Origin of the sequence: Paenibacillus castaneae (assembly GCF_002884445.1) — a bacterium.
GTDB lineage: Bacteria > Bacillota > Bacilli > Paenibacillales > Paenibacillaceae > Pristimantibacillus > Pristimantibacillus castaneae.
This window is the reverse complement of the sequence record NZ_KZ614144.1, coordinates 1,865,633-1,923,303: the sequence shown is the minus strand read 5'-3', so window position 1 is coordinate 1,923,303 and position 57,671 is coordinate 1,865,633. Positions and strand designations below refer to the sequence as shown.

Below are 57,671 nucleotides of genomic sequence, written 5' to 3'. Positions count from 1 at the left end.
TCCCGCAAAATAAGTTGTGATAGAAGAACCAACACTGCGGAACACTGACCGCATACCCGCGAAGAGGTTCCTCTCCTTTTCTTTTAGTGCAGACATTAACTGGCTGTCCACTAAATTGGAGAGCATTGTCGCTCCGCCCCCGCGAATCAGGAACAATATCATAAACATCCAAACCGGCATTACCCAGAAGAGAGCGGTGAAGAGCACTATATTGATGATAAAAACAGAAATAATAGCATGATGCTGGCCGAATCGCTCCATCATATATGGGGTCAGCAAGGAACTCACGAAGAGGACTATACCTGCTACAGCGAGCAGCAGGGAAACGTTATCGTCAAGCCAACCCAACCGGTATTTGACGATGACATTTAAGAATGACCCCGTAATAGCGAGCGCACCTCCAAGTAGAGCCATGAACACTGAGAACAGCCACAGCTTAGAGCTTGGCAGCTTCAGCTTCCAACGGGGCAAGCTTTCTCGGCTTCGGATTGCTCCTTGACTGTTTTCTTTCAGAGTGATGCTGCTCTCCGCAGGTAGTATTAGGCCACGGATAACCCCATGTATAACAAGCACCAGACCAGCTAAAAGAAGAGCAGTCCGATAGCCTTCTCCCTCCCCTGCTCCGCTAGGAAGATATCCTGCGATTAAGGTTCCTGCTCCTGTGAAGGCTGTAAAGACTGCGAACATGAGTGAGAATGCACGCATCTCTTCCTTGCGTGAAGAGCAATAATGGAAGAGAAGCTGTACCTCTGTTGTCTCCACTAGCGTCAATCCGATCGAGACAAGAACTTGTGCCAAGTAGAAATAAACAATTTCTCCACTGAGCGCATACAAAATATTGCCTGCTGCAACAAACAGAATGCCAATAGTCAGCAGCTTTTTGCGACCTAATCGATTGGCAAGCAAGGATACAGGAATGGCTAATATCCCCATAATTAATATACCTACAGATACCAATGCCCCGATCTGGTCTTCTTTTAATCCTTTGGACAATAAATGTAAATTGAGAACGAGTGCATACAGGCCGATTCCGATCCCGTATAATGCTTCGGTCATTAAGAAGCGGCGAACACCCACGGGCAGACGCAGTAAATCCTTTAAATAATCGGACATCTCCTACTCCTTTCTTTGATCAGGAATAAGGCTGAAAGGCCCCTCACGGAGCCTTTCAGTAGCATTATTCATCAAGAATATCAGATTCATTCAGTATAGCTTGTGCATTAAGCATGGTTAGTTCCCCTCTTGTTGTAGGTGCTTCGCTTCCCATTTCATCTGATGACTGAGCCGCTCTGGAGCTGCATCTTCGGAAAGATAGGGCTTTAGCAGCAGACGGAAACGGAATTCCTCTGACGTAACGGTGTTGTCTGGCGATTGAGCAGGCCCACAGCTATTGCTGCCAAGACCATTCTGGCGGTAATCCAAATTGAGCGTGATGAAATCCCGCGGAACTAGATCACTCGCATGCTTGGCTGCTTCTAAGTCAGCATCTGTATAACGTCGAGCACTGAATTCAAGCGTAGGCGCACCTGCAGCTAGCAGCCCAATACCGCTGCCATCTGTGATGGATACCCATCGAACATCTGTACGATTTCCGTTCTCTTGCGGATAGATATATGGAGTAAAAAGTTCATCAACCGATTTGCTATATACACCAAATCTTCCTGCTTCCTTGCTGTCGGAATAATTCTCTCCCGGACCGCGGCCATACCATTTAACAGCATTCATATCAGAAGGTATTTCCATTTGAAGTCCAATTTTAGGAATCATAGCAGGCGGCTTGCCTTCTGGTACGCCGTGCACATCGATAGTCATTAGACCGGATCCTGTTATGGTGTAAATCGTTTCACAGCGGAAGCCCCAATCGTAAACTGGTGGAGCAATACGGGAGGTCCATCTAATCTGAATCGTCCCTTCATCCAATCGCTCCCAGCGGCATGTATCGATTCGTTCCGTCAGTTTATCGAGATGCGCCTTGCGCCAATCAGGCAGGACATACATATCATTGTCAATCGGCGCTCGCCAGAAGTTGAGACGCGGTCCTTTGTTCAACAGCTCTTGACCGTTTATTCGGAGTGAGCTGATCCCCGATTGCCGAGAATCGAAAGCCACATTGAAATAATCGTTCTCTAGGACGATCCGTCGCCCTTCCTCCGTGCAGGATAAGCTTTGAATAGGCAGATTAGCGGCTGCCGGAGTAAATCCTTCATCGGCGGCGTTATCCCCATGGATACTTGTGCTGCTCTGCTCATTCCCCACAGCTTCAAGAGCAAGCTGCGCCCATGCGATTTCATGCCCACGCTCTCCCCAAATGCAAGTAGCTGCAAGCGAAAAGCCGATATTCAGCCAACGCTCCGCCCCCTCCACCAAAAGGGTCAGCTGCGAATCATTTCCAGTAGGAACGAACACCTCTTCACTTTCACCTGGGCCTATCCGAGGCAGCAGCAGTACTCCGCTTTGGACAGTCCGTCCATCTACGGTCACGCTCCAATCTGCATAGAGGTGATCAAGCGTTATAAAGTCATAACGATTGGTGATTCGGATGCGATCATTATTTATATACTCGACCCTGACAGGCTCGATAATCTTCTTATATTCAATAAGTCCAGGAGATGGCGTTCGATCCGGACGAACAAGACCATCAATAACAAAATTGCTGTTGTTCGGAACATCGCCATAATCTCCACCATAAGCGTAATCGTCTTTGCCATCGGCTGTTTTCCTGCGAATACCATGATCGATCCATTCCCAGACGAAGCCGCCCTGCAATCTTCGATAAGCGTCAAAGGTGTCGAAATAGAGCCTCAGCCCACCTGGGCCATTCCCCATCGCATGAGCGAATTCACATAGAATATGCGGTTTAGGGTGTTCAACCATCTGGCCAAAGCCTTCCATCTTCTCCACGGAGGAATACATCGTGCTCACAATGTCACACACTTCCGCTTCGCGATCTTCTTCATAATGAATAAGACGGGTTGGATCGTTCTGTTTGCACCATTCCGACATCGCCCGGAAGTTGCAGCCAAAGCCGGACTCGTTGCCAAGCGACCAGAACAGTATGGAAGGATGATTCTTATCACGCTCTACCATACGGCGAACCCGGTCCACATACGCCTCCTGCCAGGCAGGGTCATTACTTAGCTTGGAAATATTACCCAAAAGCTCAAAGCCATGTGTCTCCAAATCCGTTTCTTCCATGACATACAAGCCATATTCATCACAAACATCATAGAACCGCGGATCATTCGGATAATGTGCCGTTCTGACCGCATTAATGTTATGCTGCTTCATCATTTTTACGTCTTGGATCATCGTCGAAAGCGTGACAGTTCGTCCCGTATCGGGGTGATGATCATGCCGATTTACGCCTTTGAGTAAAATCGCTTTGCCATTCACTAGGAATTGGCCGTTCTTTACTTCTATCTTGCGGAAGCCAACTCTTTGGGCAACTGTCTCGACCACTTTAGAATTCTGATCCGCTATACGAATCACTAGATGATACAAAGCAGGCGCTTCTGCACTCCAGAGTGCAGGCTTCACGACTGGAATCGCGAACGAAGCAACGGAAGTCTGATCATCAGCAGCGGCGATTCCATTCACCACAGAAGAAACAAGTGCGCCTTCTTGATCTAGCAGGTCCAGACGCACTTCTCCTCGCAAGTCCTCTCCACTCAGCTCTACCTCTACAGAAAGCGTGGCATCGCAATATTCGTTATCCAGCTCCGTAACGATCCGGTAGTCCACAATACGGACCGATGATGGCTCCGAAATCAAATAAACATCCCGGAAAATGCCGCTCATATACCACATATCCTGATCTTCCAAGTAGGTGCCGTCCGACCATTGGTAAACGCGGACAGCCATACGGTTGATCCCCGGCTTTATATAAGGAGTCAAATCAAACTCCGATGTCAAACGGCTTCCTTGGCTGTACCCGACGAATGTCCCGTTTAGCCACACATGAAAAGCACTATCTACTCCATCGAACTTGACAGCAATCTTTCTTCCATCCCAATGTTCCGGAAGCTCAAATTCCCGTATATAGCTGCCTGTCGGATTATCATTAGGCACATGAGGCGGATCGACAGGAAATGGATAATATAAGTCCGTATAATGTGGATTTCCGTAGCCTTTCAGCTGCCAATGACTTGGAACCTGAATTTCATACCAACTGGATGCATCATATTTCTCTTCATAAAATCCGTCCGGTGCCCACTCAGGCCCCTTCGAATAATGAAACTTCCAACTGCCATTCAGTGAGCGGAACCAAGGGGAGCTCCCTCGGTCATAGCTCAGAGCTCCAGCACGATCGGAATACGGGACGAAGTATGCCCGGCTTCTCGCTCGGCCACGCTCCAGCACGGCAAGGTTATCCCAATCGCGTTCTACTTTCTCGTTTCGCATAGCTGCTTCTCCTCTCAAATCTCTATCTCTCTACCTATCCCTTAATCCCCGTACCCGCTATTCCACCAACAATATAACGCTGTGCAAAGAAGAATACAGCGAGCGGAGGAATCGAGATTAGACAGGTAATCGCCATAATGGACTGCATATCGACACCGAACATGCCTTTGAACTGCGATAATCCGAGCGTCAGTGTGTACTTCGTCTGATCATTAAGGAAAATCAGCGGTCCCAGATAATCGTTCCAGCAGCTCATTATTTGAAACACGCCGACTAATATGAGCGAAGGTCCCATGAGCGGAGCAATGATCCGCACAAGAATGCCAAACTTACTGGCTCCGTCAATAGTTGCGGCTTCATCTAATTCACGTGGAATCGTCAGAATAAACTGCCTCAGCAGGAAGATGAAGTAAGCCGAACCGAACCACGATGGAACGATAAGCGGTTTGAGCGTATTAATCCATCCCAAATAGTTAAACTCCATATACTGCGGAATCATCGTTACTTCCCAAGGTACCATCATCGTCGCTAGTACGACGAGAAATAGCAGATTGCGTCCCCTAAATTCAAATCTCGCGAACCCGTATGCTACGAGGGTACAGGATATCAACTGACCAATCGTAGACAAGGCCGTCACGATGACCGTATTTTTCAGAAATAAGTTAAAGGGCTGAATCGTCCAGGCATTAGCAAAGTTGCTGAATTGCCATTCAGAAGGAATCCATTTGGGCGGAAAAAGATAGAGCTCTGATTGCGACTTGAGAGCTGTCGTCACTGCCCAAAATAGTGGAGCAGCGAACAACAGCGAGCAGAAGATCAGTAGGGCATAAACGATGATTCGTTTCATGCAGATCTCCCCCTTCTAACAGACTTGGATTTCTTCTCCGGCTTGCGCTTCATTTCGCCTTCATAGAACACCCAAGCCTCTGAAGACTTAAATACAAGGAAGGTTAATGTGAGCACAATAAGGAACATGAACCATGCATTTGCTGCAGAGTAGCCCATTTTGAAAAACTTGAACGCATTCTCATACATATACATCGCGTAGAAGTACGTAGATTTCATAGGGCCGCCACCAGTGAGCAGTAACGCGAGAGTCAGCTGTTGGAAGGCAGCAATAATTGAAGTAATAAGGTTGAATAAAATCGTCGGGCTAAGCATCGGAATCGTAACGCTGATGAACTGCCTGATCTTACCCGCTCCATCAATCGAAGCCGATTCGTAGAGATCCTTAGGTATCCCCTTGAGCCCTGCGAGAAAGACGAGCATCATTGAGCCTTGTCCCCATAAACTTGCAACAACCATTGCTACCAGTGACCAATGCTTATCATTCAACCAGTCCGGTCCTTGTACACCGATGATCGACAGGAAATAATTCAATATACCGTAATCACCGCTGTACACCCAAGACCAGATCATAGCCAAAGCAACGCCCGAGATGACAGAAGGCAGGTAGAAGGCTGTTCGAAAAATAGCATTGCCCCGTGTCTTCTGATTGAGCAGAATCGCAAGTCCCAACCCAACTGCAATATTGAGCGGAACAAACAGAGCGGCGAACTTAAGCGTGACTCCGAATGACTTCCAGAACAATGGATCGTCGGTAAACATTTCCACATAATTGCCTAATCCAATAAAATGCACCTTGCCCACGATTGGCCAGTCAAACAATGAGATGATAAGTGAGAACAACAATGGCCCTAAAGTGAACACAAGGAATCCGAAGATCCACGGGAAAATGAAGAGGTAGGGCGCAGCCCCAACCCATCTGCGGTTCCTTCTTGGCCCTAGGCTGGCCGATTGTTTCCCTGCTGTCTGCGGGTAGGTATGAGCCATATCCTAACCTTCCTTCTGATGCTGTAATTTTATTTCAAATAACGTTCGCTTTCCTTGACGGCTTGATTCAGTACATCCTGTGCATTACTGCCATGAACAACGGCTTCTACTGCCGCGGAAAGCTGTCTATTTACTTCATTCCACTTCGAATTAAGCAGAAAGGCAGGTGTATTGTCAGAACGCTCCAGCATCGTATAATACGGCTTGTACAGAGGATCTTGATCCTTCTTGAGCTCCTTCACGACGCTTTCCCTTACTGGCAGATCTGCTACGCGCATCTTGATCGCTTCATTGGATACATAATATTTGATAAATTCCCAAGCCAGATCCTTATTTTCGGAATCCTTGGCAATGGACAGCGCAGATTCTGCAACAACGCCTTTAACTGGCTTGCCTGGGAAGGCTGGCATCTCCACGGTGCCTACATCTATGCCTGCTTGTCTGAAAGATTCGAGTGGCCAGATGCCGCTCTCCCACATGGCGATTTTGCCGCCTTTGAAAATATCCTCTCCGCTTTGCTGACCTTTGCCGCCTGCAAGCACGGCAGAGCCGTTCTTCACCATGTCGCCAAACATTTGAATCGTGTCTGCGGTTTCATTGCTGTTCATGAAGCCATTAATCGTTTTGCCGTCATCTGAGATATAAGAGCCGCCGTTACTCCATACAAACCCCTGCAGATCATACGTGTCGTTATCAGCCCGAACACCGAAGCCATACTGCTTCTTTGCTTTATCTGTCAGTTGCTTGGAGATGGATTGGAAGTCATCCCATGTCCACCCATCCTTCGGATAAGGGATCTTCGCATCATCAAACATTTTCTTGTTGTAGTACACAACGCGAGTCGTGAATCCTGCTGGAATACCATAGAGGTTTTCGTCAATTGTCGCGTAATTGAACAAGCCGCTGTAGAAATCATCCTTGTTCAGGTCCTTGTCTCCGTCTGCGTAGCTGTTAAGCGGCTGAAGTGACTGGTGATAGGTTGGAAAATCCCACATATACATGACATCGGGAGGATTCGCAGCTCCGAAGCCAGCAGCCAGCTTCTGGTCAAATCCGTCCGCGTAAGCCTCTACCTGAACCTTCGTGCCAGGATGGTTGGCTTCGAATTTCTTAGCGATATCCTGCTCAATCTTGAGCGCATCTCCAGTATCCCATGTGGCAAATCGAAGCGTTTTCACTTCTGCAGAACCATTACCACTCTCGGGCTGCGTCGTCGTGCCATTTGCACTTTCGTTATTACCCATGCATGCGCTAAGCATTGTCATTGTCAAAGCAGTCGTAAGAACAATAAGAGAAATTTTCTTCTTCATTCTGGCAGCTCCCCTATCCGTGTGTGGTATTTCATATTTGAACTGCTCTCATCATAACTAAAATGAAAGCGGTTCAAAACCGTTTACTATTCGAACATTTGTGTGTTTTTGTTCGATTCACTTGGGCAGGTGTACATCTGTTAGGAGCGTATCGTTTTTTTGTTGGGCACGGTAGTGGCTAGGTGTTTGCCCCGTACAACGCTTGAACCATTTACTGAAATATTTGCTGTCGCCAAGTCCCGTACGCTCGGCAATATCCTGCATCGTAAGGGTCGTATCTTTCAATAACACATAGGCTAGTTTGAGTTTTCGTTTATATTGAAAGGCTACGAAACTATCGCCCACTGCTTTCTTGAACAGGATTGAGAAATGGCTGCGGCTGAGGCCGACCTGCCTTGCTACATCGCTGACCGACCATTCCGCAGCCGGGTTATCATGCAGCAGTTTTACTGCTCGCCAAATGGCATCCGGCCAATCCACCGCAGATACGCTGTGGATTTTCTCCAGTTCGGCTTCTTGATGCAGCGCTGACCATGCTTGAAGCCGTTCATCCGCATGTAAGAGCGGCCCTCTTCTGGCCCATTGCAGCTTCGCACTCTTGCTCTTTTGTTCCACCAGCAGCATGTCCACGGCATTCAACTCAGACTTTGGTACGATACAATAGCATCGATCCTGCCCATAAGGAATAATAGCCCCTTCACAGAACCTCCGGTCCTCGTATGCTGCTTCCTTTAATAGATCCAGCCAGGATGACTCGCAGCCTGAAGTCTTGACCAGATAGATATAGACAGGCTCACCATGGAAATACCACTCCTCTCGAGTACGCTTCTCCATTTCGCCAACAAATTTATCGTTATGTCCATTCAGCCAAGCATATAACAAGGTACTAAGCCGCTCTCCCTGATCGCTGGCGTTTTCCATAGTCACCTTAGATTCCGAAGCTGCCAATAGCTCGCTTTGAAACTTCTCCAACATACCTTCCAGCTCTTCATCCTCGAAGGCCGTTTTGAGCAAATAGCCAGATGCGCCCAGTTTCATTCCCTGCTGAGCGTATTCAAAATCCCGGTGGCAGCTGAGCAGAATAATTTTTGTATTAGGCGCCGTCTCCTTTACTTTGCGTGACAATTCGATGCCATCCATCTCAGGCATAACAATATCCGTAATAACGACCTCAGGCCGATGCTCAAGGAAGGCTTCCCATGCTTTGCGGCCGTTCGGAGCATCCGCGACCACTTCCATTCCATATTTATCCCATGGGACGGTCGACCGGAGTCCCTTACGGACTATGCTTTCGTCGTCTGCAATTAACACCTTAATTGTCTTGGTTGTTTCCATTCAGGTTCTCCTCCTTCTTAGGCCATTCGATGATGATCGTAGTCCCTTCACCTTGAATCGATTGTACGGTTAACCCATACTGCAGTCCAAAGTGCAGCTTGAATTTCTGATCGGCATTTTGTACTCCGAGTCCTCCCCTGCCCTTGCGCTTCGTCATATTCGGCAGCAATAGAAGCCTCAGCTTCTCTGCAGGAATGCCAGCCCCGTTATCTGAAAGCGTAAGCAGTAGATGATTGCCTGATTCCCTTACAGTTAAATGGATCACACCTTTACCATCCTCGAAGCCGTGGAAAAATATATTCTCGAATAACGGCTGCAGCGTCATACGGGGAATCAGATAGCGTTTCAACTGCTCATCGCATTCGAGCTTATATTCGAACATGGCACCATAGCGAATTTCCTGGATTTTTAGAAAATGCTCAATCATGCGCAGCTCACGCTCAATAGGGATCAGCTCATGTGAAATATCCAAATTGCCTTCAAGCACCATAGTAAGGTGGTACAGCATCTGACGAATATCTTCCGCTCCTTGCAATCTCGCCTTCCATTGTATCGAATTGAGCGTGTTGAACAGTAGATGGGGATTTATTTGATAATGGAAGGCCTTGAGCTCCGCATCCTTCTTTAGCCGCTCGCTCCGTTCAACCTCGCCAATTAACGACTGTATACCGCTCACCATACTATTAAAGCTTGTATCCAAACTGCTCAGCTCATCCTTGGATTCAACCAGCGTCCTCGTATGCAGCTTGCCGAAGCTTACTTTCTGCATCGCATCCTTAAGACGGCGAATACGTGCGGTAAACCGGGAAGAGAACAAGTACGCTAGTACAAAGGCCAGCAGACAGGAAGCAATAGCGACGATAATGGTATTCGACCTTATAATGCCGGAAGAGTGGTAGAACGAAGTAGCCGGCAATCTCGCCTCGATGCTCCACCCATTAACAGCAATCGTTTTATTCCATACGATATCACTCTCTTTTGAATGGAAGGCGGCTGCCGTTTCATAGATAACCCTTCCCTGTGGATCGTCTATTTGGAGATGAGCCTTCGTATCATTCTCGAACAGCTGGAACATATGAAGCAGATCTTCGGCATTTTCTTCAATTAGAATTTTACTTCCTTGCAGCGCTCCGTAAGGGCTATTAACCGGAACAGCCAAGCCAAGCATCGAAATCCCGTTCGTAATCGTGTCATTCATACCGTGATTCTGAGGGTAAAAACCTAGCCAATGCTTACCAGAATACGAATTCTGCATCGCTTGCCATGCGGGAATAAGGCTGAGCTTGGATACATCGAGATTATTTTCCCCATAATAATAGCCGGAACGCGTAATGATATAGATACCAATTGTTCGATCTGATTTAAGCGCTTTCAGGAGCGCTTCGAAATCATTCTTGGCCATAATATCTTTATACGTAGTAGGTACCTGATCCCCTAAATCAACCCGTGCAGGATCAAGTAAATAAGAATAAATCGTTTCCGTAGTCTGATTCATTCGGTTCAAATAAGAGCTCGTTTGCTGTTCTAATTGAGCCACGGCATTCTCTCCATATTTGCCAAACTGAGAATTAATGACCTTCGCAGATTGGTAATAAGACAAGGCTCCAAGCGAGAGCAGCGGAATAATCGTCACAATGAGAAAACAGAAGAGCAGCTTGGTTCGTATGCTCCGGTAAGACCCAGACAAAAGACGGTTGTAGATTTGATTAAGTAAATGATTCATCTTGGTTGCGTCCTCCGTCCTCTACAAAAGAATACATGAAGTGTAGCATGGACCACTTTGGCCGAACAATGTAACGTAAACCCAGTACAGCAGGAAATTTTCTGAATTGCAGCTTCACCTATAACCAAGGAGATCGATTCCCCTGAACGTCAAAAGCACCTCCCCTCCGCCCGTTTATGGCATTGTGGGAAGTGCAGAAATTCATTAAGTTTAATACTCATTACCTAGAATAAGGAATACGCTCGACGTCCATGTGAAAGCTCGATCCCGTAAGCCTTGCCCCGTAATCGCGTCGAAATTCTCAGCCATTCCACTTCGATCCAGCATTGTGCAGAACCTGTATGAGACCGTCTCCGCAAGCTCACGATCTCCTGCTCTAGCGACACCTTCAACAAGTATCATTGTCGAGGGTGCCCAGATAGGACCTCGCCAATAGCCATCGGGATTATAGAAGGGACTATTCACACTCTCTGTCGCCCATCCATTAGTAGTTAAGAATCTGCTCTCATCCCTCAGCCCTTGCAGCAGCGCAGTACGGATATGCTCAGGCAGACGTTTGCCTAATAGAATGGGAACGAACAAGAGCAGGCTGTCTCCTTCGGAAGCCTCATGCGTACCGGATCGGCAGGCCGTAAATCGGCCATTTTTCCAGAAATGGCTGATCATCTTTTCCAGTGTGCCCTCAGCAAGCTGTCGCCATTCGATTGCCTCTTCCAAATGTCCAAGGCGCTTCGCAATCTCAGCTAAAATCTCTGCTTGTAGAATAAGAAAAGCTGCTAAATCAGGGCTCTCTACTGGAATGCCATTGTTGAACGCTGTGCTGTTATCCCAGCCGGAATCGTTGCCATGATTGTACTGCGGAATGCCGTCTCCATCACCATCGCGGTAATGGAACCACCACTTTGTCCATTTGGACAGAGGCCCATAAACCTCCCGAAGCTGCTCCTCTTTGATAAAGTCCGTTCGTTCCATCATCCATGCAAGCGTCCATCCATGAATGGGCGGTTTGTTGCAATTCCACAGCTCATACTTATCGTTGATGAAATCTGGGATTAGTCCGCTCTCATCCTGCCGGTCAAAAAATATCATAAACTGATCCCATGCCAGCTTCGGATCATGGCGAACAAGCGCCATTGCATTAAAGCAGTGATCCCAGCTCCAAATATTCGTCATCCAGTTTTTCGACATATACATCGCAGGACGAGTGAGACAGCCCTCTGCTGGAACGAGGCAGGACCACGTAATATAGGCGGCAAGCGCTCGGCTTTCTTCCCAGCGTTGTGGCAATGGTAAGCTGTGATCCAGCCACTCATGAAACTCTTCCTTCACTTGCTTAACGATATCGTCAAACGGTTCCCAAGCAGCCCGCGGCTCCCAAACTGTCCGGAATTGTTCAATAGCAAATTCTGAGTTACCCGATTTATTGTCTGGTACGAAATCTGCGATAACATAAGAGCTTTTGATTTTGTCCCATGGCACTTCCATCCGCAGTTCTCCAACAAGTGCAGTAAGCATGAACCTGCATTCATGGGTGAAACTGTTCACTTCCCAACTGCTAGGCGCTGCTTGATACGCGTAATCATAAGCGGCCGTTCGGAAGGTCAAGCGAATTCCGCAGCCGTTCGTCCGAACACGGAATGTCCGGCTGTCAGAGATACAGATCTCAGCCGTCAAGCCAAGTTCTGATTTCAGCTGGATCCGTTCGGGGGAAGCTTCTGACTGGAACGGTACAGCTTGGCCGCTTTCATCCAGCATATCGATATGAAATGCCTCGCCGAATTTATCATCGCCACCACGCACGGTACGCATATACAGGCCTTGTTGTCTATCTTGGGCTTCGGGCAGAATTGAGATCGCTAGGAACGATTCTCTTCGGCTGAAGGGTACTATGCTCAAGTCAAAGTTCATATATAATCTCCTTCACGGAATAGTATGCGCTTTCATTTTCATTGTACCGAAAGGAGTGATGAGGAAGAACCGACAGTTGTTTCTGAAGGGTAGGTAATTTGTTTCGTAAGGGACTTTATTTAAAGGAGAGGGGTGCTTTTGTTCGATGAATACTGCTAATTTGTTCGATTCTTCACATCTGAGATTGGAGATGCCCTATGCTGCCATTGTATAGTACCGAACTCCTGCCTTCTTTTCCATTTAGATAGCGGCTGACTGTGTCATAGAAAAACTGCACCTCCGATTGTTAGTTGTATCTAACCATTGAAGGTGCAGTTTAGAAGAAGTGGATTGAATATGTGGTTTGGTGGAGCTCCTTAGAATTCGCTTCTTAATCTAATCTTTAACTCAATCCATATTTAACTGCTGCCCGGCACAACGTCCGGATTCACAAGCGGTTTCCAGCTGGGATAAGCTTTCCCAGCTTCCCTTAGTACCAGTAATCCAATTAATAAGGACACAATGCCAATAATGATCAGCAGTGCCCCGAGCTCCTGACTGTAAGCTGTCAGCGCTCCATCCCGAAAAGCCATCCCGCGTATGAGGCGGTTAAGCCAGTTCATAGGTAATACCCATGCAAAAATTTGAAAGGGCTCTGGAAACGCAAGCGGAGTCAGTTGAATTCCAGTAGCAAGAAACGACGGATACAATACGAAATTGGTTCGTAAATTGACTTTGGACAGATCTTTGGCGGAATAACCGATCAACAGGCCCATGAGTGACAAAGCAAAGGCATAAACAAGCAGTGGAATGATAAAAAGATAAGGCTCCGCTTCAAACCGCATTCCCCCCACCTGCTTTAATAATCCATAGCATAGGAGCAGCGAAAGGGAGGTCAAGACAGCGTAAGGCACACTACGAATCCAAAGCTGCAAAGGCGACTTTCCATTTACAAAGAGCTTCCCTTCCTGTCGCAGACGAGGTGCAATTGAGCCTGCTGCGCTTGTTGTAATCATCAAAACTACAATATTCACAAATCCAAGCACCATAAAGCCGACATAACTTGTGGTCGGATTAAACAGCATCCGCTGCTGAAGGGATAACGGAGAAACAAGCCCTTTAGCTATTTCGGCATCCATCCCATTGTGGGCCAAACGGGTCATAGAAAGGGTCATATTTTCTGTTAGAATAATTTCCTGAATCGCGGTTCGGATGCCGGTTAGCCCTGAGGGCATCGTGTTGTCCATCAAGATGCCAATATTTGTTGATAGCCCCTGCTGCTGACGCAGCTCTAACTGCTTCGGCAGCATGATAACCGCTACAGCCTGCTCATTTGCCAGCAATATTTCTGGGCTTAGGCGGCTGGCGTACACATTTGTAACGTTCATATTTGGGGAAGCATTGATTTTCGAGATCAGCTGCCTTGAATATGAGCTGTGATCCTCATCAATGACAACAACAGGCGATTCGCTAATTTGGTTGTGCGAAAACATTAGTCCAAAAAATATGGCCGCGATAACCGGACCGATAAAGACCAAACGAAAATACTTACTGCTCGATACATACTTCCACTCATCAATCAGTGAGTTCATCAAGCTTCACCTCCGCTGTCATACCTGGAAGCAAATCAGCATTCGAATCCATAGCTATTCGGACAAGAAACATACTAAGATCTGCTTGCCCTTTTTCACGTGTCATTCGCAAGCTTGCAAATTGAGGGGCGGCTGAGATCGAAGTAACCAGACCAGTCACCTGTGTTGGGTGATTCAAATATGGAAAATGAACACCAATGCTTTGATTAACCTCAAGCTTTTGAATTTCACTTTCCTGTATGTAGAGGTCAGTATAATAGTTGTTTTTTTGCAGAACCGCCATCGGCGCTCCTTGCTGTACTAGATCCCCCGGTTTTACAACAATCCTGTTGATCAATCCATCATGCGGCGAGAGTACATTCCATTCTCCTTCTTCAGCTGACTTAACTTTGAATAGCACATCTCCTTGTTTCATAGAATCGCCTACAGCCCCACCGACTTCTACAATCGACCCTGGACTTTTCTGATAAAAAATTGTCGTTTGCTCCGCCTCAAGCACACCTTGCTTCCTGCTCTCGGCTTGACTGACAGCATCCTTTCCTTTAACAACAAGAAGCGAACCTCCAACGATCAGTGCAATCGCAATCCCAATATAAAAACCTGCTTTTATTTTCATTCTTCAATCTCTCCCATTCTCTACTTTTCATTTCAGTTTTCTGACCCCGTTTTCGGCTGCCTCCATAATTACTTCTCCTAGTGTGGGATGGGGGTGAATCGTCATAGCCAGGTCCTCCACGGTTGCTCCCATCTCGATAGCAAGTGCAAGCTCCGATACGAGTGTTGATGCCTCCACTCCAACGATTTGTGCACCAATCACGATTCCTGAGGCCGGGTCCGCCACGATTTTGACAAAGCCTTCGATTTCCCTTAATGCCAACGCTCTTCCGTTAATCGCGAAGGAAGCTTTGCCAATAACAATCGGGATAGATTTTGCCTTTGCTTCCGTTTCACTTAAGCCAACTCTGGCGAGCTCTGGGTGAGAAAAGACGACGAGTGGAATAGCTTTATAATCAACCACCGAAGATTGGCCTGCAATCGCTTCTGCCGCAATCTTCGCTTCATAGGAAGCCTTATGAGCGAGTGCCGGACCAGCCGTAATATCTCCAATTGCGAAAATATGGGGGATAGCCGTTCTGCATTGTTCATCCGTCTCGATTAGTCCCCTGCTCGTCACTGGCAAGCCTATGCGCTCCAGTCCTAACTTGCCATCTGTATTTGGTTTTCTGCCAATAGTGACTAACGCATATTCCGCTGTAACATGATGCTGCTCCTGATTTATTAAATAATGCAGTGTAACTGTATCAGCATTCTGCACCACTTTCTCAGCTGTCGCCCCAGTAATAATGTGAATACCATCGGCTTCCAACTGCCGGACCACAGGGAGCGCAAGGTCTGTCTCGAATCCCGGCAGCACTTGTTCTCCTCCCTCCAGAATCGTTACCTTTGTTCCAAATTTGGCATACATTTGCCCCAGCTCGATACCAATATATCCACCGCCAATAACGATTAGGCTGGTCGGAACCTCAGGGAGCGACAGCGCTTCTGTGGAAGACAAAATACGCCCTCCAACTGGAAATGCTTGCAGCTCAATCGGACGAGATCCTGTTGCCAGTATGGCGTTCTTAAAAGAAATCGTTTGCTCCTGTCCAGTTTGTTTGATAATTGCAGTATGTTCATCTATTAAACTAGCCTCCCCTTCCAGAATGCTCACGCCAGCAGTCTTTAATAAATAACTAACTCCGCCTGCCTGCTTCTTCACAATTCCCTGCTTGAAATCCTGAGCAATTTTAAAAGACGCTGCCGCATCTGCATTATTGAACGGTCTAAGCAAATCATAGCGATGCGATTCTGCAATTAATGCTTTGGATGGAATGCAGCCAACATGCGTGCAGACTCCGCCCAGCTGACTGCGTTCGACAATCGCCGTCTTCATGCCTAGCTGTGAAGAAAACAGCGCCGCCACATAACCTCCCGGGCCTGATCCAATGACTAACGTTTCTACGGATTCAAGCTTACTCATATTCGGATACCTCCTGTTGATTTCATCTTAAAATATGATGATCATAATATATTATAACCATCATATTTTAAACCCGTCAACAGCCTTGTTTATTCTTTTTTGAGCTAACATTTACTAGATTGCTAAATTGACACGATATATTATGACGATTATAATATTTTGAAGGTAGAATTATGAAGCTGTGGAGTGATTACAATACCGTATCCCAAAGGCCATAAGACGAAAGTGCGGAATAAGATCGTTGAAAGTGCTGCTCAGGCTTTTCGCACCAAAGGTATCCTCGATGTTAGTGTACCGTTCATTATGAAGGGGGCAGGTTTGACTCATGGGGGCTTTTATGCACACTTTGACAACAAAGAACAGCTGGTCGCCGAAGCCTGCCGGTATGCCATAAGTGATACTATTACAATTCTGCAGAACGCCGCTGATCAAGAGAAGCAGAACCCTAAAATCAATAGTGTCATTGATTATTATTTAAGTCCGTATCACCGTGACAAAACGGAGATGGGCTGTATTCTTCCTGCCCTTTCTGGCGAAATATCACGTGCTTCAGAAGAGGTTCGGCAAGTATTCACCAATGAGCTCGAGCGGATGATTGCTTTCCTCTCCAATCTAGCGGAAATTGACTCTTCCAAAGGCAGCGCACTATTAAGTACTATGGTCGGCTCTCTTGTTCTTGCACGGTCAGTTAATGATCCTGAACTGAGCGGCAGCCTTCTCTCGGCAGGCAAGCAGTATGCCAAAGAGCTAGTTAACTCCTAGTCTTGTCCAAGCGCTTTAAGCCGTTCAAGTCCATAATATATATGGTATGATCCATAATTTCCAGCCACCAAACACAAAGAAACACGTCAATTAATGGCGTGTTTTTTCGTGTTTCCCTTCTTTATTCGGTATATTCAAGCCGCTTAATAGGCTTCTTAGCCTTACCTATTATTATATTATCTTCCTTACATAAAAAAGAATTAGAACTGTTCCATTCTCAACTTATATAGAAGTTATTTACTATACCTCTGTCCCCTACCATCGAAGCATTAGGTTTTCTCACCCATATAATAACTGTTCATTCTATAGCAAGCAGGTCGTCGATGCTATAAGAATACGGTTCTTTCGTAAAATCGGATGAATCATCATTATATGTGGCCATGTTGAACTCTATATGATTTGCATGAATGGCTAAATCCTGAATATCTTGGTTTTCATCGGTTTTCAGAATCGATTTGGATATATTGGATGATTGATCGTAAACATAAAGCTCGCGATTGGAGGACACCGTTCCTACTTTATTGCCAACCAATACGAGAAGATGGTCATTGTCAGCCCAAAGCAGCTTCTTCACAGAGCAATCGGCTCCGAACGCTTCCTTCATTATCAATTTAAGTTTCTCACCGCTACTAAAAATATACATCCAAACATCGCCAGCCATTTCAAATTCGAAAGGTGCGATGTATGCCATTTTCGCCTGATCTGGCGAAACTTCGGGGCGTGATGGGTAATCGTCCACGTCGCTTAGTATTTCAGAATTCTTGCCTTTCTTTAGCACTATAGAGGTTGGTTCATTTTCCGGGTATAAGACATTTCCCCCCAATATCAGACCTTGTGTAGAATCGCCTGATGGAGCTTTTGAGGAACAGCTGGTTAAGAAAATACCCAACAAAACAAACATGATAATAAAATGAGCACGATTCGCCATCTCCACCATCCTTTAAATGCTTTCATATTGATGAAACCGATAGTCTTATGAATATGCAGGTGACGGGAGGCAGCTCACGCCACCTGCATTTAATCTACAACACTTCATTCATATAGTAGCTTAATAGTTATATAGGCAACGCATCAACCTTATGTTTGCTTTGATATTGTTTTGGGGTAATTCCTGCCACTTGTTTAAATTGTCTGTGGAAGTGTTCTACATTTTGATAGCCGCATTTGGAAGCAATTTCTGCAATGCTTTGGTTACTGTGAAGCAAATACTCTTTTGCCAACCGAATTCGGCAGTAGATAACTTCATCCATACAGGAGATCCCGAAGGTTTTTTTGTAGATGATATGAAGGTAACCTGGACTGATGAGAAGATAGTCTGCCATCTTCGAAACCGACCAATAATCGTTGGGATGATTGTGAATGGCGGAGCGGAGCCGCAATAGATTGTAGGATTGAGGTGTGATTCCACTTTGAGAATTATGGGACTCTAACAGCTTATTGAACAGCGTGCGAAGCAACCCGTCGATGGATGAAGTTTTGTAAGCACGATTGTAGTGATGTTCGATAACTAGCAGTTCCATTAGCTTGTGACAATAATCCGGGTCGTGCAAGGGCATCGGGTACCCATGGGGCAGCGGTGATTCCGTAATATAGGGTTCGCTCGACTCGAATCGAAGCCAATCATTGATAAAAATATCGTTGCAGGCTTGATAATAGACCTTCTGTTGTGGACGGTATAGAATGGCGCTGTGAGCGGGATATTCTTTGAGTTCACCATGGACCCAGAATTGTGCCGGAGTCTTGGTAATGACGAGAAGCCAGTGATAACCCACAGGAACGTCAATTACAAAATTACTTGCGTGTGAAATATTGCATTCAGCGAAGTGAATATGTATCATCAATACCACCCCCTACAATAATGTCCATATTATACCATAAAAATAAGGGTCTTATAGTCCCCTTGGGTGCAATATGAACTCTGGTTGACGCAGGATATGGTGGTGAAGAAAACTACATAAAAATTGCTCAAGAAGACGGCAATCGGCTAAAAATCAGAAATAGCGATGCAGGGATAAATGCCCCGCATCGCCATTTCTAAAACTTCTTCTGTTTGTTTCATAAGAGAGCTTTTTAAGTGATTATGCCTATTGTCAATGCCGCAGAGACAGCCTTAATTGCAGCAAACATCCCCTCCCTCATTCAAAAACAGCATAAATACGGTTGCGCTCGGCCCTCTCCTGCGGACTGAGCCTCTGGGCTGCTTCAATCTCGTAGCAGCCAAAAGTATCATACAGCCTGGAGGACGGATCAACCTCCACATAAGTGCACCAAGGCAGCCAGTGATAGTGGCTCTGAAGGGTCTGGCTCGTAAAATTGCCGCTCTCGTGTCCCAATCCGGGCATAATGTAACCGACGCTGCCGTCTACGTCATTGGACTGGCGGGTATTCTTGTGAATAAATTCGGCAAAGTCAAGATAATGCTCATCCCCAGTAATGATATACAGTCTGTAATAAGTATAAGAGCAGGCCGCCATATACACATCGGCTCCTCCGCCGATGGTGATGATGCTCTGTCCGCTGATCGAATACTGATTGAACGGATGCTTCGGCCAGGGGGTACGGACCGGAAATGTCCAGGCATAGGTCCATGTCTCGGTATAATCGGCGGCACCGACCGCTCCTTCCAGCCATTTCTCCCCGCCGGTTAAATCATAAAGGGCAAGAAATCCGAATATCGCGTAGATGCCGGCCTCCTTATCTTGGATGTCCGTATTGTCGCATGTTCCGCCCCGGTATTCTAAATTGAGGTAATTATGGACGAAGGACCATTCTCCTGCTGAAATTGCGGCATTCTTATATCTCTCGTCGCCTGTTACCAGATAAAACTGCACCAAGAAACGAATCACGCTGGGGGTATTGGACTTCGAATTCATACGAATAGAGCCATCGGTGTTATAAGCGCGGCAGAAGCTTCCGTCATCGTTTTGAATGCTTATCAGCCAGTCGGCGGTTCTTCTGCAGAAGGCCAGCCAGGACGGCCGTTCATCACCCTTGTTCCTCATATAGAGGTATGCGTCCAGGATTGCCTCAATTCCGTCCGCGAGCATCCGAATGTAGTGCGGATACGGCTCGAAGCCTTGAATGTTGGGGTTATAGCACATCTGCGGAAGTCCGGATTCGGTCATGGCTGTCCGAGTCCAGAAATCGATGATGTTCACGCCTTTTTCATAGGACTCCGGAATGTTCTCCTTGTCTCCGTAACGCAGCAGTTGATAACCGATGCCGGGCTGCTGCCCTACGAAGCCGAACTGGAAGGAAACGCAAGAGATATCCATATCCGGAAGCTGGCAGGCAAAAGGCAGCCCATAGGAATCTCCGTACTTTCGAGTGTACCGGGTTAGCAGCTTCATGCAGTTGTGAAAGTGCTGCTCATTGTCTACCTCAAATAATTTGTCGCGCATCCGGTTGTACGTTTTACGCCATGTGTCCTTCATCATCAATTGAAAGCTGGCGTAATGTTGAAACTGGATGGCAATCGAATAATGCTGTTCGAACCCTTCCTCCACCGGATGATTGATACGCTGAAACGTTTTAGATTTCTGCTGATAATCGAGACCGGTGAAGACCATATTTCTTCTGGGCATCTGACCATCGCAAGCCGGATACACATAATCTATGGACAAGCCGTCGACCTGGGTCTCGAACTCCTTGCGTACTGCATAACCGTAATACATATAGTTCAATGTCCTGCACTCCGGCTTGCTCATGCCGAGCGCTCCGATCGTACACCTGGGATCTGTGTGATTCTCGGACCGGAGAATGTCGGTGGACTGCATGGTAACGTCCGCTGCCCAGCGCGACAAAGAGGCTGTTTCGCCTGAAGAAATATTCTGCATCGCGAACAGCGGCAAGGCCATGCCGGTCTCCATTCGCCAATAATATTCACAGTCCAGATCCTTGCCCATCAGGTAATCTGGAGCAAATTCGTTCTGCTTGTACCAGACGCCAGGAGCAAAACAGTTATAATCACGCGTATCGTCCGATTCCGCCATAACGAAGGAAACCTTGGTAGAAAAACCAAGGTCGTCCCCCGCCTTCAGCACCTTAACGCTGCGGCTTACTTTGAAGCCTTCGGCTGCCGTCTCATAGCGGTCCGCAAAGGAAAAAGATGAGCCTGAGGGCACGGTCAATATTCCCTCAGCAAGGATCTGATTGCCTTCCGTGGTGATTTTGCTGTAGGCTTGATCATAAAACTCACTAACAGCAAAAACGGTCTTCACAGTAACAAACATCGGGCGCCTATTGAAGTAAAGAAGCTTACCTTTCTTTTTAACCTCTATGCCGCCATGATCAAATACAAGTGAACAATCCCTACTGGTCAGCTTCAACGTATTCCCCCCCCCTGCTAGAAATTGGTTATTTCAGGATCACCGTTGCCTTGTTGTTCTTGAAATATTGCCGGACCAGGAACCTCATGATATCGCTCGGCTGTTCTCTGGAAAATGCGGCTCTATCCGCGAAGAACATACCGTAAGGCGCTTCTGGCGTATAGGGCTCCCAGTAAGGCATATCCTCCCCAGTCGAGTCTTTGCCGTTCGGATCTCCGCTGCGAATGAAGTTTGCCCAGTAATTGCACATCTGACGGGCTAGATCATAATGCTTGCCGACGAACGGCCTCCAACACTTGGCCAATGTCTCAAAGAAAAACCAAAGATCCACCGAGTGGAAGGCTCCCGGGTTATCCCAGCCCGGTATCTCCGCATCAAAGTTGTAGTAATAGAGCGGAAGATTGGTGCCTATATTGGCATTCGCCTGTGAGGCAATCCGGATCGCATATTCTATGCCGCTCACAGAGGCTTTTTGAACCGCATCTTCCAAACTTCCCGACTCAGCTCCGCACAACTCCAGGAATTCATCTGCAGCTTCGCCGAACATCTCGACGGCCATGCTCTTGAGCTCATCGATCGAGCTGATATTCGGTGTGCTGAAGAACTCGGACGAGGTATGCCCAAGGAGCACCGGAACCTGCCAACGCTTGTTTTGCACGAAGAGGTCGAATGTATTCCCTACACAGAACGATTGATCAACCACAGTCCCCCAGAAGCCCTTGTACTCTACAGCCTTGTCTCGGAGGTAGACTGCATCCAGGCTTCGAGCCTCCTCCAGGGAGGAGATGCCAAGGTATTCTAAGAAAGCAATACCGTCCTGCTCAGCTTCGGCCAGATTGCTCCGAAGCCGGGGCATCCGGTTTCCCGGATACAGGTTCGTGAAGATGCCGCTCTGAATAATGGCTCTCTGGAAGAGGCCCTCATTCTGAGGAGACACGAGTTGGGTGAGAACACTGCCGCCGCCCGCAGACTGCCCGCCAATCGTAATGTTATCCGGGTCTCCTCCAAATGCCTCGATATTGCGCTTAACCCATTGTGTAGCAGCCTGCTGGTCTAGATTTCCGAAATTCGCAGGGGCATCCGGCGATTCTGCCGTAATCTCGGGATGACTGAGAAATCCGAATACGTTCAGTCGGTAATTGATCGTGACGACCACGATTCCCCTCCGGGCAATGCGCTCGCCGTCGAACTCCATTTCAGCCGTATGTCCGACCTGCAGTCCACCACCGAAATACCATACATAGACAGGCAGCTTCTCATCGGTTCGTTTGGCAGGGGTCCACACATTCAGATAGAGACAATCCTCGTCCATAGCGATATCCGGTTCCACGGCCCACTCACGAGTATAGATGTTATTCTCATCAATCTCTTGTCTGACCTGCATCGAGATCGGCGCGAATTCATAGGCTTTGAGAACGCCGTCCCAGTACTCTGCTGGCTGCGGTGCACGCCAGCGATTTTTCCCTACTGGCGGAGCGGCGAACGGTATTCCCTTGAAGCTGGTAATCCGGGGGTCTGCTGCGGGAAGCCCCTGGACCATTCCGTTTTCTACTTCTACAATTCTCAGCATTTTACTGCTATCTCCCTTCGATTCTTATTATCTGATCACTCGCCTAACGTATTTTTTGAAAGGCGGATGACGTTCCATGACAGTTTTTTGGCTACAGCCTTCACCTTGCCGTTATCCATGTGGGTATTGGCATTGACCGAAGGCTTAATCGCATCCGGATTTTCAAATGAATTTCGCATGTCCAGACGGTCCGTATACATCTCGATATGCTCGGCAAGCTTGTAGCCCTCGAAGGCTCGGACATCGAGACTGATCTCAATGTCTTCGTCAATTGCGCGGTTGATCATAAAAACGCAAAGCTCTTCCTTATCCTCAAGTATGACGGCTGCCGCTTCGATGGCCTGCACATTTTCATAGGCATGGCACTGAGCAGAGCCTGTCAAGGCAAACTGCTCTGTGTTGAAAGTAGGGCCGTCGACAATAGGCAGGAGCGATATGCCACCTCGGGTCAGCTTGTTCAAATGAGCGTAAGGGTAATAAGCCGCATTCTTCCACACATTTGTGCCGTCGAATGTTAGAGCGTTGCGAATCCCTCCAGTCATGCACCCGATCTTAATCCGATCGGCATGACGGAGAAAAGTCATGAGCACAGAAGACATGGCCAGCGCATGAAGCATTTGATTCGTTCCGAAGTCCCGATCGACATAATTCTCCGGATCGTATCTCTTGAATGTATTCTCTCTAGGCGCAAACTGGGAGAAACTTTTGGTAACGTCCTGCCAGCCTCTGCGTCCGAAGATAACCTCTTTGGGCTTGCCAAAACTCGCTCCGAATTCGTCGAAAGAGATATACATTTTCTTGGGAGTACGCAGCTTAGACTGCAAATAATCGCAAACCGCAACCGTCGTACGGATATAATCCTCAAATACAGAGGAAATGTTCAGAAAGTTGGCAATATCGCCTTCCGGAGCAGTGTGATAATGGTGAATAGAAACATAATCGACCGATTCGTAGCACTGCTCCAGCGCAGCCATCTCCCATTCCGGAAAATGCCTATTATGATCGGACGTTCCCGCGAAGACGGTCTCGGCCTTGTTGTCAATCCATTTGACAATCTTAGATATTTCATGAGTACGAATACCGAAGCCGACAGGATCCTTCTCCCAGGAGCCGATTTGCCAGTGACCATCCATCTCATTGCCCAAATACCAGGTCTTGATGGGATAAGGCTCGGACCGCCCATGTTTCCTGCGAAGATCCGACCAATATGTGCCTCCTTCAACACGTGAGTACTCTACCAGATGTGCGGCGCTCTTCATATCCTCCGTGCCAAGATTGATGGTATACATCGGATCGGCTTGAATCCGCATCGCCCATTGCAGATACTCGTCATGTCCGACCGTATTAGGCTCGATCTGGAACCAGGCTAGGTCCACCTGCGCCTTACGCTCCTCTTGAGGGCCAATTGAATTTTTCCAGTCCCAGCCCGATACCCAATTGCCTCCAGGAAATCGCAGGGCCGGAAGATCGAATTCCTTGACTGCGTCAATGATATCCCGGCGGAATCCCATGTCGTCGGCTGTCGGGTGCTTGGGATTATAGATTCCTCCGTACACCCAACTTCCAATTGGCTCCAGGAAAGCTCCGAATAGACGTTTATCTACTTGTCCTATCCGATAATCCGGGTGGACGGCAACGTTTGCTTTCTTCATCCGACAAGCTCCCTCTCTCTTAATTTGTTAAGACGTTCGTCAGGCCTTGATGGCCCCTACGAGCATCCCCTTGACAAAATGCTTCTGCAGCAGCGGGAACACGCACATAATTGGAAGCATGGATACGATAACCGCCGACATCTTCATTCCTTCCGAGAACTGTTTGTCCGTCTGCACATTGGATACATTCATCTGCTGGCTGATCTGAGAATCGATGACAATCGATCTCAGGGCAAGCTGCAGAACGGTGAGGTCGCCCTTGCGGATGAAGATCATCGCATTAAACCATTCATTCCAGCGGTCCACCGCATAGAACAGCGTCATCGTTGCGATGATCGGCATGGACAGCGGCAGAATGATTTTGGCCAGAATACGCCATTCGCCAGCCCCGTCGAGCTTCGCTGACTCCATCAGAGAGATCGGAATTGTCGTAAAATTATTCATCATGATGATGAGATAGAAGGAATTAATGCCGTAACACAGCACGATAGACCAAATCGTATTAATAAGCGACAATTCTTTCATGAGCAGGTACATCGGGATGATACCGCCTGAAAACAGCATCGTGATCACAACGAAATAAATAAAAAATTTCTTGAAAGGAAAATTGGGACGGCTAAGCCCGTACGCCATGCTGGTCGTCAGGAACATATTGAGCGGGAGGCCTAATACAAGGAGCAGCAATGTTGTGCGATAGCCGGTCCAAATCCGCCCGTCTTCGAACAGGGATTTGTAGTTTTCGAGCGTAAACGAATGGGGAAACAACAGAATCGTTGATTTCATATATTCCTGTTGTGTCACAAATGTGACGGCGATCACATTGAGAAACGGAAGGATGATCGCGACGGCAAAGCCCGTAAGAAGAACCACCAAAATCACATCAAGCATTTCAATTCTATTGTTTAATTTACTCTTGCCCGGCCTCTGAACCGGTTGCGCCTCAAATCTAATCTCTGCCATAGTTCACTTTCCTTTCTCACTGTGAGGCATCCGTTTTTAACTCCGCGCTTTCTTCTTCATCGATGGGAAGAGTCCTTCCGCCCCCATCCACTTACATACGCGGTCTGCAAACAACAGCAGCGCAAAATTAATAACCGATCTGAATAAGCTGACCGTACTGGAGAAGGAAAAATCCGCAGCGGATTGGAAGGTAATGCGATAGATATAGATATCCAAAATCTCGCCCGCCTTGGCGGTTGCCGCATTGCTGATGTTAAAGATCTGATCGAAGCCCGCATTCATCAGATTGCCTACCGTCAGAATCAGCATGACGACGATTGTACTCTGGATACCGGGAAGCGTAATATATCTCATGATCTGAAAGCGGGTCGCGCCGTCGAGCTGTGCGGATTCGTACTGCTCCGTATCAATCCCTGTGATTGCTGCCAGATAAATAATCATGGTCCATCCGGCCGACTTCCAGTTATCCGTGATATATAACAACGGCCGAAAAATCTGAGTATTTCCAAGGAAATTAACTGGATCCCCGCCCAGCAACTGGATAACTCCGTTCACGAAGCCTTGCATGTCGAGCGAATTAATGAGCACGCTGGAAACGATAATCCAGGACAAAAAGTGAGGAAACGTATAGACGGTTTGGATCGCCTTTTTGTACCTGTTCATGCGAATTTCATTTAAAAGCAAGGCCAATAGAATGGGAAAAGGAAACTGAAAAAGTATACGCCCAAGGTTGATCCACAGCGTTCTCCAGACAGATTCCAAAAATGCCGGATCCCTGAACACATAAGTGAAATTCTCGAAACCGACCCATGGACTGCCGAATATGCCTAGATTGGCTTTGTAGGTCTTGAACGCAAGAGACAATCCATACATGGGAACGTAGGCGAAGATGACATACCATATAACACCGGGAAGTATAAGGAAATAAATTTCCTTGGACTTCAGAACACGACTAATTAAGGATGAATTATTCTTTTTCAATAGCGTATTTTCCATATTTAGCCCCTTCTGAAATTTATGTTTTTCAACTCTATGGTGCGACGCAGCAGAATACAAGCAGCCGGGCAAATCCTATTCGATTTGCCACAGCTGCCGGAAGGGATTCGTTCAGTTGAAATCTCGGAAAGTTAGCTGCCTAGTTTGGAATTCAGCTCGTCGAGAACCGGCTGTATAATGGACTTCTTCGAATTCACCCAGTTGTTCCAATTAGTCTCGATATCTCCCGATTGCGTCACGATGTTAGCGTATTCGGTGTAATAATCCATCTGAGCTCTTCTAAAGTTCGGGGAGTCGAAGGAGAACAGGTCCCAATTCACTTTGGCAAAGGATTCAGGCGTCGCAACCTTTGTTCTCTCCGTATACAGCTGCTTGGATAGATCTCGCAGACGTTTATCGGAGTTCGGATTGTCGAAAGCAAAGTCATCGAACAGGATCGTGCTGCCAAGAAGATAGCCCATGGACGGATACTTGCCGGAAGTCCCTCCGAGCGGCTTGCCTTCCTTGGCTTGATCATAAAGCGATTTCACAGTAGTTCCGTCGCTTTCATAGGTCCAGTCAACATCCTTGATACCCATATTGAGAATTGTGTTGCCCGCTAATGTAGCGTTGTAATCAAGAATATCCATATAGCGTTCGAATACGTCATCCTTGATATTCGGGCTGAAGATGATTGCTCCCCAGTAGTTGATCAGGTCATACTGATGATAATTGCCATCATCTCCAAGGACAGTCGCCATTTGAAGATTCTCATACGGATCAAGTCCCGTATTGGATTGAAAATCATCGTAGAACTGCTGAAGCGCTGAAGTCGGAGCCTGGAAGAACGTAGCGCCCGCAATGCCTTTGACATTAAAGTAAGAGCCATGCTCTTCGTTCTTTACCGTATAGAAATCTTGACTGAGCAGCCCGGATCGGTAGGCTTCGGAGAAGAGCTTGAGACCTTTCAGCGTATCCTCGGATGCTCCGCCCCATTTGTACTTGCCGTCCGTGTCCATATAGAACCTGTTAAAATGAGTGCTGTTCCTGGCGACGAACAGGTCCACGGCATGAGTCGTATTCTCAGCAATCGGAATCAGCTTGTTCCCAGCCTTGCCGGGATCCTGATCCTTGACCTTCTGGGCGAATTCCATCACCTCAGACGTCGTATAGGTGGTCTTGATTGGGAAGCCGACAGCTTCGGCCCAATCCTTGCGCAGGAACAAGGACGGGTGGTTCGGCAGCGGATCGCCAGGCAGGTTGTTCATAAACCGTGCTCTGGGGATGAAGTAGGTGCCGCCAAAGGTGTGTTCCATTTGAGGTCCAATGGACGTTTTGTCGAAGACAGCCGCTACATTGGGCCACCGAGTCTTCCAATTATCCGGAAACTTCTTAATCATTCCCTGATCGACAAAGGCAGCAGCGTCCGCATGGTTGTAATTGTATACAGCCACATCAGGCATATCACCCGAGTTGATCCAGATCCGGAGTCGCTCGCTCCAGTTGTCCCAGTTCAGTGACGCTACATCCATCTCATAGTTAAATTTATCGGAGAAATACTGAGCCAGAGCATCGCCCTTGTTATAGTCGAACCCTTCGATTCCCTGCACGGAAGCATAGGAAAACTTGACCTTTTTGGAGAGATCGCTCTGAGGCTTCCAGTCGCTGTCGCCCTCGCTGCTCTGCGGGTTGGGTGTAGCACTGCTCTGGCTGCTAGGCGCCGTGCTAGGAGGAGCGCTTTCATTGTTAGAGTTGCTGCATGCTGCGATAACCAACATCAACATTGCCGTAATCAATACTAGACTTACAGACTTGGCCAATTTGTTCACGCTTAGAGACACCCCTTCTACTCACTAAATTTATTATAACTTTTAGCCCTATTGACTAGAGCTTACGTTATAACCGCTGGGAGATAAACGTACATTAACAGTCTTTTTGTTATATTAATTCGGAATATTCTATGTTTTTAAAGCGCTTTCAAACAGTTTCATGAGGATATCATATGCTATCGAATTCTTCAAAACAATGACCTATTCTCATTAATTATTGATATATTCTTAGGTCTGAACCGTTTGTTGTGAAGAAACATCAGTCCAACGCGGATTCTCTCTGTGCGGTACGTTCTACCGCATAGTCTTTGGCTTTATCTCCGCTATGCTGCTGAACGGAGGTAACGATTAACCCCGCAATCGTCGGCGCGATCAAGTATCCGGTGTCCACTCCTATGTAATTCGTATTACTCGCTACGCCTCGCTGCGCTTGGTCAACTAGCTTTATACACAATGTTTGAATGGCGGGAAGACATATCCCGTATCCGAAAGCAGAGATGCCACCCGCAATCAGAAACATGGGAAGCGTGCGAGAAAAGCTGATCATGACAAAAGAATGGGCAAAAATCAGAATGCCTGGAATCAATACTTTATCCATGCCGTATTTATCGGCGATTTTCCCACTGATAGGACGGGAAAACAACAAGCACACAGAATATGACGTAAAAAACAATCCTCATAAATTCTCCCTGCGGATAAATATAGATGTGCTTTGCACTACTGGAAGAGGGGCTCGACTCCACATGTCTAAAGTACTTATAAAAATCAAAACAAAAAAACGACATCTCTGCCGTTTGAGTTTAAGGAATTGATGGAGACTAGAGGGATTGAACCGCTGACCTCTTGCATGCCATGCAAGCGCTCTCCCACATTGGTTAGTTTCACTGCCCCTGACCGGACTGTTTTTTCTTCATTCTTATGCCCAGTATGATCAAGGCGACATAGATTACGATAGCAATCGAATCTATAAACGTATCCGTAAGCGCCGAAATGTCAAGCATTTCCGTTACGCCAAGAATGACCATCAGTCGGACGATCAGGATCGCCGCGATCATCCATGCGGCAAACCGGGTCTTCGATTGCTCACTTTGGAAAGACATGAAAATGAATGTGATACCGAAGACCAGATTTTCCGCCGTGATAATATGCCAAACATACGTGAATACCGTCAGGGTATCCATGGATATCTCACTAATGTCGAGCGCTGGCAGCACAGCGGATTGCCCATTCCATGCGTGCGTGACGGCAAACAGCATCGCAAGAACGCCTGAAATCAGATAATAAAAATTTCTAACCTTGATGTTCATCACAACCCTCCTTGGGAATTCCCGGTTCATTCTTTCGGATATCCTTGTAAATCTCGCGGACGAATTCTGCCAACCGTTGGTCGCTTTCGTTATTAAAGTCCCTTAACGTTTCGGCTAATATGTTGAGCAGCCGACTGACCTTTTCCAGATGGGCAATCTTATTGCGCGTTTCTGCGTTCTTGGCATCGAGGAACTCAGCAACCTCTTCGCAGTATGCGGGGTCGATATTTTCCATCTTGCGGAAACCAATTTTTCCCTTGATTTCGTCAAGAGAAAAGTCCGCATACTGCATGATCTGAATATTCATTAAGTCTATGAGGTCGTCCTTCGAATACCTTCGGTACCGATTGTCTTCCCGGGACGGTGAGACGATCCCAATCCGGTCATAATATCGAAGTGTATCCTTCGGCATCCCAAGTATCCGCGAAACCTCTTGTATAGAATAGAGTTTTTTCATGAATTCAGAATAACATTAGAGTCGACTTCAATGTCAAGTGAATTTGGCTTCCACTGGAAAAAGCACAGCAAAAAGTCGAAGTACCGATTTTATGGTGAACTCCGACTCTTTTTCAGATACGAGCATTTCTCTAATCAAAAAAAAAGAAAACGACATCTCTGTCGTTTACGCTTAAATGTATTTGGTGGAGCCTAGGGGGATCGAACCCCTGACCTCATCGCTGCCAGCGTTATGCTCTACTACGTAGGGACAACTCGATTATTTAGTCATGCCTAGACTTCGTTTATACGCAAAAATCTCCTCAACGGCTCGATGAACCCCACCTGCAGCTCGGAACGAATCGCCAATTTCAAAGGATAACTTTCGAATTGACGCATCCTTTAGTACGCTTTCCGCTGCCTCTCTGAGATCTCGTGCGGTTAAGCCTTCTTGGTTAAGGTGGATGCCTGCACCGATTTCAGCCACACGTCGCGCCACAACAGGTTGATCAGCGCTTTGGGGAAGTACAATCAGCGGCACTCCATAATACAGGCCTTCACTAGTGCTGTTCATGCCTCCATGTGTGATAAACAATTTGGAGTGTTGCAGAACTTCGATTTGCGGTACGTAGTTGCGAACGATAAAATTCGCAGGAATATCTCCCAATTCCGCAATCTGAGTTTGTCTGCCGACAGATAGAACAACGGTGTACTTCGTTTCAGCGAACGCTGCAAAACAAAGCTTGTAGAAATCCATCGCTTGGTTAAAGACGGTGCCGAGTGATATGTAAATCAAGTGATCCTTATCCAAATGAGAGAAATCAAATTGACTGTGTGAGCTCGGCACAAAAGACGGTCCCACAAACTTAAACGAGTCGTCGAGGCTTTCTCCATCGGGCTGGAAACGTTTCGATGTGTAGACGATCGTCAATGGCGCAGGATTGCAAAAAATATCATAGGCGGAGCCAACTTGCACATTGTATTCCGCTTGCATGTTACTGACCAGCTGTTGAAACTCCTGTTGTTCACGTTCATTCACATCTGCTGGAATATGACGCGAGAGGTGCTCTTGCAGTCTGTCAAAACTGTTTTCTTGAATTGCAAAACTCGTGCATGAGTTGATTGCAGGCAGGTCGAGTATTTGAGCAAGCAAACGCCCACAGCCGAACATCGAGTCGTGAATTATGTAATCAAACCGTTCTCCTTTTATTTGCTCTAGAACACTGGGAATGACGATGTCGGCGGTGCGCAATAGTCCACCTACTCGAGCCCAAGGGTTTCTTCCTCCGGCAAGGAACGCCTCCAAAAATTTGCCGGCATCGAACGTGATCACCTCTGCGCCCGTTGGCTCGATGAGATCACGAAATTGTTCAGCTATAAAGTAAACCACCTCTTCTCCACGATGGATAAGTTCTTGGACCACACCGATGGTTGGATTAATATGTCCTTCGGAACCTCCATTAATCAGCAAAACGCGAGCCATATTCATCACCTTTCATAATATGCCATCCTTTAACCCAGGCAGAATATCATTCATCATATAATGATTTGCAATCAAGATCTTGTTGATTTAATTATAACAATGCGAGAATGCTTATGCCTAAAAACAAAAAAACGACATCTCTGCCGTTTAAGTTAAGGTATTTCAATATCATAGATATGAACTTACCCAAAAAGATGGGGCAGTTCGTCTGCATATAAGATAACTACTGCAATAGCTATCAAGAGATTCAATAAGGCCGGTATCATTTTTCCGATCGGATGTTTGACTCTGACATGCGTGAGGCACGCTATCAGCATCATAATGCCTATTAATATTCCGGTCCATGCGGCAATTCCCGGATACCAGTAGCCAATAATGAGTCCTATGCATCCAGCAATTTGAACGTAGCCCGTAATGACGCGGAACCATTGAGAAAGTTTAATTGAATCAAACAGTTCGACCTGATGCTTGGCTCCTGCAATTTTGCTTCCGCCAAAGAAAGCCATGGAGAAAAGCAGCCAACTTTGAAGAACGATGGTTAGAATATGCATTTGAATCCACTTCCTTATTAATTAATATTATCCGACACCTAACGGTGTCCTAATTCATAATATAACACCATTACATGTTCTGTAAAGCAATTATTATGATGTATTTGATGGAAACCTTCTCTCTGTATTTTCACGACAAGTAGTTCACAAAGTATCATTCAGCATTCATAAACGAAACTATCACAACTCATCTTTCATTCTCTCATTTCGAACAAGACAAAGCACCATCACTAATTTAGCTCATGCAAGCAATACAAACTCAGTATATGTAGCGCATGCTCTGCTTTAAATGGTAAATACTTTCTAATATAAGGAATTTTGGAGCATAATTGCCAAATCATCCACTTATCTGTATTACCATACGGATGATTATATATGTTCCTTTAGATTAGATAAGTCCATACAAAAAACTGCCAGAAAATAATTCTCTGGCAGTTTTCACTTCTTTTTAAGAATACTTTAATAAATCACTAATTGAAGAAGCTATCTATGATATCTGCGGGAATTAAGACTCTTCCTTTAACCACTTCTACTTTACCCTGCGGTTGCACTTTTTTGCCGTTTATCGTCACCACACCTGATTTTGTGTTGATAACAAGGGCTTTACTTTTGAGGGTAACCGTAAGGGTGCGATCCACTTGGCTCCATTTTATATCAGCGCCAGTAGCTTCGGCAGCTTCACGTACAACACCTTGACCTTTTCCTTCTTGTTTATGCTCATTGTTATCGTTGTTATTAGAACCAGTCAACTTAGCAAGCGAAGGAAGTCCACTGATATAACCAACTGATCCTGCTTTTTTGTTATCCCAGAATTTATTGATGTAACTGTCTACATCAGATTTCAACGGTTCAGGAATAATCATTTCATCTCCAGGATGTTGAAGATTGCTCATAATATAGCTGAATCCATTCAAATCATCGACCATTTGTAACCCTGTAGCTTCTGCACCGGCTGGTACGGACATAATACGAGACAGTTTTTTTGTATCAACATTATATGCCCACATGAAGTTGTTCGCATGCATACCGCTATCTTCGCCGATAAACAATGTTCTCAAGCTTTGCGAGAATGAAAGGTTATCCGGGTTCGCCACTTTATCAACCGCAGCCGTGTTACCTTTCTCATCTGCCTTAGCCAGATCTTCTCCGATGACCAATGCCTTCATCGTTGCCGGTACATAACTGCTGTTTATAACGGCTTGACTCGAATCCTTCTGTTTGTCTTGCAGAGAAAGCTCGTACGTTGCGCCGGATTTCAACCTCGGAAGTTGAATATGATCTGTAGGATCTTCACCTTTAGCATCTTTTTCCATGCCTTTTTCAACGTAAGACATTGCGATATACATCTTTTTGTCTTTCTCGTTTACGGTTACGCCTTCCATTTTGTTAAATTCGGAAGTAGCTCCTAAAAGAGCTCCATATCGTCGGGATTCCATAAAGGCAGCCGCTTTTTCCATACCCGGCTTCACTTTCAGCCACTCGATTTTGCCACTTGGGTATGTTTTAATCTTTCTAAAGCCTTCCGTATCTTTATCCGCTGTTTCAAAAATATCACTGAATGTAATACCTTTATCGATATACGTTTTGATTTCACTGTCGGACGCATGTCCAAGCTTAATCCATTGCAGGTCGGCTGCTCCGCCGTCTTTGTCGCTCGTTTGAATCCATTTTGCAGCGTATAGTATGCCTGCAGAAAGCTTTTCAGCTTTATCAGCAACATACATGAACATCATCGTATTTCCGCCATCGTCGCCGAACAATACCGTTCTGCGATCCGGGGCAACCTTACCAAGCTCATGAGAAAAGCGACCCATACTGTAATGTTTCACAACTGCTGTGGAATTATCCGAATGTACTGTCACTTCTGGGATATATCCGTTTGCGTAAGGATTTCCAACTTTATTGTCGTCTTGATAATACAGTTTCGTGAAAGATTCGACAAAAGTTTGCTTTGAATCTTTTTCGAATACGCGAGCATCCGCTTCGTATTCCTCACTGCTCAGATGTGTGTTCCACGGGGTTAAAGATCCATTACAAGGAATCCACAAACCTCCTACTTCTGAAAAATCAACCTTCTTCACATCCATAACCTTTAGTTCACCGGTTTTTTTGTTTTGGTCGATGGTGCTAAGGCTCATGGATGCCGGAATCATCCCGTAAGCGCCATTTCCAGCATTGTCGTGTGTAATATATTCATAATGAGTAAGCAGTGAAAGCGGATTTCCATTAAGTGCAGTCTTTTGGGCACCTTTAACACTAAACAAACTGTTGGAATCCGGACCGTCGGATACATATGGCACGGGCTTATCTGCTACACTTTTGTCCATGATCGGGTTACCATTAACATCTATTGCTAATCCAGCTGGCGTTCCATTAATGACATCGGTAGATTTAAACATGGTTTTATAAGTCAATGGAAAATTCTGCACCGTTCCATTCGTAAAAGTAACTTTAAGAGATGCTCCCGAATATGCTTTCGCCATGTCTTCTGCTGTGGCAGGTGCCGTCATTCCTACAAATTCTACTGATTTAATCTTTTTAGCGGAATCTGCTTGAGCAACACCTGGAAAGAACGAAGGAGCAATTAGAGCAAGTCCCAAAACCGGAGCAATAAACTTTTTCAGTCTTAATTCTTTCATTTTCTCACTACCTTTCTATTTCTCTCAACTCCTTTTTTAGGATACCGCTCGAATGTTAGCTGAATATAAACTGTATTGCAGGGTTTCTTTAATGTTTGAATTCTATTATTCAAAATCGTCAATGTCATCTGCAATTGAATCGATGAACAGGCTGCCAGATGATAATTGTGAAATCTAGAAACGATGAATAACAATTCTAATAAACGTTTTGGTAAATTTTTTATTGCCAGTAAAAACTCATTATAGTAAAAAGCAAGGATATCATCGACTTCAATATTCCATTCGACTTCACTTCTAAACTTCCACTCCTAAAAACATTGTCCATTGTAACTATTAAAAACCTTCTCATTGCAACCATTGACTTTGATAAAATGGTTTTTAACTTCATTTACATCTATCCAGTCTTCGGTTTCTGAAAACCCGAAATATTTAACACAATGACAAAGAAAGAATTCAATTACAATTCGGTTCCGACACCTCGTTCATGATCAAATCCAAAGCAAATTGGAGAACAAAAGTGGAAATTAAACTTCCTAATCGCTGTTTGTAACCTTTGTTAGACTTTTGTGAAACTTTCGTTAGTTTTCCGCAACATTTGTAACAAGGGCTTGTGAAAGTTTTGTGAAATATTATTACTATGCTGCCATAGAAATGTAAGAAGGTGTACATGGTGAAACTTTCTTGTTCGGCAATAGGGGCATTGCCCATCATTAAATTTCCCATTGTCACCCGTTTTATTGGCTGCGCTCTAACTATTACACATTCTAGAAGGAGGATGCACACTTGAACATTCGAAAACTAGCAGTTGTAAGCGCTTTATGCATGTCTCTGACGATTGGCAGCTCTTCAGCATTCGCCGCATCGTTCTCAGACACGCAGGGTATCACGGGAGAGGAGTCTATTCACAAATTGGCCGCACTGGGGGTATTCTCGTCAACGGAGAAATTCCGTCCGGAGCAATCACTTACACGCGGCGATCTATCCTACTTATTGGTCAACGTCTTATCGCTTAAAGCACCGGCAAAAGCCCCGAAAATCACTGACGTCCCTACTACTAACAGTGCTTATGAAAGAATTTCCAAAGTTGTAGGAAACGGCTACATATCGTTGAAAAATGGTAAATTTAACGCAAATCAAGGAGTAACTTATGGCGAGCTAAGTATAGCTCTAGCCTACGGACTCGGGTTTAAAGCAGCCTGGTCTGACCGTCAGATCGACACCTTCTATTTCCTTGAGCGTAAAGGGATTCTTTCCATTGACACTAATCTTGACGCTATCGTCACGCGAGAGGATGTCGCTATCGTACTGGATAAATTCCTTGAAGCCAAATCTTATTACAAGACAGACACCGGCGTCGTCAGCGAATTGACAGGCGACGGCATCGTTATCAACAACGGTTCTGAAAATGCAGCCTACAAAATAGCCGGCAATGCTGCGCTGTTCATAAACGGGGAAGAGTCCGCTGTAACAATGTTCGGTGCCGGAACAGCAGTACAAGTTATATTCAACAATAAAGGTGAAATTGCTTATATGAACGGCGACATTCTTGGTCTATTGATGGGCTCCATATCCTTGAACGACGGTAAGGTGAAGATCGGTAGCGCCATTAAAAATATCGATCTCAACGCTTACGTTACTCCATTGCCTAATGATCCGGACAACTCTTTCTCCTTCACCAATTTCGGCTTCTACTCTGCAGCAGGCGTAAGCTTCGGCGGGTCCGCCTATATTAATGAAGCCAAAGACGAGGTTACGATGTTAAGCGTATACGTCTCGAAGACGGAAGAAAAACCGTTCACCATTGATGGATCTACTCTGACCGTTGATTTCTCGGATGATGGACTCGACGATCAATCGTTCCAGATCGCTGAAAACGCCAAGATTGTGCTAGAGACGCAAGCAGATAAAGCACTCACGATCAAGGAGCTCGCGGCGTATCAAGCAAGCAACATTTTAAGCGGCACTGTAGACATGAATGAAGAAGGCTTTGTTACCGCCATAAAGGCAAAGATCGAACCTAAAAAATCCAAATAATGCCTGTAGAGAGGAGTATGTGAACCGTGAAAAATCTGATGAATAGAATAACCGCCATCTCTCTTGCTGCGGTTTTATTGTTCTCTGTACTTGGAGCAACAAGCGCAGCAGCTGCCCGCAAAGGATTCGATCCAAATAAAGTCGGCGGTAAAATCGTTCTAACCTCGTTCTCCGATCCGGTTATTTTCATCTGGAACCGTGCGAGCGATTCTGCCTCCATCGATCTGATGGGAATGATGTTCGAATCGCTTGTCAAATCAGATTTCAATGGCCAGCCCATTCCGGGCCTTGCGACCAGCTGGAAATTCGACAAGCCTAGCTTGACGTACACGTTCAATCTCCGCAAAGGTGTAAAATGGCATGATGGCAAGCCATTCACCTCCAAAGACGTAAAGGCAACTTTCGATATGTACATTGATCCCGATTCGGTTAACACATACAAAACGGATTATGAATCCATCCAATCCGTTACGATCGTTGACGACTACACCGTAAAGTTTAAATTGAAGGAAAATAACGTATTTTTCCTGACAGGCGGCCCGGCGAGCGCTGGCGCGATTTTGCCGGCTCATCACTTCCCGAATGGCGTAAAAGACTACAACGCGAAAAACTCGAAGTTTGGCCGCAATCCGATCGGTACCGGTCCGTTTAAGTTTAAAGAATGGAAAACGGCTGAACGTGTCGTGCTTGTCGCGAACAAAGACTGGTGGGATGGCCGTCCGTATTTGGACGAAATCGTCACTCGCATTCTTCCGGATGCCAACGTAGAAGCGCTCAATTTGATCAAAGGCGACGTTGACTTCGTTGAAAAGTTAAATCCAAGAACGTTGTCTGAAGTAGCGAAAAACAAAAATCTCAAAACGATTACGTACGATGAGGGCCGTTTCGACTATGTAGGCTGGAACAATAAAAACCCGATATTCGCAGATAAAAAAGTTCGTCAAGCGATGAACTATGCGCTCGACCGTCAAGCGATCGTATCGAAAATCTACCTCGGCAAGGCGTATCTCGGCACCGGTCCGATGCATCCGACACTGCCACAAGAAAACAAGAATGTTAAGCCTTATCCGTATGACTTGAAGAAAGCGGCCGAATTGCTCGATGAAGCCGGCTGGAAGAAAGGCTCTGACGGCATCCGCACGAAGGATGGCAAGAAGCTGGAGCTTGAAGTCACGTACAACAACGGTAATACGAACCGTCAGAAGATCGCCCAAGTTTTTGCGGCGGATTTGAAGAAACTCGGCATTAAAGCAAACGTTCGCGGTTATGAATGGTCGCTCTATCTTGACAAGTATTTGAAAGGCGAGCTCGATATGTTCGTCCTTGCATGGGGCGGCTACGACGGCGCAACGCTGGAGCATAAAGGATTTTTCCACTCTTCCGCCATTCCGGATCTAGAGAAGGGAACAGCCGGCAACAACCGAATGCGTGTCGACTATCCGAAAGTAGATAAAATCCTCGAAGATTACTTGACGGAAGAAGATGCTTCTAAACGAATCAAGCTGTATCAAGAGCTTCACGCTTTCCTGGCTGAGGAAGCGGTCGCTGCATTTACGCACCATCCGAAAAATACTGCAGGAATGAATAAAAACCTGATGGGCGTAAAAATCTCGATGGCCAGCTCCTTCTTCAATATTGAAGATTGGTACTGGAAAAAGTAATGATTTCCCTGCAGCCTCCCGCGATATCCATTCATCGCGGGCGGCTGCCCTATTTGGACAGAAATGAGGGGTGCTCCTTGTTCGTATATATATTGCGTCGAACCTGGCAAACGATTCCATTACTATTCATTATCTCTATCGTAACGTTTGCCCTTATGACACTTGCCCCCGGCGATCCGATCGCTATGTTTCAAAACCCTGAAGGCGTCAACAATGCGGATAGTTTAGAGACATTACGAGAAGATCTCGGTTTAAACGATCCGATTTATGTGCAATATTTAAAATGGCTCAAGCTCGTTGTAGTAGAGGGCAATATGGGCTATTCGTTTGCGGACGGAAGGCCCGTCGTCGAAATGATTTTAGAACGTATCCCCGCAACGTTAATATTGATGGGAACGGCCATTACCCTCTCCTTTTTAATTGCCATTCCGATTGGAATTTTCTCTGCCGTTCGTAAGTATTCCGCAGCGGACAATCTGTTTACGTTTCTATCCTTTTTGGGTATATCCATTCCCTCCTTCTTCTTGGCGTTGATGGCTATTCTCTTATTTTCTTTGAAATGGTCTATTTTCCCAGTCAGCGGGATGCGCGGCGATCATACGGACGGCTTTAACTTTTTCGATATTACCTACCATCTTGTCCTGCCGGCAACGGTGCTCGCTTTCGGATTAATCGCGTCTTTATCGCGATTTATGCGATCGAGTATGCTGGAGGTTATTAATCAAGACTTTATTCGCACAGCAAGAGCCAAAGGGGTATCTGAACGAAAAGTGATTATGAAGCACGCCTTCCGCAATGCGCTGCTCCCGATTATTACGTTGGTTGGACTCCAATTGCCAAGCTTGCTCGGGGGGGCTTTAATTATCGAAACCATTTTTGCTTGGCCGGGCATGGGACGGCTCGCTATCGACTCCATCTTTAATCGTGACTATCAAGTAATTATGGGGATCACGATGTTCGGATCCTTACTCGTTGTCATAGGCAATCTGCTGTCAGACGTACTCTATGCCGTTGTCGATCCTCGTATTCAATACGGCAAAAATGGATGAGGTGAAACTTTTGAGCTTACACAACCCTGCGATTCCCCCTCATAATGAAGCGCAAATCCAGAACGACTGGTCGATGCAAGGCAAAATAGAAAGCCGCGGCGCAGCTATTTGGAGAAGGTACCGAAAAAATAAGCTTGCCGTCATTGGTTTAATTATTATAGTCATTTATGTGATTCTCGCGCTTGCAGCTCCCTTATTCTCCGACTATGATCCTGAATACTTTGATTTAATGAATTCGGATATGCCGCCTAGCTTCCAGCACCCGTTCGGAACGGACTCCCTAGGGGGAGATGTGTTTATTCGATCGCTTTTCGGAGCAAGAATATCTTTATCTGTAGCCATCATCGCGATGCTCATTACCTTAGTAATCGGTGTCGCGTACGGTGCGATTTCCGGATATTTCGGCGGGATTGTCGACACGATCATGATGCGTATTGTTGACGCTTTGCAATCCATCCCTTCTTTCTTCCTGCTGCTCATTATTGCCGCTAGTATGACGCCCACGATGTGGTCGACCATATTGGCCATTTCTCTTCTAGGATGGATGAGCATGTCCCGTATCGTCCGAAGCGAGATTCTATCGCTGCGTCAGCGTGATTATGCGGCAGCCGCGCTTGCGACAGGAGAATCAAAGCCGGGCATTATTTTCTATCATATTTTGCCTAACGCCATTGCACCGATCATCGTTATTGCGACACTGGAAGTGGCGGGAAACATTCTTTATGAAGCGACCCTTAGCTTCTTAGGCCTCGGCATCCAGCCTCCAACGCCAAGCTGGGGCAACATGCTGTCGAGCGCGCAGGAAATCGTTACACTGACCATGTATCCTTGGACTGCTGTATTTCCGGGTCTGTTCATTATGGTGGCCGTTCTTTCAGTGAATTTTATCGGTGATGGCCTTCGCGATGCACTCGATCCGAAAATGAAAGATAAATAGGAGGCATAACCATGACAGCAACGGAGACAAAACAGGCGACGTTGGTTCAGGTATCGAAATTAAAGACACACTTCTTTACGGAAGACGGCATTGTGCCAGCGATCGACGGCATTGATTTCGAAATTCGCGAGGGCGAGACGCTTGCTATTGTTGGCGAATCGGGAAGCGGCAAAAGTGTAACTTCTCTATCGCTTATGCGGCTCATTCCATCGCCTCCAGGCAAGATCATCGATGGTGATATTACTTTTAAGGGCGAGAGCCTGCTTCAGAAAACAGAAGCGGAAATGCGCAATATTCGGGGAAATAAAATATCGATGATTTTCCAAGAGCCTCTGACGTCTCTTAATCCTGTCTTTAGAGTAGGAGAACAAATTGCAGAGACATTAATTCTTCATCAAAACATGAATAAGAAGGAAGCTTTAACCGAAGCGGTCGAATTGTTGAAATTGGTAGGCATCCCAGAGCCTGAGCGCCGTATAAAGCAATATCCGCATGAGTTATCCGGCGGCATGCGGCAGCGCATAATGATTGCGATGGCCCTTGCCTGTAAGCCGGAGCTGCTTATTGCCGATGAGCCTACTACTGCACTTGACGTGACAATACAAAGCCAAATTTTGCAATTAATGAAACAATTAAAAAAATCGACAAACATGTCCATCGTATTAATTACTCACGATCTCGGCGTCGTGGCGGAAATGGCCGATCGTGTCATCGTGATGTATGCAGGTCAAGTTGTTGAGCAGGGTGATATATTTACGATATTTGAGAGCCCTAAGCATCCCTATACGGAAGGATTGCTCAAATCTATGCCAGGGTATGAGCAGCGCACAGGACAACTGTTCGCCATTGATGGCGTTGTACCGAATCCGCTCCACCTGCCCCCCGGATGCCGATTTGCTCCGAGGTGTAAATATGCGGTCGATCTGTGCCGAAGCGACGTGCCGCAAGTGATCAACACCAATGATGAAGAGCTCGTTCGCTGTTGGAAGTATACGGATCGATGGGAGGAGCAATAGTTATGGCGAGCCGGGAAACGCTTTTGAAAGTAAATCGAGTGAAAAAATATTTTCCGATGCGCGGCGGACTGTTCGGGGCAGTGAATGCCCAAGTGAAAGCGGTAGACGATATTTCCTTCGATATTTATAAAGGAGAAACGCTCGGTCTTGTAGGAGAAAGCGGCTGCGGCAAGTCGACCCTCGGGAAAACGATGGTTCGGCTGCTCGACCCAACGGAAGGACATATTGACTTTGAGGGTAGAAATATTTTTAAACTGAAGGACAAAGAAATGTCCAGCCTGCGCAGAGATATGCAGTTTATTTTTCAAGACCCTTTCTCCTCGTTGAATCCGCGGCTAAGCATCGGTGAAACGATTGAAAGAGTGTTGAAAATCCACGGAATGGGCAATAAACAGGAACGCGAGGAAAGAGTTCAACAGTTATTGGAAATGGTTGGGCTTAGTCCTTATCATATTCGAAGATATCCGCATGAATTTAGCGGCGGTCAACGACAACGCGTCGGCATAGCAAGAGCGCTTGCCCTTAATCCAAAGCTGCTCGTGCTAGACGAGCCCGTATCGGCGCTCGATGTATCGATTCAATCTCAAGTTATCAATTTACTCGAAGAATTGCAGCAGCGCCTAGGCCTTACTTATTTATTCGTATCCCATGGCTTAAATGTGGTGCGGCATATCAGCAATCGAGTTGGCGTTATGTATCTGGGCAAGTTGGTGGAGCTCGCTAACACGGATGATCTGTTCGATCATCCGAAGCATCCCTATACGAAAGCGCTCATTTCGGCTAACCCTGTCGCCAATCCACGGCTGCGCGATCAGGAAAAGATCATTATCCAAGGGGATGTGCCGAGTCCGATTAATCCGCCAACAGGATGCCGGTTCCATACGCGCTGCCCATTCGTGCAGCAATTATGTAAAGAGGTAGAACCCGCACTTCAGGAAGAAGCGGACGGCCACCATGTAGCCTGCCATTTTCCGCTGGATGAATAGATAATTTTATTGAAATAAAAATTCAGTTTAGTCCCTCTGTACTAGGAGGAATTAACCAGTCAATCTCGAATATCTATTGTATTAAAACGCTTTCACAATCGTTTCATTACTCTTTAGGGTGGGTAGTCGATGAATAGAAAGCTGCTTATCGCGGATGAACAACAAGAGAGAGGTTCCGATTTGGAATCTTATTTTCGAAAACTCGTCACGGTCGAACGCTGCACGGACGGCATCGAAGCGCTCGTTAAGACGCTCCGGTTCAACCCGGATATTATCATTGCGAGCAGTACGATCCCTAAGCTGATGGGATCCGGATTGTTCGAACAGATCAGAGCTTCTTCGCGAGCAGTCATTTTAATGATTACACCAGGGACGACAGAAGAAAGACTCGATTATTTCGAAGCGGGTGCAGATGATGTGTTCCCTGCCCATGTCGAGGCCAATGAAATTGCTTATAAGGCGGAAGCATGGCTGCGACGCTTAGGAACAGTACCGATTAAGGAAACGCAGGACAGTTCAATCCTTTCCTCAGGACCCATAACGATTAACCAATATACTCATAAGGTGTTTGTGGAGGGGGATGAAGTTAATTTCACACGTAAGGAATTTGCAATATTGTGGATGCTGCTGTCCAAACAAGCCCAAATCGTCAGCCGACTTGAACTGCTTCGTATCGTCTGGAATTACGAAGAATACGGGGATGACCGAATGATCGATACGCACTTAAATCGAATTAGAAGAAAATTGGGCGAGTACAGCCATATTTTCTCCATCAAAACAATATGGGGCGTTGGTTATATGCTAGAGATGGTGAAAGAGGATCGTAGGCTTCTGAAGAAAGTGAAAGCCTGATAAACTAAGAACGCAGAGATGTGGAATGAATAAGCTTTAAAAAAGCGGAAGAACCTTACGCAGGCTCTCCCGCTTTTCCATGTTTTGATTGATGTGTAGTCCATAGTGATTTCTCAAGTAGTACCGAAGCTCTCCTGTCGTCAATTCAACGAAGATTACTCACCCATCCCGTCCGCGTGGACTGAACCCCTGACCTCTTGCATGCCATGCAAGCGCTCTCCCAGCTGAGCTAATTCCCCAAGTGTTTCCAATGATCGAATAAAGTTGAAAATAACACTGATGTTAATTTTTTAACTCTGTTCCCCACTAAACTACTTCAATCCTTTTGGGCTTCCTTTACTCCCCTGACGATGGCCTGCTCGAGCACCACCGCTGCTACGGTGCCGACTGCGGTCACGGCAGCATTACCGATAAGCCCGCTAGTATCGGTTCCGGTCGCTATGCAGAATACTGTGTTCCCGTCAGCCTGAATATGCACCGGGGAAATCGCCCGCGCCATACCGTCATGGGCGAGTGTCGCTATCCTCCCTGCCTCGGCTTTGTCTAGTTTGGCAGTGGTTGCGATAACCGCGATGGTTGTGCTTCTGCTCCGTGTCGAGATCGGCATTGGTGTTATTCCTTCAAGAATTGCCCTAGTTTGGTTAACGAGTTTAATTTCTCTGAGGCACTAAGTTTATTTTCGGGCATGAAAAATGCTCCCCTAACAGCAAACAGGTTATATATTATTTCACCTGTCTACCGTATGGGGAGCATATCAAGATTCAATCAGCAGAGCAGCCTCTTTAGGCTATCTGAAACTCTTATTTACTCCAAATCCGTTGCAGGATAACTGCCGCTTCGGCGCGAGTGAGAAAGCTGTTCGGCGCCAATTTGCCGTTCGATCCTTGCACGATACCCGCATTGACCAGTGCTGCAACGCTGTCTTTCGCGTAAGAAGCTACCGAAGCCTCGTCGCTGAACGCATCCAAAGTGCCGCCTGTCGGCAACGCTTTGCCTGCGGCTTTCGCCGCGCGAGCCGCGATGACCATCATGTCTTGACGCGAGATCTTGCTGTTCGGATCGAACAGATTGTTGCCCGTGCCTTGAATGATGCCGAGCTGCACAGCGATCTTGACCGCATCATAGTAGTATGCGGAGGAATCCACGTCGGAGAACATCGTTACGGAAGCATTGTTACCTTTAAGCTCCAATGCGCGAACGAGCAGCGACAGGAAGTCCGCTCTCTTGATGGAGGCGTTCGGATCGTACGCGTTCTCGCTCGTGCCGTTAATGATGCCGCGAGATGCCATCGCTTCGATCGCTTTCTTCGCCCATGGTACGGACTGAAGATCTCCGAACGATTTCACTACGAACGCAACTGCATAGTTACTGAAGTGAGTCGTCGAGAATTTGACCATACCGCTTGCTGCATCGTAGCGGGCATTCGGCACAGGTGTAGCTTTGCCGCTGCCGTCGATGTACCAGATAATGATGTGATCCGGATTTCTTAGCTCTTCAGCCGTCGGCGTGTAAGGTACGGATACCGTTACAGGCGCGTTCGGGTTGTTCCAAGCGACAACTGAGTCGCCTGCCAAAAATTCGAGGCTAATGACCGGATGGTTACCGATTTGCTGGCGGACATCATTGCTGAGTCCTTCTGTCGAGACCTTGCCCAAGCGAACCGATACGGACTCGGAGCTGCCGACGTTCGTGCCTGCCAGCATGTTGCCAGGAAGCTCGACCGTGCCGTTCTCCGTCTTGATCACAAGTACTGTCGATCCGGAATCTTTCAGGCTTTGAAGCGGCAATTGCACGTCGTATGAATTTGCGCCTGCTGTTGCAGGAATGTCGATCGTAACTTTTTTCTTGCCTGCAGCGTTAGTTACAGCTTGATCGAACGCTTTCTGTAGATTGCCGGCAGAGATGTTGGACGATGCCTTACCGTTATTCACGGTAACTTTTGGTGTGATCTGGCCGTTCACAGCCGGTTGTTCAGTCACCGGAGGAGGCGTGCCTGTACCGGTCTGAGGATTCTTACCGGAAAGCGTAAGCACTCCAAAAACGGACGTGTCCTGATAACCTTGGCCGGTCAAATCGTTCCATGCGGCAACGCTCTGACGAGCACCGTTTTTACCGTCGTTGATTTGCACGTCAAAGCCTAGCTTCATGTTGTTTTCCGGCGTGATCGATGTTAACGGTATTTTCATTTCTACCGTGTAGTTCGTTCCGGAAAGAGAGGTGGCTGACTCGAAACCGGCTGCTTTGCTTGACGGATTGAAAGATGCCTGGTTCTTATAGTTTACTCTGTATTGTCCATCATCCGATTGATAGGAAGTTGTCTTTCCATTATTCTCGTCTACGAACACTTCGACGGAATCTTGTTCATACGCGTTCGGGCTAGTACTATCCAGTTCCGCATTATCAGTTACTTGGATTAACACATACAAGTTGTGATCATCCCAAAGCGCTCTGGCTACGCCGCGTGCACCTTGCCAAGCCGTTTGGAACTTCTGGATCGAAACTTCAGGCGCATCGCTCCAGATCGCGTCAATGTCTCCATCTATGACTGGCGTACCGTATTTAGCGGACGTTTGGCTAGCCGTTACCGAAACCGGAGGGTGCTCCGCTATGAACTTGCTCGGATCGATAACGCCGTAATAGGCTTGCTTCGCTTGCAGGTTTTTATCGAAGAGCAACGGCGGGTTTTCTTTTCTCCAGCTCGTCGCGTCGTTCAGACCCCAGAAGGTGACTCTGGCGATATTCGCGGCGTGCTCTTTGTAAATTTGGAATAGCTGCGCATACAAGTAGCCTTGCGCGATTGCTTCCTTGTCGGTGATCGTGCCGCTGCTTCCGGCCGTTATATCCAGCTCGGTAATGCTGACTTCAACGCCCAAGGAGATAAACCGTTCCAACGACGCCTTAACGTTGTCCGGCTTCGTGTTGATGTTGTAGTGCGCCTGCATGCCAACGCCGTCGATCAGCTTCTTGCCCGGATGCGTAAGCGCGTACTTGTCATTGAGATCTTTGACCATACTGTAAATGGCCGTAGATTTGTTCTGGTTATCATCGTTAAAATCGTTGTAATAGAGCTTGATATCCCAGGACGGATGCGCGTCCAGCACTTCTCTTGCCGCCAAGAACGCTTGCTCCACGTAATCGTTACCGATCGCCGTTTTCCAAGGAGAGGTGCGCAGGGCAGCACTCCAATTCGTCGGATTAGCAGGATTGTCGTTCATCGCTTCGTTGACGACGTCCCAAGAAACGAAATTGTTGCCGTATTTCTCACCGTAGTGCGTCAAAACCGTTTGGATGTGCGTTCTCATATTGACGAGCGCCTCGTCGCGGCTCAAAGGCGAACCGTTCGAGGTATACATCCACGCTGGCGTCTGTTCATGCCATACGAGCACATGGCCGTGCACTTTCATCCCTGCGGCGATCGCTTTATCGACAAGCGAATCCGCATAAGTGAAAGTACCTTTCACCGCCTGTGTTGCATCCGGTTTCATGGCGTTTTCCGCCGTTACGACATTATGATGCAATTTGAGAAGCTCCAGGCGAGTGCCATCGAAATCCGCTGCGGATACCGCATTGCCGATCAAGAAATCGTCTTGGTACTGTGTCTTAATTGGCGTCAGGTCTTTTTGTACGGAGATAGGGATCGAGCCTGTGTTTACAAAGCTGATATCGTCGATGTAGAAAGAAGCAGTCTTATTGCTGGAGCTCTCGACGTAGATAGTCAAAAATTCGTCGCCTACGCTGGAGTAACGATAGGTGCCTTCAAGCTTCACCCATCCGTCGGTAGCTCTGACGGTTTTTCCTTGAATGGTATTGTAGCTGGCGGTGCTGCCGTTGCCGACTTGCGTGGACAACTGAAGCTGCGAGCTGGTCGGCGAGATCAGCTTGACCCATGCCGTTACTTTGTACTCGCTGCCTTTGTCTACGTTCTGCTCGACGCGAATCGTCGGACCGTGCCAAGAGTCTGTACGGCCTTCTACTTTCAACGCATAAGCACCGTTGTCGGTATGATTGTCTTCATTCGTAACGGTCAACGTTTCCGTTCCCGCGCGGCCGACAAAGCCGCCCTTCGATTGATCCTCGAACGTAATGGTAGTGAATGGCACCGCTGGAGTTCTTGAAGGCTCGGCGCCAGGCGTAACGTCTTTGATTACGAATTCGTCCATATAGAAGTCGGCTTTCGCCGTGGCGGTTTCGTCTGGGCCGTAGATGTTAGCCTCGATCCACACTAGGAATTCGGTCGTGTTGGCTGGTACTTCGTAGCCTTTCAGTTCGAACGTCTTCCAAGCGGAGTCCGTAACGGCTTGGTTGCCGATAATCCATGGGTAGCTTTCTGTACCGCCGGATTTGACTATCGCACCTAAATGGTAGTTATCGGTGCCTTGAGCGGACCGAAGTTTGAACGAGATATCGTATTTATGACCGGATACCAACTTGCTGGTCAAATTGAGCGATACGGCGCTCTTTCTTTCCGAACGGTCCTTATATAGAAGGGATTTCGTTCCATCAGATGCGAAGTCGGACGATACTATCGCAGTACCGGTGCCGTTCCATCCCAGATCCACCCAACCACCGAGCTGACCATCCTCAAAGCTTTGGGACAGGACGAAGAATCCTGGAGGAGGAGCTGCGCTTGTCTGGCGGATGACGACGTCGTCGATCGCGAAGCTTGTACTTTTGCCGGCGTCTTCTGACTCGAAGTAGAGTTTAATCCCCGTAGCGGCGGCGTTATATGTGTAAGTACCGCTCAGTTTCACCCAAGCGCCGCTCGTGACCGCCGTCAACCCGATCACTTGCTTAAACTGGTCGTTGCCGGTTATTCCGGATTGCTCAATCGAAGCTTTTAGCTGCGTCGAAGCTGCTCCGGTATCCAGCTTGGCGTAGGCGGAAATTTCGTATTCCGCGCCTTTTTCAAGCGTATCCGTCAACACTAGGCTCGGGCCGTGGTAATTTTGGGTGCGTCCCGTCACGAGAAGCGCGTTTGAGCCGGAGTGGTAGACGGCATTCGTTGCGGTCGCCGTAGCGCCGTTGCCGGTCCATCCATTTTTGCCGTTTTCGAACTTCTCGACAAGAACGGCCGGTTTGACGACTTTCACTTGGAAATCGTCGACGTAGAAGCTAGCGGTTTTACTGCTGCTGCTCTGTAAATAGACTTGCAGGGCATTGGCGTTCATGTCGTATGTATACTCGCCTTTGACTTGTACCCAAGCGTCGGCTGTTACCGTTGCCGCGGAGCCTGGATTCAGGTACTCGTCGGCTGCCCCAGTCTGTTGAGCGCCGAATTGGATTGTCTCGGAGCCGGTCGTTCCCTCTTTGAGTTTAACCCATGCGGAAAACTCGTAAACTGATTCCTTGTTCAATTTGCCGGTGGCGGCGAGGTTAAAGCCCGGGCCGTTCCAGTTGTCCGTTCTTCCTTGCACCAAGAGACTGCGGGTTCCGCTGTGAGCGGCATTGGTCGAAGCCGTTACCGTCTCGGTACCGCGCTTAAACCATCCTTGCGTGCCGTTCTCGAAGTCGTTCGAAACGACGACGTTCCCGATCGCTTCCGGTGTCGGAGGCGTAGGTCCGCCGATCGCGGCTGCGAAAGTATTTAAAGTATCGTCTTTCTTAATGAGAATACGTCCCATCGCCAAGGCGTCGTCATCGCCGCTCCAGGCTTTGAAACCGACAATAATTCCGTTCTCCGTCGCGGCTGCTTTTACGTCCGCGTTGTAGTTGCCGTAAGGATAGGCAAGAAGGATCGGATCTTTGCCGGTAATTCCTTTCAAGAACGTATTAGCGGATTGGATTTCCGCGGCCGCGGTCGCTTTGGTGATGCTAGCCGTCCATACGGCTTGATCATGCGTCTTTGTATGGTTTTGAAGACTGATGTTCGGGTTGTTTTTCAGCGTGTTCAATTGGCTCAGCGTCATTCCCCAAGAACCGATATTGTCCTGGATGACGAAAGATACCGCTTTCATATTGTACTGCGTCAATACTGGAAGCGCGTTTGTAATAAAGTCCGGTGTCGCGTCGTCGAACGTCAGCAGGATCGGTTTAGAAGGAGCGGTTGCCCCGTTCACGATAATGTCGACGTACTGTTCCGCGGATACGGTGGTATAGCCGTTATCGTTCAGATACTTCATTTGTTTTTTGAAGTTGGCTGTGCTGTATTGATAATCTCCGGATGGATTATCGGTGATTACATGGTACAGGATGACAGGTATCGTTGCGCTCGCTGCATTCGCATTTGGAGCATACCAAAATTGCGGCACTAACAGTGCAGCGGCTAACAGTGACAGCAATAGCCGTTTGAAGCGTCTACTCATTTGATGTCCTTCCCCTCAGAATGGATTTTGAAGTTAACTAAAGCGCTTTCAATCTTGAAGTTGAATGGCTCCTCCTTCCCGTATCTTCAATTATAATGAGTGTTTTAATAGGGCGGCACCTATCGAAGTAGAGATTCTACTTTAAAAATTAAAGAAGATATTAGATCCGAACTTATGAACCACCAACTAAATACAAAGAAAAGGATATATCTCATAAATGAACATAATTCAGTAGTTATTGCTATTTCATTTTGGAAAATATGAAGGCTGTAACAGACCACAGCAAAATGAGGATGGCGCAGACACAACCTCTTCGCCATCCTCATTATTAGTTAATGAAACCTTTATTTACTCCAAATCCGTTGCAGGATAACTGCCGATTCGAAGCGAGTTTTATTCCTCTAATGGATCCTCTTCACCATCGCCAACCCAAGCTCCCTAAGAGCCTCAGTATTAGCGATAAACTGCGGCAGAGTTACTGGTCAGCATGTTAGCTACACCTCTAGTACCACGTCCACTCAGCATGTGTGACGTTACATAGAACCAAGTATTTGATTTCATTTTAGTAACTATGTAAAATAATTGCTGAATTTCAGTATACATACCTAAACTGTTCAAATGTTCTCAGTTAGGGATTTGAAATATATCCAAGCACAAAATCAAAAAAAACGGCATCTCTGCCGTTCTGATGATAATGTATGGTGGAGCTAGGCGGAATCGAACCGCCGACTGATCGCTGCCAGCGACCTATTTTCCCCCTAAACTATAGCCCCATATTTAGTTGTTAACTCGCTGTTTTTATGGGTGTTAAACCGGTAATGGTGTTCTCCCAGCTGAGCTAAGGCCCCAGATATTGCATAATGTCATCGAATGACGACAAAATTGATAATATCACAGGGGCTTCAGATATGTCAATCCTTATCTACAATACTGTTAAGAGGATGCTTGGACAGCAAGCTGTTGAGCTCTTTCATAAACATATCGATATCTTTAAATTGACGATATACAGATGCAAAACGCACGTATGCTACTTCATCTACTGGATATAGCTCATTCATAACGATTCCGCCTATAGCACTGCTATCTACCTCGGCAAGGGCTGTCGTGCGAAGCTCTTTCTCGACTTCTGATACAATGACCTCAAGACGCTCCATAGGTACGGGACGCTTCTCGCAAGCGCGAATTAGTCCGCGTAATATTTTGTCACGGCTGAATTCCTCACGGCTGCCGTCTTTTTTGATTACGATTAGAGGCGTTTCCTCAATCATTTCGAATGTCGTGAAGCGGCGGCTGCACTTTTCGCATTCACGGCGTCGGCGAATTGATTTATTTTCGTTGGCCGGCCTGGAATCTAATACTTTTGTACCGGCATAGTCACAGTATGGGCATTTCATGTTGTGTTTGGCCTCCTTTCTTTGCTCAGAAGCTTCTGCTTTGAGCCTATTCTCAAACAAAATAAATTTCCAGCGAATTCCTGTAATGAACTTTTGATTTTTGAGCATAATACTTTTACCAACCGCAAGGAGGTGAACATACATGAGCGCATCCCGCAGCAGTAACCAACTAGTAGTACCACAAGCGACAGCTGCACTTGACCAAATGAAATTTGAAGTGGCTCAAGAGTTAGGTATCGCGATTCCGCAAGACGGATACTACGGCAACATGGCAACGAAGGACGCTGGCTCCATCGGGGGATATATTACCCGTCGCCTCGTACAAATTGCTGAGCAATCCCTTGCTGGTCAAAAATAATGATTCATTTCAGTTGTATGAATAACAGATGCTTTGGCTGGCTCGTCAACGAAATGACGAGCCTCCAAGGCTTCGTTGTATTTTCAGTAATAATGAGTTTCGGATCAGAAGCTTGGATACAAATCCTTGTACTTATTATAATAGTAAATAACCCGCTGTACATAGTGCCGGGTCTCACCGAACGGAATTCGGCTCACCGTTTCTAATTTCCCATCCCAAACTCCTGAATCCAGCCATTTGCGAACATTGCCTGGACCCGCGTTATACGCCGCAATTGCAGCGATTTGATTTTGATCAAATTGTTGATGCAAGGATTTCAAATACCACGAACCGACCTCGATACTGACATCGGCACGATTCCGCAGCATATCCTCTGTCACTTCCTTGAAGCCTGCCTTCTGTACGACCCAATTTGCCGTATCCGGCATAATTTGCATTAATCCTAATGCACCCTTCTTTGAATCCTTGCCTGTCCGATAGTTGGTCTCACTGCGGATAATGGCAGCAACCAAATGCGGTTCAACACCGTAATTGGATGCACTCACCCGAATGTCTTGTTTATAATACACGGGATACATCCATGTACCAAGCCAATTGGATTTAAGAAACAATATAGCTATGAGGCCGAGCAGCAGTACGAGAAGCACTCTTTTCTTTAATAAAATTTTCATGGCAAGCTCTGGCTTTTCCAGAAATCATTAATTTGCCGCTCTGTCTCTTCTATAGTACCGCTATTATCAATAACCCATTCAGCTAAGTCCCTTTTTTGCTCAATATCCATTTGCAGCAATACTCGGCGCCTTGCTTCTTCCTCCGTTACTGCATTTCGCTCCATTAGCCGGGTAATTTGCACCTCTGAAGGCACATATACAACCATCACACCATCGTATAGATGCTTCTGGTTCGTTTCATAGAGCAGCGGCACATCAGCTACAACTAAACGATCTGGATACTGCTCTTCAAACGTATGTATCCTATCCTGCATTCGCTCACGTATAGCTGGGTGCGTAATCGCTTCAAGTGCCTTTAAGCTCGCTTTATCGCGAAAAACAATGTCACCGAGCTTCTTTCTATTTAATGAACCATCAGTCTCAAGCACTGCTTGTCCGAACGCAGAGGCAATTGCCTCCAGTGCGGACTCTCCTGGAAGGACGACCTCCCTTGCAACTTGATCGGCATCGACCAGCAGCGCACCGCGTTCTACGAGCATGTTAGCAATAGTACTTTTACCGCTGGCAATGCCGCCGGTTAATCCGATTTTCATCCATTTCACCTCAAATTATAACAGCTTCATGATTCCCATCATAATCAATAATATGCCTGGCAGCACGGATAAGGTTTGCATACCTTTCCAAGCGGAGAAACGAAATCCGAAACGAATGCCTCCTACGAGAAAAAGTGCGCTTGATGCCGTTATCGTCAATGCTGTAAGCAGAACTGGCAAACCAATCATTGCCGCTCCCAAGCCCGCTCCAAATGCATCAATTGACAATGCAACACCAAGCATAATCGCTTCTGATGCAGAAATCGTTCCTGATTTGTCAAAGTCAGCCGTTTGCGGTGTCCGTAAAATTTGAATAACTAATCCCATACGCTTCAGCTCAACCATAACGACCAAAGCCGACTTGGACAGTTCGCCCATATGGGCCCTGCTCCCGACTTCAGAAGAAGCGGCTGCTTCTCTTATGTTCTGAGGCAGTTCAATTGTCTCAACAATCTCGCTTTTTGGCTTACGGCGCTTTAACTGAAGCAAGGCCCAGCCTCCAATTAAGATCAATAAGCATGCGCCAATGAGCTTGGAGACAAATTCAGAGAGATAATTAGTCAACAATTCTCCAACTTGCATCGATATAAAAATAATAAGGCCGGAGCAGCACGCAATAATGAATACGGACAGAAGCGGTATGCGGATTCTCCGCAAGCCATACGTAACACCTACGCCGAAACCATCCAAGCTAACTGCAAAAGCAAGAACTAGCAATGATACAACATGCGCGATCAATCGTAAAGTCCCTCCCCGCACTGCTTTTGCCCAGCTCACATGCGATCTGTAAGTAGACATTAGCCTATAAAACTAATATATGCTGGGAGGGTACCTCTGTGCTTGTCGATTCGAAAATGCTACTTGGTTCTTGCTTGGCCGGATGCGCCTATCGGTTGGCATTTCGCACAAATATGCGTGCCTCTGCCTCCAACCGTAAACTTCTCAATCGGCCTCGCACAGACAGGACAAGGCTCATCCTTCTTTCCGTAAACAAGCAGCTGTTGCTGGAACATGCCCATCTCGCCTTGACCGTTCACATACGACTTGATCGATGAACCGCCCGCTTCAACCGCTTGCGACAGCGTCGAGCGAATGGCTTCATACAATCTCTTCCATTCGGCCGACTTCAGCGTATCCGGAGTTCGTTCGGGATGAATCCGTGCTTGAAATAAAGACTCATCCACATATATGTTGCCTAAGCCCACGATATGCTCCTGATTTAACAGAAGCGGCTTGATGCGAGTCGATCGCTTCTCCAGCTTGTCCTTCAACGCAGCCAAAGTGAACGACGGCTCCAAAGGCTCAATTCCAAGCTTATTGAGCGGAGGGAGCGTAAGCTCCTCACCCTTCTTAAACAAATGCATCGTTCCAAACTGACGAACATCCTTATAACGAAGGTCTGTTCCATCATCGAAATGAAAGATCACATGTGTGTGCAGCTCAATCGGCTCATCGGATGGAAACACGCCATATCGGCCTTCCATCCTTAAATGGGATACGAGCACAAGCCCGTCCATTATAATTCGCAAAAACTTGCCACGCCGCTCCACGGTTTCGATGGTGTAGCCGACAAGCGCATCTGCAAATTGCTCTGGTTCGGGAGGAAGCTGTATAATACGCGGGAGTCTAACGGTTACAGATTGGATTCGTTTTCCCGCTACAAGTTCATTTAGTGTTCTTCTTACGGTTTCTACCTCTGGCAATTCAGGCATTTCTCTTCACCTCAACAACTATTATACCCGAAACTGCCCGCCAGCGGGTTACTTTGCTTCATACCAATTGTCACCGTAGCTCATGTCTGCCTTAAGAGGCACGTCAAGCACCAGCGCTTTGGCCATCACTTCCGGTACGAGTGTTTTCATCAGCTCAAGCTCATCAGCTGGCACTTCAAACACGAGCTCATCGTGTACTTGAAGCAGCATACGACTTTTCAACTTGCGCTCTCTCAGCGTCTCGTCCATTTGAACCATCGCCAGCTTAATAATGTCGGCGGCTGTGCCCTGAATCGGCGTGTTCATCGCTGTCCGCTCCGCGAAGGAACGCAAATTGAAGTTGGAGGCATTGATATCATTCAAATAACGTCTCCGCTCCAGCAATGTTGTAACATAACCGTCACGACGAGCATCCTTGACGACGTCGTCCATGAATTTGCGAACCCCTTTGAATACCTCGAAATATTGCTCAATGAAATGTGACGCCTCTTTGCGCGTAATGCCTAGGTTTTGTGATAATCCGAAATCACTGATTCCATAAACGATACCAAAGTTGACGGCCTTTGCCGAACGGCGCATATTGGAATCGACTTGATCCGCAGCTACTCCGAAAACATCCATTGCTGTCTTCGTATGAATATCCATATCATTAATGAATGCTTCCTTTAAATTCTCATCACCCGATATATGCGCAAGAACACGAAGCTCAATTTGAGAATAATCGGCTGCAAGAATGAACCAGCCCGGCTCCGACGGCACGAAAGCTTTCCGAATTTGACGGCCTTCCTCCAGCCTAATCGGAATGTTCTGAAGGTTGGGGAACTGGCTGCTCAACCTTCCGGTAGCCGCAATCGTCTGGCGATAATACGTATGCACCTTGCCAGTTTCTTTGCGTACCTCCTTCAGCAACCCTTCCACATAAGTCGACTGCAGCTTCGCAAGCTGACGATAATTCAGAATGAGCGGGATAATTCCGTGATAGGGAGCCAACTCCTCCAATACCTCGGCATCCGTTGAATAGCCTGTTTTCGTCTTCTTCTTAGCGGGCAGCCCAAGCTTATCGAACAGAATCTCGCCAAGCTGCTTCGGTGATCCAATATTAAACTCTACTCCGGCATGCTTGTAAATTTCGCTAATAAGAACCGTAAGCTTACGTTCCAGATCTCGGCCAAGCTTGTCCAGCTCTTTCGTCTCCACCTTGATTCCTAAATGCTCCATACCGGCAAGAATTCGGGATAACGGCTGCTCAATTTCAAAATAAAGCTTGCTCATTCCTGTGCGGCTGAGTTCTTCCGTCAACAGAGGTACTAAACGACGTACCGATTCTGCCTTAAGCGCAAGATGACGATTGAGCGTTTCTGCATCAGGCACTTTAAATTTAGCACCCTTGCCATATACCGCTTCATCAGAAGGTACCGTAGGCAATCCTTGCTTTTCATTAATTCCGCTTAACGACTGGCTTGCTTCAGTCGGATCAAGCAAATAAGCGGCAAGCTGCACATCAAAGGCAGCTCCTTCAAAGCTAATTCCACTCCACTTGAGCGCGAGCTCCGTTTTGTGCAGATCAAAGCCGTATTTCGGCCTGTCCGCTTGCTCCAACCAGTTGCGAAGCTTCGCGGCGAAAGGCTGCTTAAGCACCGAGTACGGCATTGCGAATACAGCCTCTTCCGTTGCAATCGCGAGGCCGATCAGCACGGCTTGATGCGGATTCTCACCAATCGCTTCAATATACAAGCCGTTCTTATCCGTCTTACCAAGCAGTTGAATGAGTTTATCCAGCGACTCCGCGTCTTTATCTGATTCAATCACATGAATATTCAAATCAGCAGCAGCAGCTTCGGCTTCCTTATCCATATCGCCCGCTTCAGCACCGAGTTCTAGGCGATCAATTAATGATTTGAACTCCAGCTTACGGAACGCTTCCGCCAGCTTCGAGCCATCATAGCCCGCATATCGAAGGTCATCGATAGACTTCTCCATGGGTACTTCGCGGAAGATCGTCGCCAGCCGTTTGCTCATCGTGGCGTCATCCTTGTGGCTCTCTATGTTTTCCTTCAGCTTGCCCTTCAGCTTGTCCAAGTTTTCTAGCACGCTCTCTACCGAGCCGTGCTCATGAAGCAGCTTAAGCGCAGTTTTCTCTCCCACGCCCGGCACTCCCGGGATGTTATCGGAGGTATCGCCCATAAGCCCCTTAAGGTCGGTGATTTGCATCGGCACAAGGCCGTACTTTTCTTGAATCGTCTCTGGTGTATACAGATCGACATCACTGACGCCTTTACGAGTAACCGCTATAGTTACTTTTTCAGAGGCAAGCTGCAGCATATCCTTATCGCCTGTAACGACAAAAGCTTCGACTCCTTTCTCGTCAGCTGCTTTCGTTAGCGTACCAATAATATCGTCGGCCTCATAACCGGACAGTTCAAACTGCGAAATGCTAAAGGCTTGAAGCAGCTCTTTAAGCACTGGAAATTGTTCGGATAGCTCAGGCGGTGTCTTTTGTCTTCCGCCTTTATATTCCGCATAACCTTCGTGTCGGAACGTAACCTTGCCAGCGTCAAATGCAACAAGAACATGAGTCGGCTTTTCTTGCTCAAGCAGCTTAAGCAGCATCGTTGTAAAACCATAAATCGCATTCGTGTGATTGCCAGCCGAATTCGTGAGCGGCGGCAATGCAAAAAACGCACGATAGATGATACTGTTTCCGTCAATTAGCATCCATTTTTCCATAAGGACTCAACACCTTCTTTATGTAACATTCATACCTCTAAGTATACCACAAAAAGGGCTTTTCCTAAGCATTTCTGCCATAGGAGAGCCCTTTTTTGTATCGTTTACACCATCATGGTATGAAATAAAGCCGGCCGGCCTAATAAATAACCTTGGGCGTATTCGATCCCCAGCTCTCGCACCTTGGCAAGCTCCGCATCAAGCTCAATGCCCTCTGCGATAATAGAAATGTCCATTTTGGCAGCAAGCTGAATCAACGTGTACAAAATATGTTCCTTCATCTCATCTTGGTGGATGTTCTGAATAATCGACCGATCGACCTTCAAATAATCGGGGCGCAGCTCGGCGATCGATTGCAATGACGAATAACCTGCACCGACATCATCAATTGCGATCTGGTAACCTTGGCTTCGGTAATGCTCCAACGCCTTCTTCACGGAGCCAAAATCCGCAATGGAGCTGCGTTCCGTAATTTCAAATACGACTTGATCGGGCGACAGCCTGTGCTCCTCCAGCAGACTCAACGTTTGACCTGGTGAGAAGCAAGGATCTTCCATAATTTGCGCCATCACATTGATGAAAAGCTTTTGCCCCGGCATGAGCCTCAGGCAGCCATCTATCGCCTTCTCCCTAGCCAATTTATCCAAGCTATAGGTTAGACCTTCTTGTTCTGCACACTGAAACAATTCCATCGGTCCAGCAAACCAAGTTCGATCTTCTGTTCGTGTTAGCGCCTCGAAGCCAAAAACCTCATCTTCGCGCAGCAGCGATATGATTGGCTGATAGA

General features: G+C 46.9%; 43 protein-coding genes and 1 tRNA gene (2 of these 44 running past the window's edge). 9 read left to right on the top strand and 35 right to left on the bottom strand.

The genetic code is table 11. The features are described from left to right. The 11 genes from CEF13_RS08245 to lpdA all read right to left on the bottom strand — a co-directional run. On the bottom strand, positions 1 to 1,113 hold the 5' portion of the coding sequence (locus CEF13_RS08245) for an MFS transporter (protein ID WP_102710244.1). The gene continues 108 nt to the left of window position 1, outside the view; the window shows 1,113 of its 1,221 coding nt (coding positions 1-1,113); it begins with the start codon at positions 1,111 to 1,113; the stop codon falls past the left edge of the window. Positions 1,114 to 1,230: 117 nt separating this feature from the next. Then, complete coding sequence (gene lacZ, locus CEF13_RS08240) at positions 1,231 to 4,401, bottom strand: beta-galactosidase, LacZ type (RefSeq protein WP_102710243.1); 3,171 nt, start codon at positions 4,399 to 4,401, stop codon at positions 1,231 to 1,233. A gap of 34 nt (positions 4,402 to 4,435) precedes the next feature. Next, a complete protein-coding gene (locus CEF13_RS08235; protein WP_102710242.1) occupies positions 4,436 to 5,248 on the bottom strand; it encodes a carbohydrate ABC transporter permease in 813 nt (270 codons plus the stop codon). Then, the gene (locus CEF13_RS08230; RefSeq protein WP_102710241.1) at positions 5,245 to 6,234 is read right to left on the bottom strand and encodes a carbohydrate ABC transporter permease; all 990 of its coding nucleotides are present in this window, start codon (positions 6,232 to 6,234) and stop codon (positions 5,245 to 5,247) included. Before CEF13_RS08230 ends, CEF13_RS08235 begins: the two co-directional genes overlap by 4 nt. A 29-nt stretch (positions 6,235 to 6,263) precedes the next feature. Further along, positions 6,264 to 7,544, bottom strand: a complete 1,281-nt coding sequence (locus CEF13_RS08225; protein ID WP_102710240.1) for an ABC transporter substrate-binding protein — start codon at positions 7,542 to 7,544, stop codon at positions 6,264 to 6,266. 117 nt (positions 7,545 to 7,661) lie between these two features. Continuing rightward, entirely contained in the window at positions 7,662 to 8,879 is a 1,218-nt protein-coding gene (locus tag CEF13_RS08220) for a response regulator transcription factor (protein ID WP_102710239.1), read from the bottom strand. Then, complete coding sequence (locus tag CEF13_RS08215) at positions 8,857 to 10,602, bottom strand: sensor histidine kinase (protein ID WP_102710238.1); 1,746 nt, start codon at positions 10,600 to 10,602, stop codon at positions 8,857 to 8,859. The genes CEF13_RS08220 and CEF13_RS08215 overlap by 23 nt, the downstream gene beginning before the upstream one ends. Positions 10,603 to 10,812: 210 nt before the next feature. Continuing rightward, positions 10,813 to 12,510 (bottom strand): amylo-alpha-1,6-glucosidase, encoded by a 1,698-nt coding sequence (locus tag CEF13_RS08210; protein WP_102710237.1) that lies wholly within the window; start codon positions 12,508 to 12,510, stop codon positions 10,813 to 10,815. A 398-nt stretch (positions 12,511 to 12,908) separates the two neighbouring features. Continuing rightward, positions 12,909 to 14,081, bottom strand: coding sequence for an ABC transporter permease (locus CEF13_RS08205; protein ID WP_102710236.1), 1,173 nt, complete (start codon positions 14,079 to 14,081; stop codon positions 12,909 to 12,911). After that, a complete protein-coding gene (locus CEF13_RS08200; protein WP_102710235.1) occupies positions 14,065 to 14,697 on the bottom strand; it encodes a biotin/lipoyl-containing protein in 633 nt (210 codons plus the stop codon). The genes CEF13_RS08205 and CEF13_RS08200 overlap by 17 nt, the downstream gene beginning before the upstream one ends. Positions 14,698 to 14,724: 27 nt before the next feature. Further along, positions 14,725 to 16,101, bottom strand: a complete 1,377-nt coding sequence (lpdA, locus tag CEF13_RS08195) for a dihydrolipoyl dehydrogenase (RefSeq protein ID WP_102710234.1) — start codon at positions 16,099 to 16,101, stop codon at positions 14,725 to 14,727. A 195-nt stretch (positions 16,102 to 16,296) separates the two neighbouring features. Between lpdA and CEF13_RS08190 the strand changes: the two genes are divergently transcribed. Further along, entirely contained in the window at positions 16,297 to 16,863 is a 567-nt protein-coding gene (locus CEF13_RS08190) for a TetR/AcrR family transcriptional regulator (RefSeq protein WP_102716276.1), read from the top strand. A gap of 298 nt (positions 16,864 to 17,161) precedes the next feature. Here the strand turns inward: CEF13_RS08190 and CEF13_RS08185 are convergent, their stop codons facing one another. The 14 genes from CEF13_RS08185 to CEF13_RS08120 all read right to left on the bottom strand — a co-directional run bounded on the left by CEF13_RS08185 (position 17,162) and on the right by CEF13_RS08120 (position 34,592). Then, positions 17,162 to 17,791: a DUF4652 domain-containing protein gene (locus tag CEF13_RS08185; RefSeq protein WP_102710233.1), complete on the bottom strand. Its 630-nt coding sequence runs from the start codon at positions 17,789 to 17,791 to the stop codon at positions 17,162 to 17,164. A 127-nt stretch (positions 17,792 to 17,918) separates the two neighbouring features. Further along, the gene (locus tag CEF13_RS08180) at positions 17,919 to 18,701 is read right to left on the bottom strand and encodes a helix-turn-helix transcriptional regulator (RefSeq protein WP_102710232.1); all 783 of its coding nucleotides are present in this window, start codon (positions 18,699 to 18,701) and stop codon (positions 17,919 to 17,921) included. 297 nt (positions 18,702 to 18,998) lie between these two features. Beyond that, positions 18,999 to 21,191: a hypothetical protein gene (locus CEF13_RS08175; protein WP_102710231.1), complete on the bottom strand. Its 2,193-nt coding sequence runs from the start codon at positions 21,189 to 21,191 to the stop codon at positions 18,999 to 19,001. Between the two features lie 28 nt (positions 21,192 to 21,219). Then, a complete protein-coding gene (locus CEF13_RS08170) occupies positions 21,220 to 22,761 on the bottom strand; it encodes a carboxylesterase/lipase family protein (RefSeq protein ID WP_102710230.1) in 1,542 nt (513 codons plus the stop codon). Positions 22,762 to 22,796: 35 nt separating this feature from the next. Beyond that, positions 22,797 to 24,413 (bottom strand): alpha-L-arabinofuranosidase C-terminal domain-containing protein, encoded by a 1,617-nt coding sequence (locus CEF13_RS08165; RefSeq protein ID WP_102710229.1) that lies wholly within the window; start codon positions 24,411 to 24,413, stop codon positions 22,797 to 22,799. A gap of 39 nt (positions 24,414 to 24,452) precedes the next feature. Then, on the bottom strand, positions 24,453 to 25,373 hold the full coding sequence (locus CEF13_RS08160; RefSeq protein ID WP_102710228.1) for a carbohydrate ABC transporter permease: 921 nt from the start codon (positions 25,371 to 25,373) through the stop codon (positions 24,453 to 24,455). Between the two features lie 36 nt (positions 25,374 to 25,409). Next, on the bottom strand, positions 25,410 to 26,369 hold the full coding sequence (locus CEF13_RS08155) for an ABC transporter permease (RefSeq protein ID WP_102710227.1): 960 nt from the start codon (positions 26,367 to 26,369) through the stop codon (positions 25,410 to 25,412). A gap of 131 nt (positions 26,370 to 26,500) precedes the next feature. Beyond that, positions 26,501 to 28,177, bottom strand: a complete 1,677-nt coding sequence (locus tag CEF13_RS08150) for a type 2 periplasmic-binding domain-containing protein (protein WP_102710226.1) — start codon at positions 28,175 to 28,177, stop codon at positions 26,501 to 26,503. Positions 28,178 to 28,436: 259 nt separating this feature from the next. Beyond that, entirely contained in the window at positions 28,437 to 28,850 is a 414-nt protein-coding gene (locus CEF13_RS08145) for an MFS transporter (protein WP_102710225.1), read from the bottom strand. Between the two features lie 208 nt (positions 28,851 to 29,058). After that, positions 29,059 to 29,484, bottom strand: coding sequence for a hypothetical protein (locus CEF13_RS08140; RefSeq protein ID WP_102710224.1), 426 nt, complete (start codon positions 29,482 to 29,484; stop codon positions 29,059 to 29,061). Next, positions 29,468 to 29,941 carry a MerR family transcriptional regulator gene (locus tag CEF13_RS08135; protein ID WP_102710223.1) on the bottom strand — a complete coding sequence of 158 codons (474 nt, stop codon included), beginning with the start codon at positions 29,939 to 29,941 and terminating at the stop codon, positions 29,468 to 29,470. The genes CEF13_RS08140 and CEF13_RS08135 overlap by 17 nt, the downstream gene beginning before the upstream one ends. 258 nt (positions 29,942 to 30,199) lie before the next feature. Then, positions 30,200 to 31,402, bottom strand: a complete 1,203-nt coding sequence (locus CEF13_RS08130) for a macrolide family glycosyltransferase (RefSeq protein WP_102710222.1) — start codon at positions 31,400 to 31,402, stop codon at positions 30,200 to 30,202. Between the two features lie 182 nt (positions 31,403 to 31,584). After that, the gene (locus tag CEF13_RS08125; protein ID WP_102710221.1) at positions 31,585 to 31,953 is read right to left on the bottom strand and encodes a DoxX family protein; all 369 of its coding nucleotides are present in this window, start codon (positions 31,951 to 31,953) and stop codon (positions 31,585 to 31,587) included. Positions 31,954 to 32,423: 470 nt separating this feature from the next. Next, entirely contained in the window at positions 32,424 to 34,592 is a 2,169-nt protein-coding gene (locus CEF13_RS08120; protein WP_166742799.1) for an alkaline phosphatase PhoX, read from the bottom strand. Positions 34,593 to 35,375: 783 nt separating this feature from the next. Between CEF13_RS08120 and CEF13_RS08115 the strand changes: the two genes are divergently transcribed. The 7 genes from CEF13_RS08115 (at position 35,376) to CEF13_RS08085 (ending at position 43,127) form a co-directional block, all read left to right on the top strand. Next, positions 35,376 to 36,626 carry an S-layer homology domain-containing protein gene (locus CEF13_RS08115; RefSeq protein ID WP_102710220.1) on the top strand — a complete coding sequence of 417 codons (1,251 nt, stop codon included), beginning with the start codon at positions 35,376 to 35,378 and terminating at the stop codon, positions 36,624 to 36,626. 26 nt (positions 36,627 to 36,652) lie between these two features. Next, the gene (locus CEF13_RS08110; RefSeq protein WP_102710219.1) at positions 36,653 to 38,287 is read left to right on the top strand and encodes an ABC transporter substrate-binding protein; all 1,635 of its coding nucleotides are present in this window, start codon (positions 36,653 to 36,655) and stop codon (positions 38,285 to 38,287) included. Positions 38,288 to 38,340: 53 nt separating this feature from the next. Continuing rightward, on the top strand, positions 38,341 to 39,336 hold the full coding sequence (locus CEF13_RS08105; RefSeq protein ID WP_342352586.1) for an ABC transporter permease: 996 nt from the start codon (positions 38,341 to 38,343) through the stop codon (positions 39,334 to 39,336). Between the two features lie 10 nt (positions 39,337 to 39,346). After that, positions 39,347 to 40,273, top strand: coding sequence for an oligopeptide ABC transporter permease (gene opp4C, locus CEF13_RS08100; protein WP_166742798.1), 927 nt, complete (start codon positions 39,347 to 39,349; stop codon positions 40,271 to 40,273). Between the two features lie 11 nt (positions 40,274 to 40,284). Beyond that, a complete protein-coding gene (locus tag CEF13_RS08095; RefSeq protein ID WP_102710216.1) occupies positions 40,285 to 41,289 on the top strand; it encodes an ABC transporter ATP-binding protein in 1,005 nt (334 codons plus the stop codon). Positions 41,290 to 41,291: 2 nt separating this feature from the next. After that, positions 41,292 to 42,275 (top strand): ABC transporter ATP-binding protein, encoded by a 984-nt coding sequence (locus CEF13_RS08090; protein ID WP_102710215.1) that lies wholly within the window; start codon positions 41,292 to 41,294, stop codon positions 42,273 to 42,275. A 129-nt stretch (positions 42,276 to 42,404) separates the two neighbouring features. Beyond that, positions 42,405 to 43,127: a response regulator transcription factor gene (locus tag CEF13_RS08085; protein ID WP_102710214.1), complete on the top strand. Its 723-nt coding sequence runs from the start codon at positions 42,405 to 42,407 to the stop codon at positions 43,125 to 43,127. 316 nt (positions 43,128 to 43,443) lie between these two features. On the opposite strand, the gene CEF13_RS08075 is transcribed toward CEF13_RS08085, so the two are convergent. From CEF13_RS08075 to nrdR, 4 genes are all read right to left on the bottom strand, one after another. Further along, on the bottom strand, positions 43,444 to 43,734 hold the full coding sequence (locus CEF13_RS08075) for a P1 family peptidase (protein ID WP_102710213.1): 291 nt from the start codon (positions 43,732 to 43,734) through the stop codon (positions 43,444 to 43,446). Between the two features lie 193 nt (positions 43,735 to 43,927). Next, complete coding sequence (locus CEF13_RS08070; RefSeq protein ID WP_102710212.1) at positions 43,928 to 49,429, bottom strand: endo-1,4-beta-xylanase; 5,502 nt, start codon at positions 49,427 to 49,429, stop codon at positions 43,928 to 43,930. 699 nt (positions 49,430 to 50,128) lie between these two features. Continuing rightward, positions 50,129 to 50,202, bottom strand: a tRNA-Ala gene (locus CEF13_RS08065). Between the two features lie 138 nt (positions 50,203 to 50,340). After that, a complete protein-coding gene (gene nrdR, locus CEF13_RS08060; RefSeq protein ID WP_102716274.1) occupies positions 50,341 to 50,823 on the bottom strand; it encodes a transcriptional regulator NrdR in 483 nt (160 codons plus the stop codon). Between the two features lie 142 nt (positions 50,824 to 50,965). Between nrdR and CEF13_RS08055 the strand changes: the two genes are divergently transcribed. Further along, complete coding sequence (locus tag CEF13_RS08055; RefSeq protein ID WP_102710211.1) at positions 50,966 to 51,181, top strand: alpha/beta-type small acid-soluble spore protein; 216 nt, start codon at positions 50,966 to 50,968, stop codon at positions 51,179 to 51,181. A 104-nt stretch (positions 51,182 to 51,285) separates the two neighbouring features. Here CEF13_RS08055 and CEF13_RS08050 read toward each other — a convergent pair whose 3' ends face one another. From CEF13_RS08050 to CEF13_RS08025, 6 genes are all read right to left on the bottom strand, one after another. Beyond that, a complete protein-coding gene (locus tag CEF13_RS08050; protein ID WP_102710210.1) occupies positions 51,286 to 51,852 on the bottom strand; it encodes a lytic transglycosylase domain-containing protein in 567 nt (188 codons plus the stop codon). After that, positions 51,849 to 52,445: a dephospho-CoA kinase gene (gene coaE / locus CEF13_RS08045; protein ID WP_102710209.1), complete on the bottom strand. Its 597-nt coding sequence runs from the start codon at positions 52,443 to 52,445 to the stop codon at positions 51,849 to 51,851. Before coaE ends, CEF13_RS08050 begins: the two co-directional genes overlap by 4 nt. Before the next feature lie 15 nt (positions 52,446 to 52,460). Beyond that, positions 52,461 to 53,183: an MntP/YtaF family protein gene (locus tag CEF13_RS08040; protein WP_208414513.1), complete on the bottom strand. Its 723-nt coding sequence runs from the start codon at positions 53,181 to 53,183 to the stop codon at positions 52,461 to 52,463. Between the two features lie 119 nt (positions 53,184 to 53,302). Continuing rightward, positions 53,303 to 54,157 (bottom strand): DNA-formamidopyrimidine glycosylase, encoded by an 855-nt coding sequence (mutM, locus tag CEF13_RS08035; protein WP_102710208.1) that lies wholly within the window; start codon positions 54,155 to 54,157, stop codon positions 53,303 to 53,305. A 48-nt stretch (positions 54,158 to 54,205) separates the two neighbouring features. Continuing rightward, positions 54,206 to 56,884 carry a DNA polymerase I gene (gene polA, locus CEF13_RS08030; RefSeq protein ID WP_102710207.1) on the bottom strand — a complete coding sequence of 893 codons (2,679 nt, stop codon included), beginning with the start codon at positions 56,882 to 56,884 and terminating at the stop codon, positions 54,206 to 54,208. A 104-nt stretch (positions 56,885 to 56,988) separates the two neighbouring features. After that, positions 56,989 to 57,671, bottom strand: the 3' portion of a protein-coding gene (locus CEF13_RS08025) for an EAL domain-containing protein (RefSeq protein WP_102710206.1). Its footprint extends 538 nt past the window's final position; 683 of the gene's 1,221 nt are visible here — the last part of the coding sequence; its start codon lies beyond the right edge, outside the window; it ends in the stop codon at positions 56,989 to 56,991.

What these genes read in the sequence shown, in the direction of transcription:
- CEF13_RS08155 (WP_102710227.1), bottom strand. Translation starts at nt 26,369, where the DNA reads ATGGAAAATACGCTATTGAAAAAGAATAATTCATCCTTAATTAGTCGT.
- lpdA (WP_102710234.1), bottom strand. Translation starts at nt 16,101, where the DNA reads ATGAGTAAGCTTGAATCCGTAGAAACGTTAGTCATTGGATCAGGCCCG.
- CEF13_RS08235 (WP_102710242.1), bottom strand. Translation starts at nt 5,248, where the DNA reads ATGAAACGAATCATCGTTTATGCCCTACTGATCTTCTGCTCGCTGTTG.
- CEF13_RS08070 (WP_102710212.1), bottom strand. Translation starts at nt 49,429, where the DNA reads ATGAGTAGACGCTTCAAACGGCTATTGCTGTCACTGTTAGCCGCTGCA.
- CEF13_RS08180 (WP_102710232.1), bottom strand. Translation starts at nt 18,701, where the DNA reads ATGATACATATTCACTTCGCTGAATGCAATATTTCACACGCAAGTAAT.
- CEF13_RS08095 (WP_102710216.1), top strand. Translation starts at nt 40,285, where the DNA reads ATGACAGCAACGGAGACAAAACAGGCGACGTTGGTTCAGGTATCGAAA.
- CEF13_RS08170 (WP_102710230.1), bottom strand. Translation starts at nt 22,761, where the DNA reads ATGCTGAGAATTGTAGAAGTAGAAAACGGAATGGTCCAGGGGCTTCCC.
- CEF13_RS08230 (WP_102710241.1), bottom strand. Translation starts at nt 6,234, where the DNA reads ATGGCTCATACCTACCCGCAGACAGCAGGGAAACAATCGGCCAGCCTA.
- CEF13_RS08200 (WP_102710235.1), bottom strand. Translation starts at nt 14,697, where the DNA reads ATGAAAATAAAAGCAGGTTTTTATATTGGGATTGCGATTGCACTGATC.
- CEF13_RS08140 (WP_102710224.1), bottom strand. Translation starts at nt 29,484, where the DNA reads ATGAACATCAAGGTTAGAAATTTTTATTATCTGATTTCAGGCGTTCTT.
- CEF13_RS08055 (WP_102710211.1), top strand. Translation starts at nt 50,966, where the DNA reads ATGAGCGCATCCCGCAGCAGTAACCAACTAGTAGTACCACAAGCGACA.
- CEF13_RS08050 (WP_102710210.1), bottom strand. Translation starts at nt 51,852, where the DNA reads ATGAAAATTTTATTAAAGAAAAGAGTGCTTCTCGTACTGCTGCTCGGC.
- CEF13_RS08210 (WP_102710237.1), bottom strand. Translation starts at nt 12,510, where the DNA reads ATGAACTTTGACTTGAGCATAGTACCCTTCAGCCGAAGAGAATCGTTC.
- CEF13_RS08075 (WP_102710213.1), bottom strand. Translation starts at nt 43,734, where the DNA reads ATGCCGATCTCGACACGGAGCAGAAGCACAACCATCGCGGTTATCGCA.
- polA (WP_102710207.1), bottom strand. Translation starts at nt 56,884, where the DNA reads ATGGAAAAATGGATGCTAATTGACGGAAACAGTATCATCTATCGTGCG.
- CEF13_RS08135 (WP_102710223.1), bottom strand. Translation starts at nt 29,941, where the DNA reads ATGAAAAAACTCTATTCTATACAAGAGGTTTCGCGGATACTTGGGATG.
- CEF13_RS08185 (WP_102710233.1), bottom strand. Translation starts at nt 17,791, where the DNA reads ATGGCGAATCGTGCTCATTTTATTATCATGTTTGTTTTGTTGGGTATT.
- CEF13_RS08125 (WP_102710221.1), bottom strand. Translation starts at nt 31,953, where the DNA reads ATGCATATTCTAACCATCGTTCTTCAAAGTTGGCTGCTTTTCTCCATG.
- CEF13_RS08160 (WP_102710228.1), bottom strand. Translation starts at nt 25,373, where the DNA reads ATGGCAGAGATTAGATTTGAGGCGCAACCGGTTCAGAGGCCGGGCAAG.
- CEF13_RS08215 (WP_102710238.1), bottom strand. Translation starts at nt 10,602, where the DNA reads ATGAATCATTTACTTAATCAAATCTACAACCGTCTTTTGTCTGGGTCT.
- lacZ (WP_102710243.1), bottom strand. Translation starts at nt 4,401, where the DNA reads ATGCGAAACGAGAAAGTAGAACGCGATTGGGATAACCTTGCCGTGCTG.
- CEF13_RS08165 (WP_102710229.1), bottom strand. Translation starts at nt 24,413, where the DNA reads ATGAAGAAAGCAAACGTTGCCGTCCACCCGGATTATCGGATAGGACAA.
- CEF13_RS08225 (WP_102710240.1), bottom strand. Translation starts at nt 7,544, where the DNA reads ATGAAGAAGAAAATTTCTCTTATTGTTCTTACGACTGCTTTGACAATG.
- coaE (WP_102710209.1), bottom strand. Translation starts at nt 52,445, where the DNA reads ATGAAAATCGGATTAACCGGCGGCATTGCCAGCGGTAAAAGTACTATT.
- CEF13_RS08090 (WP_102710215.1), top strand. Translation starts at nt 41,292, where the DNA reads ATGGCGAGCCGGGAAACGCTTTTGAAAGTAAATCGAGTGAAAAAATAT.
- CEF13_RS08205 (WP_102710236.1), bottom strand. Translation starts at nt 14,081, where the DNA reads ATGAACTCACTGATTGATGAGTGGAAGTATGTATCGAGCAGTAAGTAT.
- nrdR (WP_102716274.1), bottom strand. Translation starts at nt 50,823, where the DNA reads ATGAAATGCCCATACTGTGACTATGCCGGTACAAAAGTATTAGATTCC.
- CEF13_RS08220 (WP_102710239.1), bottom strand. Translation starts at nt 8,879, where the DNA reads ATGGAAACAACCAAGACAATTAAGGTGTTAATTGCAGACGACGAAAGC.
- CEF13_RS08120 (WP_166742799.1), bottom strand. Translation starts at nt 34,592, where the DNA reads ATGAAAGAATTAAGACTGAAAAAGTTTATTGCTCCGGTTTTGGGACTT.
- CEF13_RS08130 (WP_102710222.1), bottom strand. Translation starts at nt 31,402, where the DNA reads ATGGCTCGCGTTTTGCTGATTAATGGAGGTTCCGAAGGACATATTAAT.
- CEF13_RS08085 (WP_102710214.1), top strand. Translation starts at nt 42,405, where the DNA reads ATGAATAGAAAGCTGCTTATCGCGGATGAACAACAAGAGAGAGGTTCC.
- mutM (WP_102710208.1), bottom strand. Translation starts at nt 54,157, where the DNA reads ATGCCTGAATTGCCAGAGGTAGAAACCGTAAGAAGAACACTAAATGAA.